Genomic DNA, 56,320 nt, shown 5'->3' on the forward strand with positions numbered 1-56,320 from the left:
GTCACCGTATCGGTGCCGGCACTGCCGACCACGCTGTCGACCAGGCTCACCCGCAGGCTGCCGGCGGTCAGCAAGGTCACCGTATCGACGCCGGCCGTACCGACCAGGCTGTCGATGTTCGATACCGCCACCGCGCCCGCGGTCAGCAGCGTCACCGTGTCGACGCCAGTGGTGCCGACCACGCTGTCGACCAGGCTGATGCGCAGACTGCCCGCCGTCAGCAGGGTGATGGTGTCCACACCCGCGGTGCCGACCACGCTGTCGACGTTGGACATGGCGACGGCACCCGCCGTCAGCAGGGTCACCGTATCGACACCCGAGGTGCCGACCACCGACTCGACCAGCGTCACCCGAACGCTGCCCGCGGTCAGCAGCGTGATGGTGTCGGTACCGGCGGTACCGACCACGCTATCCACATTCGAAATCGCCACGCTGGCGGCCGTGAGCAGCGTCACCGTATCGGTACCCGAGGTACCGACCACCGATTCGACCAGGGTCACCGTCACCGCGCCGGCGGTCAGCAGCGTCACCGTATCGGTGCCGGCGCTGCCGACCACGCTGTCGACCAGGCTGACGCGCAGGCTACCCGCGGTCAGCAAGGTCACCGTATCCACACCGGCCGTACCGACCACGCTGTCGACATTCGACAGCGCCACCGCGCCCGCCGTCAGCAGCGTCACCGTATCGACGCCCGTCGTGCCGACCACCGACTCGACCAGGCTGGTCGCGATGCTGCCCGCGGTCAGCAGGGTCACCGTGTCGGCGCCGGCCGTACCGATCACGCGGTCGACGGCCGAGACCGCCACGCTGGCCGCGGTCAGCAAGGTCACCGTATCGGTACCCGAGGTACCGACCACCGACTCGACCAGCGTCACCGTCACGCTGCCAGCCGTCAGTAGCGTCACCGTATCGGTACCGGCACTGCCGACCACGCTGTCGATCAGGCTCACCCGCAGGCTGCCCGCCGTCAGCAGCGTCACCGTATCGACGCCGGCCGTACCAACCACGCTGTCGACGTTCGACAGCGTCACCGCGCCCGCCGTCAGCAGCGTCACCGTGTCCGTACCCGCCGTACCGACCACGCTGTCGACCAGGCTGATGCGCAGGCTGCCCGCAGTCAGCAAGGTCACCGTATCGACGCCGGCCGTACCGACCACGCTGTCGACGTTCGAAACCGTCACCGCGGCCGCCGTCAGCAGCGTCACCGTATCGACGCCGCTGGTACCGACCACCGACTCGACCAGCGTCACGCGCACGCTGCCTGCAGTCAGCAGCGTCACCGTATCGGTGCCCGCCGTGCCGACCACGCTATCCACATTCGAAATCGCCACGCTGGTGGCCGTGAGCAGCGTCACCGTATCGGTACCCGAGGTACCGACCACCGATTCGACCAGGGTCACCGTCACGCTGCCGGCGGTCAGCAGCGTCACCGTATCGGTGCCGGCGCTGCCGACCACGCTGTCGACCAAGCTGACGCGCAGGCTACCCGCCGTCAGCAGGGTCACCGTATCCACACCGGCCGTACCGACCACGCTGTCGACGTTCGACAGTGCCACCGCACCGGCGGTCAGCAGCGTCACCGTGTCGACGCCGGTGGTACCGACCACCGACTCGACCAGGCTGGTCGCGATGCTGCCGGCCGTCAGCAGCGTCACCGTGTCGGTACCTGCCGTGCCGACCACGCGGTCGACGGCCGAGACCGCCACGCTGGCCGCGGTCAGCAGCGTCACCGTGTCGGTACCCGAGGTACCGACCACCGACTCGACCAAGGTCACCGTCACGCTACCTGCAGTCAGCAGCGTCACCGTATCGGTACCTGCCGTGCCGACCACGCTGTCGACCAGGCTGACGCGCAGGCTGCCCGCCGTCAGCAGCGTCACCGTATCCACGCCGGCCGTACCAACCACGCTGTCGACGTTCGACAGCGTCACCGCGCCCGCCGTCAGCAGCGTCACCGTGTCCGTACCCGCCGTACCGACCACGCTGTCGACCAAGCTCACCCGCAGACTGCCCGCCGTCAGCAAGGTCACCGTATCCACACCGGCCGTACCGACCACGCTGTCGACATTCGACAGCGCCACCGCGCCCGCCGTCAGCAGCGTCACCGTATCGACGCCCGTCGTGCCGACCACCGACTCGACCAGGCTGGTCGCGATGCTGCCGGCCGTCAGCAGCGTCACCGTGTCGGCGCCGGCCGTACCGATCACGCGGTCGACGTTCGAGACCACCACGCTGGCCGCGGTCAGCAAGGTCACCGTATCGATGCCGCTGGTACCGACCACCGATTCGACCAAGGTCACCGTCACGCTGCCAGCCGTCAGCAGCGTCACCGTATCGGTGCCGGCACTGCCGACCACGCTGTCGACCAGGCTGACGCGCAGGCTACCCGCGGTCAGCAGCGTCACCGTATCCACGCCGGCCGTACCGACCAGACTGTCGATGTTCGACAGCGCCACCGCGCCCGCGGTCAGCAGCGTCACCGTGTCGACGCCGGTGGTGCCGACCACGCTGTCGACCAGGCTGATGCGCAGACTGCCCGCCGTCAGCAGGGTGATGGTGTCCACACCCGCGGTGCCGACCACGCTGTCGACGTTGGACATGGCGACGGCACCCGCCGTCAGCAGGGTCACCGTATCGACACCCGAGGTGCCGACCACCGACTCGACCAGCGTCACCCGAACGCTGCCCGCGGTCAGCAGCGTGATGGTGTCGGTACCGGCGGTACCGACCACGCTATCCACATTCGAAATCGCCACGCTGGCGGCCGTGAGCAGCGTCACCGTATCGACACCCGAGGTGCCGACCACCGATTCGGCCAGGCTCACCGTGATCGCGCCCGCCGTCAGCAGCGTCACCGTATCCACGCCGGCGCTGCCGACCACGCTGTCGACCAGGCTGACGCGCAGGCTGCCCGCCGTCAGCAGGGTCACCGTATCCACACCGGCCGTACCGACCACGCTGTCGACGTTCGACAGCGCCACCGCGCCGGCCGTCAGCAGCGTCACCGTATCAACGCCGGCGGTACCGACCACCGACTCGACCAGCGTCGTGCGCAGGCTGCCCGCGGTCAGCAGCGTCACCGTGTCGGTGCCGGCCGTACCCACCACGCTATCGACATTCGAAACCGTCACTGCGGCCGCCGTCAGCAGCGTCACCGTATCGACGCCGCTGGTACCGACCACCGATTCGACCAAGGTCACCGTCACGCTGCCTGCAGTCAGCAGCGTCACCGTATCGGTACCTGCCGTGCCGACCACGCTGTCGACCAGGCTGACGCGCAAGCCACCCGCCGTCAGCAGCGTCACCGTATCCACGCCGGCCGTACCGACCACGCTGTCGACGTTCGACACCGTCACCGCGCCCGCCGTCAGCAGCGTCACCGTGTCGGTGCCCGTGCTGCCGACCACGCTGTTGACCAGGCTCACCCGCAGGCTGCCTGCGGTCAGCATGGTCACCGTGTCGACGCCGGCCGTGCCGACCAGGCTGTCGACCAACGAAACCGCCACCGCGCCCGCGGTCAGCAGGGTCACCGTGTCGACGCCGGCGGTACCGACCACCGACTCGACCAGGCTCAAGGCCACGCTGCCGGCCGTCAGCAGGGTCACCGTATCGGTGCCTGCCGTGCCGACCACGCTGTCAACGGCCGAGGCGGCCAGACTGCCGGCGGTCAGCAGGGTCACCGTGTCGACGCCGGTGGTGCCGGCCACCGATTCGACCAGGGTCACCGCCACCGCGCCGGCGGTCAGCAGGGTCACCGTGTCGGTGCCCGCGCTGCCGACCACGCTGTCGACCAGGCTCGCGCGCAGGCTGCCCGCCGTCAGCAGCGTCACCGTGTCGACGCCGGCGGTGCCGACCACGCTGTCGATATTGGAAAGGACGACCGAACCGGCCGTCAGCAGGGTTACCGTATCGGTGCCGGTGGTGCCGACCACCGAGTCGACCAGGCTGACGCGCAGGCTGCCCGCGGTCAGCAGAGTGATGGTGTCCACGCCCGCGGTGCCGACCACGCTGTCGACGTTGGACATGGCGACAGCACCTGCCGTCAGCAGGGTCACCGTATCGACGCCCGAGGTGCCGACCACCGATTCGACCAGGGTCACCGCCACGCTGCCGGCCGACAGGATGGTCACCGTGTCGGTGCCGGCGCTGCCGACCACGCTGTCGACGTTGGACACCGCGACGCCGGCGGCGGTCAGCAGGGTCACCGTGTCGACGCCGCTGCTGCCGACCACCGATTCGACCAGGCTGGTGGCGATGGCGCCGGCCGTCAGCAAGGTCACCGTGTCGGTGCCCGCGCTGCCGACCACGCTGTCGACCAGGCTCACCCGCAGACTGCCCGCCGTCAGCAAGGTCACCGTATCCACGCCGGCCGTACCGACCAGACTGTCGACCAGCGAGACCGCCACCGCGCCCGCCGTCAGCAGCGTCACCGTATCGATGCCGGCCGTACCGACCACCGACTCGACCAAGGTCACGCGCACGCTGCCCGCCGTCAGCAAGGTCACCGTATCGGTGCCGGCCGTGCCGACCACGCTGTCGACGTTCGAGATCGCCACGCTGGCGGCGGTGAGCAGGGTCACCGTATCGACGCCGGTACTGCCGACCACCGATTCGACCAGGCTGACCGTGACGGCGCCGGCCGTCAGCAAGGTCACTGTGTCGGTGCCGGCGCTGCCGACCACGCTCTCGACCAGGCTGATGCGCAGGCTGCCGGCGGTGAGCAAGGTCACCGTATCGGTGCCGGCGCTGCCGACCAGGCTTTCGATATTGGAAACGACGACCGCGGACGCGGTCATCAAGGTCACCGTATCGATGCCGGTGGACCCCACCACCGACTCGATCTGGGAGATGCCGATGCTGCCTGCTGCCAGGAAGGTCAGCGTGTCGGTACCTGCGGTACCGATGGCGGTTTCGGAGGTGACGATCACTCCGTTGACGTTGACGTTTGCAGCCATGGCAAAGCTCCCTGCTTCTTATCCGTGTATCCCTGTCATACCGAAGCAGCAGACGTCGCCGCAGACCGACGGACCACCCCGCGCTTCGAGGTGCGCGATCAGTGGGTCGGAGTACGACGGACGATGTCTTTTAACTAATTGAAACCAGATCTTATTAGTGTTCTGCAACTTCAGCGAATTAGCGTCTTCTTGTGCATCTGACTCTAGCACATGGTCTTGTTTTCGGCCCCCGGCCGCCGATCTGAAGCACCGTCCGTCGGCCCGGACCGGACGGCAAAACCAAGCCGCAGACGACCCCGCCCGGCGCAGGCGGCAATAGTAACGGGCAGTTCTTGCCGCCTCGTGACGCCGCGCCGATCGGCGAAGCCTCCCAAGCAAGACTGATGCCTAAAAACAGGGAGTTAGAAAGCGTCGTAGCGCCGCTCGATGGCGGCGTAGCCGCCGTCGCGGCGCAGGGCCGCCAGGCCGGCGTCGAAGCGGTCGCGCGGCTCGACCTCGCGAAAGCCGACCCGATAAGGCGTGGGCGGGAACAGGGGATACCAGCGCAGTGCCTGGCCGACGTCGACCTGTTCGGCCACCTGGCGGTTGAAGTACTCGATGATGCGGCGGTCGCCGACCACCACGTCGATGCGGCCGGCGAACAGCAGCCGGTTGCGCACGATCTGCTGCGCTTCCTCGCGGTAGCCCGGATTGGCGGCGGCCATCGCGCCGAACTCGGGGCCGAGCAATTGGCGCGCGCGCTGGAAGGCGCTGACGCTGTAGCGGCCGAGGTCGGCGATGGTGCGGATGTCGAGCTGGCGCGCCGCCAGCGCGACGGCGACGTTGTGGTACTCGATGTAGGGTTCGGAGTAATGCGCCTTGATGCCGCTATTGGCATTGGTGGTCGCGATGGCGTCGAGCGAGCCCGACTCGAGCATGCGGTGCAGCCGTTCCATCGGCGCGAAGAACGGTTCGACCTCGTAGCCGGCGCGGCGCAGCGCCTCGGTCACCAGCTCGACCTCGAGGCCGGAACGGGTTTGCTCGAACACATAGGGCGGCTTGTCGGTGCCGAAGCCGACCCGCAGCGGCGCCCCTGCGGCGCTGCAAGCCCAGGCCAGGCAGACCAGCAGCCAGCGTGCCCATCGCGCCATCCGTCGCCCCCCGCTCGTCCTCATCCACCGCCGGGCGTCTCCGCGCCCGGCGCACTGCCCTCGTTATAGAGGACGGCAGGATCGAACGGGCAACCGCCGAAGCAGACTTCGATCAGCTTGCGGCTCTTGACCTGGCGCCCCTGGCGCAGCGCCGGCTGCCAGCGCGCCTCGGCGAAGGCGCGCTGGGCGGCCTGGTCGAACCAGCCGGGCGGGTCGGCCGCCAGCACGCGGGTATCGGCCACCGCGCCGAATTCGTCGATCAGCACTTCGAGCGTGACGCGGCCCTGGCGGATGTCGGCCGGCAGGTCGGCCGGCATTTCGGGCTCGATCAGCGAGAGCGGCTCGGCCCGCACGTCGAGCTCGGAGGCCTTGTAGTAGGCCAGGTCGCTGGCCGGGCCGAAGCTGGCGACCCAGCTGGGCAGCGACGAGGGCAGTTCGACTTCGGCCGCCTCGGCCGTGGCCGGCTCGGGCTTTTGCGGCGCGGGCGCCGCCGGCAGCGGGGCCGGCGGGCTCGGCAAGGCGGCGGCGTCGTGGCCCGGCAGAGCCAGCAGCGGCCGCGCGGCCGGCGCAGGCCGGCTGGACGGCAAGGTGACGGTCAGCTCAGCCGGCAATGTCTGCCGCCGCGTCGCCGCACCGGCGCCGAACAGCACCAGCACGGCCAAATGCAGCAGCAGCGAGGCAAGCACTGCCGACGCAAGGCGAGCCTCGATCCGCATGCCTGCCGTCCGGATTTACTTCTTGGCGACCAGCCTGGCTTCGAAATCGGCGGCCTCGATGGCGCCCGACAGCACTTCGCCGTTCTCGAACACCATGGTCGGCGTGCCGGTCACGCCCAGTTTCTCGCCCAGCACCAGCAGGTCGGCCACCGGGGTGGCGCAGCTGCCGTCGTTGGCCGGCAGCTTGCCCTCGAACATCCACTCCTGCCAGGCCTTCTGGCGCTCGTCGGCGCACCAGATCAGCGCCGACTTGCGGGCGGCGTCGGGATGCAGCTCCTTCAGCGGATAGAGGAAGGTGTAGACGGTGACGTTGTCGAGCTTGGCGATGGTGTCGCGCTCGAGCTTGCGGCAGAACGGGCAGTCGGGATCGGAGAACACCGCCACCTTGCGCGCGCCGTTGCCGCGCACCAGCTTGAGCGCCTTGTCCAGCGGCAGCTTGGCGAAGTCGGTGCGCGACAGTTCGCGGATGCGCTGTTCGGTCAGGCTGATGCGCTGCTTGATGTCGACCAGGTCGCCGACCAGCATGTAGTCGCCGCGGGCGTCGGTGTAGACCACCTGCTTGGGCCCGAACACCACTTCGTAGATGCCCTTGATCGGCGTGGCGCGCACGCTGGTCACCGGCCGGCCGGGAATCTTCTTTTCCACCGCGGCCTTGACGGATTCGGGGCTGTCGCCGGCCGCGTTGGCGCCGCAGGCGACGAGGGCCAGGCCGAACATTGCGGCGGCGAGGCGTTGGCTGAGGGTACGCATGTGGTGTCCTTGCATCGGGAGCGGTTTCTGAGACTTATCGAAATGCCTGCCGCATCAGCATGCGCTTGAGCGGGCCGGCACGGTGGGTGAGCCGGAGGCCGAAATTGCGTAGCCGTCCGAGCAGCGGGTCCTGCGTGGAAAACAGTTTCTGCAGGCCGTCGCAGACGGACTGCATCAGGATCACGTCCTCGGCGCGCGCCCGCGCATAGCGCGCCAGCAGCATGGCGTCGCCGGGGTCGCGCCCCGGCAGCAGCGTGGCGGCCAGCGCGGCGGCGTCGCCGAAGCCGAGGTTGACGCCCTGGCCGGCCAGCGGGTGGATGGTGTGGGCGGCGTCGCCGACCAGCGCCAGCCGCGGGCCGATGCAGCGTTCGGCCCGGCCCAGCACCAGCGGGAAGGCCGCGGCCGGCGTGAGGGTCGTCAGCTCGCCGAGCGGGCGGCCGACCGCGCCGGCCACCCGCTCGGCCAGCTCGGCCGGCGCCAGCGCGCACAGCTCGGCCGCGCGGGCGTCGTCGGTGGACCAGACGATCGAGATCCGGTTCCCCGGCAGCGGCAGCCAGGCCAGCACGCCGTCGGCGCGGAACCATTGCCGCGCGATGTCGCCGTGCGGCCGCGCGCAGCGGAAGTTGGCCACCACGCCCTTCTGCTGGTAGGGCCAGCGCCGCACCGCGATGCCGGCCGCCTCGCGCAGCCACGACTGGGCGCCTTCGGCCGCCACCGCCAGCCTGGCGCGCAGCACGCGGCCGTCGTCGAGCGTGAGCGAAACCGCCTCGGCGCCGAACTCGGCCGCGACCAGGGTGGCCGGCGCGATCAGCTCGACGCGGCCGGCCAGCGCCTGCCACAGCGCCGCCTGCAGCGCGCGGTTCTCCACCGTGGCGGCCAGCCGGTCGGCGGCCAGCTCGAGCGCGTCGAAGCGCAGCGCGCCGCCGGTGTCGCCGCGCACGTCCATCTCGCGGATGCGGCCGACCCGGCCGGCCGGCACCTGCCAGCCGCCGATCGATTCGAGGAAGCGCTGGCTGCCCGGGCTGATCGCGTAGACGCGGTTGTCCCAGTCGTCGTCCGGCAGGCCGGCCGGCACGGCGGGCGCGCGGCGCTCGACCAGCGCGACGCGCCAGTGCGGCGCCAGGGCGAGCGCCAGGCTGGCGCCGACCAGGCCGCCGCCGACGATGGCGATGTCGAAATCGAGTGTGCTCATGCGGTACCGAACACCATGCGGCGGGCGAAGCCGGCGCGCAGCGGCTTGAAGTTGTCGAGCGCCAGGAAGCCGGCCGCGCGCGCATGGCGCAGCGGCGCCGAGGGCAGGCCGAACAGGCGGATCAGCCCGTCGGTGAAGCCGACGGTGGCGAGGCTGTCGGCGCGCCGCAGCTCGGCGTAGCGCGCCAGCATGGCTGCCTCGCCGAGCCGGCCGGCCGGCGTGGCCTCGACCACCCGCGCCAGCGCCAATGCATCGCGCAGGCCGAGATTGAAGCCCTGGCCGGCGACCGGATGCAGCGTCTGCGCCGCGTTGCCGACCACCGCGACGCGACGCGCCTGGTGGCTGCCGGCCCATTTGAGCCGCAGCGGGAAGGCGGCGCGCGGGCCAACCGCGCGGAACAGGCCGGCGCGATCGCCGATGCGCGCCTGCAGCTCGGCCAGGAAGCGCGCGTCGGACAGGCCGGCGGCGTCGAGCGGATCGTCGATCGGCCGGGTCCACACCACCGCCAGCCGCTCGCCGCGCGGCAGCAGCGCGATCGGGCCGTCGTCGGCGAAGCGCTCCCAGGCCATGCCGCCGTGCGGCCGGTCGGTCTCGATCTCGGCCACCACGGCGAGCTGGCGGTAGTCGCGGCTGTTCTGGGCGATGCCGGCGCCGGCCAGCAACTGGCCGCCCTCGGCCAGCACCGCCAGCGCGGCGGTATGCAGCAGGTCGCGGCCGTCCTGCCGCACGGTGATCGCGGCATAGCCGTCGAGCGCATCGAGCGCGGTCACGGCGGCGCCGGCCAGGTAGTGCACCGGCACCGCCGCGTCGCTCAGCCGCGCATGCACCGCCTGCGCCAGCGCGGCATAGGGCAGTACGTAGCCGAGCGCCGGCAGGCCGAGGTCGGCGCAATCGAGCCGGACCCGGCCGAAGGCATGCTGCTGCGAGACGTGGACGGTGCGGATCGGCGTGGCGGCCGCCGCCGGCCAGATCGCCAGCGGTTCGAGCGCGGCGCGGCTGGCGTGGGCCACCGCCAGCGCGCGGGCGTCGGCGCCGGGGGCGCGGCGCGCCTCGACCACGCCGACGGCGAGGCCGGTGCCGGCCAGCCGCAGCGCCAGGGCGCCGCCGACCGGGCCGCCGCCGACGATCAGCAGGTCGAGATGGGACGGGAGGGTCTGTACGAGCATCGGTGCGGCGGTCAGCGGGCCATCGCGGCCTCGATGTCGGCCACGGTCTTGGGTGCCAGCGTGGTCAGGTTGTCGTGGCCGTCGGCGGTCACCACCAGGTCGTCCTCGATGCGTACGCCGAGATGGAGGAAGTGCTCGGGGATGTTGCGCACGTAGTGGGCCGGCGAATCGGCCAGCGGCGGACGGAAGTAGAGGCCCGGCTCGACGGTGAGCACCATGCCCGGCTCGAAGCGGCGCGATTCGCCGTCGATCTTGTATTCGCCGACGTCATGCACGTCGAGGCCGAGCCAGTGGCCGGTGCCGTGCATGTAGAACTGCTTGTAGGCCTCGCTCTCGATCAGGCCGTCGACACTGCCGTGCAGCACGCCGAGGTCGATCAGGCCCTGGGTCAGCGTGCGCACCGCGGCATCGTGGTAGGCGATGCGCGGCACGCCGGGGCGGACCTGGTCGAAGCTGGCCTGCATGGCGGCGAGCACCAGCTGGTAGACGTCCTTCTGCGGCCCGCTGAAGCGGCCCGAGACCGGGAAGGTGCGGGTGATGTCGGCGGCGTAGCCGTGCAGCTCGCAGCCGGCGTCGATCAGCAGCAGGTCGCCGTCGCGCAGGCGGCAGTTGTTCTCGTGGTAGTGAAGGCAGGTGGCGTTGGCGCCGGCCGCCACGATCGAGCCGTAGGCCGGATAGCGCGAGCCGTTCTTGTAGAAGTGGTAGAGCAGCTCGGCCTCGACCTCGTACTCGAACTGGCCGGGCCGGGCCGCCTGCATCGCGCGCAGGTGCGCCTCGGCCGAGATACGGCCGGCCTCGCGCATGATGGCGAGCTCGTGCGGGTCCTTGAACAGCCGCATCTCGTTGATCGCGGCGCGCACGTCGACGAACTCGGTCGGCGCCGACAGCCCGAGCCGCGCGCGCGACTTGACCACGTTGACCAGGTCGAGGATGCGCTGGTCCCATTTCTCGTCGGCGCCGATCGGGAAGTAGAGCCGCGGCTGGCCGGCCATCAGCTCGGCCAGGCGGGCGTCGAGCTGGTCGATCGGGTAGGCCTCGTCGAAGCCGAACTGCGCCTGCGCCGCGGCCGGGCCGAACAGGAAGCCGTCCCAGATCTCGCGCAATTCGTTCTTGGGCAGGCAGAACAGGATCGAACGCGGCTGGTCGCCGAGCACCTGCACCAGCACCGCCTCGGGTTCGCCGAAGCCGGTCAGGTAGTGGAAGCTGCTGTCGAAGCGATAGCTGTAGTCGCTGTCGTTGCTGCGGTTCTTGACCCGGGCGGTGGGCAGGATGAGCAGGCCGGCGGGCAAGCGCGCGTTCAGCGCGGCGCGGCGGGCCTGGTGGCGTTCGACGTTGATCTGCATGGTAGGCCTATCTCTGTGCGGAGCCGCGGCGGATAGCACGTCGGCATGAAGGCGGCAATTATAGCGTCAACGCCCGCCGCGGCAGCGCGGCGCGACGGGACCGGCACGACGGCAGATCAGCGGCGATCGCGGGCGACATGCTGCGCACGCTCGCAACACATCTCAGCGCGGAGGACGCGGAGGGCCGATCGCCGCGGCACCGCTCACCTCCGCGTCCTCGGCGTCCTCCGCGGCGAAATGCCTTTCATGGACGTTCGAACCGGAAGCACTGATGAATCTTGCGGTTGCGAAAATCCTCGGGCACCGATTGCGCCGACACGTCGCGGCACAGCGGCGCCAGCCGCGCGTCGAGTTCGAAGCCGCGCAGGTTGTTGGAGAAATAGAGCACCCCGCCGGGCATCAGCAGCTTGAGGCAGGCGTCGACCAGGCGACCGTGGTCGCGCTGCACGTCGAGGATGTCCTGCATCTTGGCCGAGTTGGAGAAGCTCGGCGGGTCCATCACGATCAGGTCGAACAGCTGGCCCTGGTCGACCGCCTCTTCCAGATAGCGGAACACGTCGGCGCGCACCAGCTGGTGGCGGCCCAGGTCGAGGCCGTTGAGCTCGAAGTTGCGGCGGGCCCAGTCGAGATAGGTGTTGGACAGGTCGACCGTGACCGATTCGGGCGCGCCGCCGGTGGCGGCATAGACGGTGAAGCTGCCGGTATAGGCGAACAGGTTGAGGAAGCGCTTGCCCGCGGCCTCCTCGCCGACGCGCTTGCGGGTCGGCCGGTGGTCGAGGAACAGCCCGGTGTCGAGGTATTCGTCGAGATTCACCCAGAAGCGGCGGCCCTGCTCCTCGACCGTGAAGTCGGCGCTGTGGTGGCCGGTGCGGTGGTACTGGAAGTCGCCGCGCTGGCGACGGCGGATCTTGAACGCCACCGTCCTGGGTGCCATGCCGAGCACTTCGGCCACCGTGGCCTTCACTTCGGCGACCCAGGCGGCGTGCTCCTCGTCGCTCTGCTGCCAGCCGGTGTCGTACTCGGCGACGTGGGCGCGCCCGCCATAGATGTCGACCGCCACCGGGTATTGCGGGATATCGCGGTCGTAGATGCGATAAGCCTCGGTCCCCTGGCGCCGCGCCCATTTGGCGAAGTGCTTGTGGTTCTTGGCGAGGCGGTTTTGAAAATCTTGCAATGACATCGGCGGACTCGGTGGAAAACAGCGGGACGGCGGCAAGCCGCGCCAGCCGCGGAATCGCACCGCAGGGCCGGCTGCGCCGGGGTGCCGGCGCGGCTGCGCAGGCTACACGGATTTTGCAAAAAACGGGGCCGGACGTAGCGCCGGGCAGCCAGCCCGAGCGGCCGCACGAACGGCGATTTCTCATTTTAATTCAAATACTTGAAAACTTAAGTTGAAGTGCAGCGCGATATCGCGACGGCGCGCAGGCCGTGACGAAGATTCGACAAAAAAATACAAGTCATTGATTTTAAAATGAAATATAGAGATTGGCACAGCGCTTGCGGCGAGAGCCGGGCAATCATCACCCTGAACCTGCAAAGGAGTGCCCATCATGCTGATTCGACACCTGACCCCGATCGCCCTCGCCGCGCTGACGCTGGTCGCGCCCAGCCAGGCCGCCAACGAATCGTCCGCGGGCGCGACCGGCGCGGCCTATTCGATCGTGATCTCCGAGACGCAGACGCTCGAACCCGCCGGCTACACCTACGACCCCGAAGGCGCCCGCGCGGCCGGCTACCAGACGGTGAGGATCAACGAGGACGGCACCATGGTGCCCGACGACACCATCACCAACGGCAACGTCGGCAGCGACGGCGACCTCACGCTGGAACAGCCCGATGCCATCCCGCCGGCCGACCCGATGCCCGGCGGCGCCGTGACGATGGACGAGAGTTCGCCCGACCAGGTGATCGAAGTGGTCGCCAGCCCGCCGGTCGACAACGTGACGCTAGCCTTCAATGTCCGCGCCGCGCTGTGGGCCGAACAGGACCCGACCGCGCCGCAGGTGCGCGTCGGCGCCCGCGACGGCGTGGTGCAGCTGTCCGGCCGCAGCAGCGAAACCGTGAAGGCCCGCGCCGAAGGCATCGCTCGCGACGTTCCGGGCGTGGTCGACGTGCGCGACTTCATCCAGGTTTCGCGCTAGGCGCCTGTGCCGCCATGAACGACGCCCGCCGGATTTCGGCGGGCGTTGTCGCGTTCAACGTTCAAGGAAAGCTCATCGGCCTCAGCCGTGAATGGCCATTGCGCCATCCCGACCATTCGCGGCTGCAGCCGCGCCTACGCCATCACGAACGCCACTACCCATTAGTCACGGCAACAAACTGACCTTACAGCGGCAACTGTCCTGCGTACGAAGGTGGGATTAGTCCTTGCCGTGCCGACGGAGAACAAACGAGCGCAGCGAGGCTCCCTCTGGTCCACCCCACAAAGTCTTCGACTTTGCGGGGGCCCCGGGGCGGCGAGGGCGGGGAGTCGGATTGAATCAGGGATGAACCGCGCCGCGTCAGCCTGCGCTGAAGGTTAGCGCCCGGCTCCGCCGGGCGCCCGCACAGCCGCGCGAATCTCAGCGAACCTAAGAGCCATACAGGTTCATGAACCGGCGATAGACCGGCCCGGGCACGTACTGCTTGAGGATGCCCTCCCAGCCCTCCGGCCCGACCAGGCCCTTGATCATGGTCGAGCTGACCTCGGCGATCTCGCGCGGCGGCATCAGGAAGATGGTGTCGATGGACGGCACCAGGTCGGCGTTGACGTAGCGCATGGTGCGCTCGAACTCGTAGTCGCTGGCGGTGCGGATGCCGCGCAGGATGTAGTTGGCCCCCATGGTGCGCGCGTAGTTGACCAGGAACTGGTTCTCGAAGCTTTCCACCTTGAGCTTGGGCAGGTGGCTGGTGCATTCGCGCAGCATCGCCTCGCGATCCGCCACGCTGAAGGTACTGCGCTTCTCCGGATTGACGCCGATCGCGACGATCATCTCGTCGAACAGCTCATAGCCCTGCTCGATCATCCACAGGTGGCCATTGGTCACCGGGTCGAAACTGCCGGCATACACCGCGCGTTTCATAGGCTCGCGTCCTTGGGGTCGGGCCGCCCATTCTAGGCGAATCCGCCACAGCCGCCGATAAGACCACTTCATTTTTGCGTAACGGCCACACGCCCTTTCCAGGCTGCCGTTATGACAAATAAAAATACCACACGATCATATTATGTAACCACATTGAAACCACTTGAACGCTGTTGCACACTGCAAGCGTCCAGCCGGGCCGCCGTGCAGTGGGGCCGCGCGGCGCGGCGGGCGATCACCGGGAGAACGACATGCAGGGCTGGCGCAAGGGATGGGCACTGGGGTTGTGGGTTTTGCTGGGCTGGGCGCAGGCCGCCATCGTGATCGGCCAGAGCGCGCCCTTGTCGGGCGTGGCCGGCGAATACGGCCGCCAGGTGGCGCAGGGCGCGCGCGCCTATTTCCTGTGGCTGAACGAGACCGAGGGCGGCATCGACGGCGAAGAGATCAAGCACGTGCTGTACGACGACGGCTTCGATCGCCAGCGCACGCTGGCCAATACCCGCGCGCTGATCGAAACCGACCGCGCGGTCGCGCTGATGGGCTATTTCGACGCCGACGCGGTGGCCGAGATCCTGAAGAAAGGCCTGCTCGAAGCCAACAATATCGCCCTGGTCGGCGTCGCCAGCGGCAACCGTTCGCTGCGCGAGCCCGGCTCGCCCAACCTGTTCCACACCCGCGCCGGCCTGCGCGAGGAGATCCAGAAGCTGGTGACCCAGATGAAGGGGCTCGGCGTCGACCGCTTCGCGGTGTTCTACCAGGACGACGCCTACGGCCGCGACGGCCTGGCCGCGGCCCAGGACGCCGCCCGCGCCGCCGGCCTCGCGCTGGCCGACAGCGTCACCTTCCCGCGCAACGGCGAGCAGGTCGGCGCCGCCGCGAGCCAGCTGGCCAAGCTCAATCCGCCGGCGGTGCTGATGGTCTCGACCACCCGGCCCTCGGGCGCCTTCATCAAGCAGTTCCGCGAGCAGGGCGGCGGCGCGATGCTGTACCACACATCGACGGTCGACTTCGAGCAGCTGGTGAAGGAGATCGGCGGCGAGCGCGCCCACGGCCTGGCCATCGCCCAGGTCTACCCCTACCCCTGGGACGGCCAGAGCAAGCTGATCCGCGAATTCCGACAGGCGATCCAGGAATACGCCTCGACCTCGACACCGATGAGCTACGCGGCTCTCGAGGGCTACCTGACCGCCCGCCTGCTGGCCGAGGCGATCCGCCGCGCCGGCCCGCAACCGAGCCGCGACAAGGTGCTGAAGTCGCTGGCCGGCATCGGCGAGGTGAATTTCGGCGGCTACCGGCTCGAATACAACGGCCGCCGCCGCGACGGATCGCGTTTCGTCGAGCTGACCATCGTCAACCAGAAGGGCGAACTGTCGCGCTGACACCCGGGTCGGACGATCGTGGCGGCCCAGGCCGGCCGCGTTGCAGGCTCCAGAAGATCGAGCACGGGCGTACGCAGAGACGTCCTGACGAATTCGAAACCAATCCCAGGGGGAATCGGCATGAAAGTCCCTTCCCGCCTCTCGCCAGCCTGCTGGCGCTGGCCGCCGGTGCGCACGCCGGCAAGCCCGACGACGTGGTGCCCGACATCACGAGCATCGCGGCCAGCCCGGCGGTCCTCAAGGCCGTCAAGGCGCAGAACGACCGCCGCCAGACGCTCGACCAGATCGAGGCGATCGACAAGCAGTGGATGGGCGGCGGCGCCGCCGACAAGGTCAAGGAAACCATGGAGAACGCGGCCGCGCGCCAGCTGGCCAAGATCCAGCAGAGCAAGCCTACCTGATCGAATTCATCCTGACCGACGACCAGGGCGCCAACGTCGCCATCACCGACCGCACCTCGGACTACTGGCAGGGCGACGAGCCGAAGTTCGCCAACGCCCATGCCGGCGGCGCCGGCGCGGCCTACATCTCGCGGCCCAAGAAGGACGACAGCATCGGCGAGGTCGTCTCGCAGATCTCGGTGCCGGTGCTCGACGGCGGCAAGGCGATCGGCTCGACCGCGACGCAGCCGAACGTGTTTCGCGGCTGCGGATCTGGCAACTGCTGGCCATCGTCGCCGCGATCGCCTTCGCGGTCGGCACGGGCGTCCAGCTGTCGCGCGGCATCGTCGCGCTGATCGGCGGCGAACCGGAGCAGGTCAAGCGCATCGTGCCGCGCATCGGCAGCGGCAACCTGAGCCAGCAGATCGCCTGCGCGCGCGGCGACCAGGACTCGGTGCTGGCCTCGATGGTGCGCAAGCTGGCCGAGCGCACCCGCAGCGCGACCGACCAGATCAACGCGCTCGGCATCACCATGATCGAGGCGACCAGCCGCAGCGTGGAGCGCATCGGCGAGGTGAGCAGCCAGGTGCATCAGCGGAAACCGTCGCTGCCGCTGTCCGCGCCGAGGCGCGTCATGCGAGCGGCGGGCCGGGCTTCAGTCCGGCTGCGATCCCGGTTCGCGGCCCTGTCGGACTGAAATCGGACCTGCGGTGACCAAGCACGCAGGCGCAGCTTCAGCCGCGAATGACCCTCGTTGCACCAGCGCCATTCGCGGTTGAAGCCGCTCCTACATCACATCGAACGGAAATCGCGGAGCGGCGGATCAGCCCGCGGCGAACGCCGAGGCGGTGAAGAAGCGCGGCCGCACCGTGACGATGCGGGTGGCCCAGACCAGGTTGGGATGCGGCAGGAGACGCGCCGCCGGCAACTGGTAGCGACGGTCGATCAGCGGCGGGCGCTGGTCCAGGATGCGGCGCGCGCCCAGCGTGGCGGCGTGCGCCAGCAGCATGGCCCAGTCGCCCGGCCCCAGCGCCGGCAGCCGCAGTTCGAGTTCGCTGACCCATTCGCCGCGCCCGGCGCACAGCGCTTCGAGCTGCGCCACCGGCAGCAGCAGCGGCGGCTGGTTGAGCCGGTCGGCGCTGGCCAGCACCACGTAGTCGAGGTCGACCGGCAGCACGCACTCCCGGCCCTCGCGGTATTCGGTCACCGTCCAGTCGCGCCCTTCGAGCTTCAGTTCGGCGCGCGGCGCGCGCAGCGCCTCGATCTCGGCGGCCTGGGCGTTGCAGCGGCGCAGCAGCTCGAAGAAACGGCGGGTGAAGGTCTTGCCGTCGGCCAGCATCGGCCCGAGCAGGCGCGGCCCGAGCGGCACCGTCGCGCAGGCGGCCTCGAAGCGCAGCAGGCCGCGCTCGCGCGACCATTCGCGCACCCAGCCGCGCAGGCTCTCCAGCGCATGGTCGCGGATCCAGGCTTCGTCGTGGCCGGCCGCCAGCGCGACACGCCCGACCGTCTCGCCCGAGGGCAGCAGCACGTCGCGGCCGCTGGCGTCGGCCAGCGCATCGACCAGCGCCAGCGCCAGCCGGTAGTCGGGCGGTGCCGAAGCCTCGGCGATGGTGACGGTGAAGCCGGTGTGATCGCGCAGCACATGCACCGCGCGCACGCCGCTGGCCTGGTACCAGCGGCTTTCGCCTTCGGGCCAGCGGCCCTGGGTCGGGAAAGCGGAATCGAGACAGCGCGCGTCGCTCAGCCCGGGTGGCCGAGGATCAGGTCGAGCAGCGGCGCGGCGACGATGGGCAGGTGCAGCCGGTAGCTCATGCCGCGCTCCGGATGGCGGACTGGGCCGGCCGATGCGGGCCGGCGCCCGGGGCGGCGGAAAAACGGTACGACATGGGACGGCGGCTCCGGACGGCAGACAATCGCGGGAGCTTGCCGTGCACCTCGCCGCGGGTCAACGCGCGCGCGGCCGGCGGGGACGGTTTGTGGCGCCGGCCCGACGACCGGCACGCCGGGCCGCGCCGGCGGCCGGGATGGGATCGATCATGCCGCGCCACCCCGGCACCGCAGCAACGGCAGGGATTGCCCAGGCCGCCTCAGCGGCTGAGATTGCCGGTGCCGCTGATCATGGTCAGCTCGACGAAACGCGAGCCGACGCGGCGGCCGCCGCCGAAATCGAGCACGAAGCCGCCGAGGTCGAAGGCCGTCAGTCCGTCCAGCGCCTGCGCCACCGCCTCGCGGCTGGGGGCGCGGCCGGCGCGGCGGATCGCCTCCAGCACGGTGCGGCCGGCGATGTAGCCCTCCATCGAGGCGTAGGACAGCTTGGCGTTGCGCGGCGCGAAGCGCTGCATGGCGGCCTGGTAGTCGCGCACCAGCCGGATGCGGGTATCGGCCGGATAGGGATAGACCTGGACGATGCCGACGCCGCGCGCCGCCTCGGCGCCGATCAACTGGACGACCTCCTCGTAGTTGGCGCTCGACAGGCTGTAGAGCTGGCCGGCGCCGCCGAGCTCGCGGAAACGCCGCACGAACAGCCCGGCCGGCTTGCTGATGGCGATCACCAGCACCGCGTCGGGACTGGCCTGGACCATCTGCTCGGCGGCGGCGGCCAGTCCTTCGCCGCCCGGCTCGATCTGGGCGACGGCGGTCGGCTTCAGCTGGCGCCGCGCCAGCTCGGCCAGAGCGACCTCGCCGCCGCCGCGGCCGAAGGCGTCGTTCTGGATCAAGAGGCCGATGCGCTGCACGCCGAGCTTGTCGGCCAGCAGGCCGATCAGCTTCTCGACCTCGGCCTGGTAGCCCGGCCGCAGGTGATAGGCGTAGCGGCTATCGCCGTCGACCACCTGGGCCGCGCCCGAGCCGGTGCCGACCAGCGCGATGCGGCGGCCGTCGGCCAGCCGGGCCGCCTCGACCGCGTTTTGCGCACCGTAGTAGCCGGCCAGCGCCAGCGCGCCCTCCTTGTCGATCAGCGCCGCGGTATTGGCGCGCGTCAGCTCGGGCCGGCCCTGGTCGTCGAGCAGGGCGAGGCGCAGCTTTTCGCCGCCGATGCCGCCGCCGGCATTGGCCTCGGCGATCGCGACCGCGACGCCGAGCGAGAGGCCGCGCCCGCTGTCGCCGGCGGCGGCGGACAAGGGGGCGGACTGGCCGATGACGATCTCGGCATGGGCAGGGCCGCACACGGCGGCCAGGACGGACAGGCAGGACAACAGGCGGGCGAGGCGGGACGGCTGCCGCATGGCGATGCTCCTTCGCTGGGGTGGGAATCGCCGACAGTCTTTTCGCCGCTGCGCGGTCTCGCCGTCGGTCGTCGCACGGGCGTGGCGCGGCTGTCTCAGGGCCGCCGCCCGGCCCGCGGATACTATGCGGCCCCGCAAATTCTTACAATATACTTACAAATATCTGGCCTCAATTGCTCCATTGTTCGGCCGGTCCTGATCCAGTCGAGAGCGAACCGGCCCGTCTCCGCTTGTTCAGTCTGTTGCGCCGGATGACCGGTGCGACCCTTCTCCCGCGCGCGGGTGGTCCGGATGAGGGCTGATTCATCAAACCACAGCCCTCACCCTACGCCGGGCGCCCCCCCCGTTTCCGCCATGCAGAAACGGGTGCCTCTCCCGTGCACGGGAGAGGGGCTTTTATCGCCGCGGGCGCAATCGGAAGAGATTCAATTCCCAGCCCTCGCTCCATCAGCCACCGAAACGCTGCGCCGGATCGAACGCCAGTTCGTCGTCGCCCCAGCGCCGCAGGCCGAGGATGCGTTCGCCCAGCGGCGTCAGCGCGGCGCGCGGGTAGCGGCACTGTTCCCAGCCGCGCGGATCGCCGGGAAACGCATAGCCGCGCGCCGGCTCGCGCTTCCACCAGCTGCCGACGCGCCAGTCGACCAGCTCGGCGTTGTCCTCGTCGGCCGGCGTGAAGGCGATGTACTGCGCCAGCCGCACCTGGTCGGCCGAGGTGTTGGGACGGATGCCGTGGGCCAGCAGGCTGTTGAAGATCAGCAGGTCGCCGGCCCGCATCGGCACGAAGCGCACCGGCCACTCCACCTCGGCCAGCTCGGGCCGCCACGGATTGCGGTCGGGCCGCGCGGCGGCGCGCCAGGCGGCGAAGTGCTCGAACAGCTCGGGGATGCACTGGAAACCGCCGCCGGCTTCGCTGGTGTCGGACAGCGCCAGCACGCCCTGCACGTTGACCGGCAAGGGGTCGAGCGTGGTGTCGGCGTCCCAGTGGATGAAGCCACCGAAGCTGCGGCCGCCGCGGTTGGGCGGATTGAGGTTGGCGCGGTCGATGGTGACCCACAGATCCTCGCGGTCCCAGATGTCGACGAAGGCGTCGTAGATGCGCGGCGACTGGCGGTTGTCCCACAGCGCCTGGTTCTGGTAGGCCTCGACCATGCCGGAGCCGTTGAGCTCGGCCATCTCGTGGTCGCGCAGTTGCGGCCGCTGCCAGCTCGCCGGATCGGCCGGGTCGAGCTGCTGGAATTCCCACAGGAAATCGGCGGTGCGGCGTACCTGCCCGGCCGGGATCGCCTCGCGCACGATCACGTAGCCGTAGCGCTGCCAGTGGGCGAAATCGGCCTCGCTCAGCACGCGCAGCGGCCGGGTCTTCACCAGCTCGCGCAACTGGGCCTGCTCGGTATAGGCGACGCTGGGATTGCCGGGGCGCTGGTCGCCGTAGCGGTAGCGGTCTTGCGGGACGTTCATGGTCAGTCTCCTGTGAGAAAGCTCGGGCGGCACTCTTTCAGCGCGGAGGACGCCGAGGACGCGGAGGGATGGGATCGGCCTATCGAACGAGGCATCGATCGATTGCACCGTTCCCCCGCCGTGTCCTCGGCGTCCTCCGCGGTAAAGCCTCGCATCGCCCGGATGAACAGATTGTCCGCAGGCATGCCCCACCCCAGTCCTCCGCCAATGCCGCGGACTGATACGATCCTGACCAATTCGACTCAACGAAACGTCGCCATGCGCCCACAATTCGAGCAGGTCACCGTGCCGGCCGGCCAGAGCTGGGCGCTGCTGTGGCGCGAGCTGCCCGATCTGCCGTTCTGCTGGCACTACCACCCCGAGTTCGAGCTGACCTTCACGGTGAACGCACGCGGCCAGCGCTACGTCGGTGACGACCTGGCCGATTTCGGCGACGGCGACCTGGTGCTGCTCGGTCCCAACCTGCCGCACACCTGGTCGGCGCAGGACCGGCTCGATACGGCGCGGCCGATGCTGGCGGTGGTGGCCTGGTTCGGCCGCGACTGGCTGGAGACGCTGCAGCGCGGTTTCGCCGAACTCGGCGGGCTGGCCCGGCTGGCGCAGGGCGCGGCGCGCGGACTGGCCTTCTCGCCGGCCACCGCGGCGCGGGTGCGGCCGCTACTGCTGGGCCTGCAGGACTTGCCGCCGCCGCGCCGGCTGGCGCTGCTGATCGAGGTGTTGGCCTTGCTATGCGAGGACGGGGAGGCACGACCGCTGGCCTCGGCGGCGCTGGCGCCGGCGAGCGACGGCCAGCGCGAGCGGATGGTGCGGGTGCTCGACCATCTGCACCGGCATTTCGAACAGCCGCTGAGCGTGGCCGAACTGGCCGGCCGCGCCGCCTTGTCCGAAGGCGCCTTCCAGCGCTTCTTCAAGCGCCACACCGGCCACACGCCGCTGGGCTACCTGGCCCAACTGCGCATCGGCCGCGCCTGCCAGTTGCTGATCCAGACCGAAACGGCGATCGCGCTGATCGCCGAGCAGGCGGGCTATCGCAATCTGGCGCATTTCAATCGGCAGTTCCGGGCGACGAAGGGGTGTACGCCGCGGGAGTTCCGGGCGAGGTATCGGTGAGCGAGGTGTGAGGTGTGAGGTGTGAGGTGTGAGGTGTGAGGTGTGAGGTGTGAGGCGTGAGGCGTGAGGCGTGAGGCGTGAGGCGTGAGACGTGAGGCGTGAGGCGTGAGGCGTGAGGCGTGTTCAGTATGGAAGTTGGCTGCTCGCAGAACGCATGCACTTGCCCGTGGCATGAAGCCACAGGCGCGTCAGCCCGCGCTGTCGTCCCCTCTCCCTCCGGGAGAGGGCTAGGGTGAGGGAGCGGCCGTGGAGCTTCCACCGACCTGCAGCACTACCTGAACCGTCGCTCCCTCACCCTGCCCTCTCCCGGAGGGAGAGGGTGGCGCAGCGATCGCCGAAGACTGCGGCGCAGCGATCGAAGAAATGCTGCGGTCGAAAATATACGGCGGTCATCCATGCCGTGCGCTACGGCTTGTCCGCTGCGCTGCACGGCCCCCTCCCCTTCAAGGGGAGGGCTGGGGAGGGGATGGGGTTACACCTCACCCTCACGCCTCACCCCTCACACATTGATTTCCTCAGCCCGGTGGCAAGCCACTTGCCGGTCCCCGACCTGCCGCAGCACCGGCACCTCGGCCTTGCAGCGTTCGATCATATAAGGGCAGCGCTTGTGGAAAGCGCAGCCGCTCGGCGGATTGAGCGGGCTCGGCAATTCGCCGGTGATCTTGATCTTGATGCGGCGGTCTTCCTCGCGGATCGCCGGCGTCGCGCTCATCAGCGCCTGGGTGTACGGGTGCATCGGCCGGGCGAAGATCTTCGACTTCTCGCCGTACTCGACCGCCGAACCCAGATACATCACCAGGAGATCGTCGGCGACGTGCTCGACCACGCTCAGGTTGTGCGAGATGAACACGTAGCCGGTCTTGAACTCGTCCTGCAGGTCCATGAACAGGTTGAGGATCTGCGCCTGGATCGACACGTCGAGCGCCGAGACCGGCTCGTCGGCCACCACGATCTTCGGGTTCAGGATCATCGCCCGCGCGATGGCGATGCGCTGGCGCTGGCCGCCGGAGAACATGTGCGGATAGCGCCGCACGTGCTCGGGCCGCAGGCCCACCTTGGCCACGATGGCCTCGATCTTGTCGCGCCGCTCGCCGGCCGACAGGCCGGTATTGATCAGCAGCGGCTCGTCGAGCGTGGCGGTGATGGTCTTGCGCGGATTGAGCGAGGCGTAGGGGTTCTGGAACACCATCTGCACCTTGGTCCGCATCTTCTTGACCGTGGCGGCGTCGGCCTGCGCTACGTCGACGCCCTCGATGCTCAGGTGGCCCGAGGTGGCCGGCTCGATCATGGTCAGCTGGCGCGCCAGCGTCGACTTGCCGCAGCCCGATTCGCCGACCACCGCCAGCGTCTGGCCCGGCCGCAGCGAGAACGACACGCCGTTGAGCGCCTTGACCGTGGCATGGCCTTTCATGAAGCCGCGGCTGACCTGGTAGTGGCGGGTCAGGTCGCGGGCGAGCAGCAGTTCATCAGCCATGGGTCGGGACTCCGGCGGCGTTCAGGGGGAAGAAGCAGCGCACGCCGGCTTCGAGCGCGGGGCGCTCGGCGCGGCAGCGGTCCTGCACGTAGCGGCAGCGCGGCGACAAGAGGCAGCCCTTGGGGCGGTCGTAGTGGCCGGGCACGATGCCGGGCAGCGCCGACAGGCGCTCGGCGCCCTTCGAATGCTCGGGGATCGCGGCCAGCAGCGCCTCGGTGTACGGATGACGCGGCGCCCGGAACAGGTCGGCCACCGTCGAGGCCTCGACCACCTGGCCGGCATACATCACGCAGATGCGCTTGGCCATCTCGGCGATCACCGCCAGGTCGTGGGTGATCATGATCAGGCCCATGTTGTGCTCCTTCTGGAGCCGCTCCAGCAGGTCCATGATCTGGGCCTGGATGGTCACGTCGAGCGCGGTGGTCGGCTCGTCGGCGATCAGGAGCTTGGGATTGCAGGCGATCGCCATGGCGATCATCACCCGCTGGTTCATACCGCCCGACAGCTGGTGCGGATAGGCGTTGAGCCGGCTCTTGGCGTCGGGGATCTCGACCAGCTCCAACAGCTCGAGCGCGCGCTTCTGCAGCGCATCGCCGCGCAGGCCGAGGTGGACCTTGAGCGATTCCTTGATCTGGTAGCCGACGGTGTAGGACGGGTTGAGGCTGGTCAGCGCGTCCTGGAAGATCATCGAAATATCCTTGCCGACGATCTTGCGGCGCTGGCGGGCCGACATCTTGAGCAGGTCGTGGCCGTCGAACTTGAGCTCGTCGGCGGTGACGCGGCCGGGCGCGTCGATCAGGCCCATCAGCGCCATCATGGTCACCGACTTGCCCGAGCCCGATTCGCCGACGATGCCGACCAGCTCGCCGCGGTCGATGTCGAAGTCGAGGCCGTCGACGGCCGGGAAGGCATGGCCCTTGGCGCCGAACTCGACGCGCAGATTGCGGATTTTCAGAAGACTCATGGCTGCCGTTCCTTACGCTGCACGCTTCAGTTTGGGATCAAGCGCGTCGCGCAGGCCGTCGCCCATCAGGTTGATCGCCAGCACGCTGAGCAGGATGGTCAGGCCGGGCATGGTCACCACCCAGGGCGCGCGCTCGATGTAGTCGCGCGCGCTGGCCAGCATGGTGCCCCACTCGGGCGTCGGCGGCTGCACGCCGAGGCCGAGGAAGCCCAGCGCGGCGGCTTCGAGGATGGCCGAGGAGAAGCTCAGCGTGGCGTTCACGATCAAGGGCGCCATGCAGTTGGGCAGCACGGTGACGAACATCAGCCGCAGCGCGCCGGCGCCGGCCACCCGGCTGGCGGTCACGTATTCCTTGTTGATCTCGGCCATGGCGGCGGCGCGGGTCAGGCGGGTGTAGCTCGGCAGCGCGCCGATCGCGATCGCGATCATGGTGTTGATCAGGCCCGGGCCGAGGATGGTGATGATGCAGATCGCCAGCAGCAGCGAGGGCAGCGCCAGCATCACGTCCATCACGCGCATGATCACCGGCGACAGGGTCTTGGGATAGAAGGCGGCCAGCAGGCCCAGTATCACGCCGGGGATCATCGACATCAGCACCGACATCAGGCCGATCCACAGCGAGACGCGGGCGCCGTGCACCAGGCGCGAGAAGATGTCGCGGCCCAGCTCGTCGGTGCCGAGCAGGTAGGTCGACATGCCGCCGTCGGCCCACGACGGCGGGGTCAGCATATGGTCGCGGTACTGCTCGATCGGGCTGTGCGGCGCGATCCAGCCGGCGAACACCGCGCAGAACACGATGGCCGTGAATACCGCCAGCGCCAGCACCGAGCCCTTGTTGACCGAGAAGCCCTGCCAGAACTCCTTCAGCGGCGAGGGGTAGCTCGGCATCTTTTCCAGGGTTTGCGTCGTCATGTGCGCTCCTTATTTGGCCGAGCGGATGCGCGGGTTGACCACGCCGTAGAGAATGTCCACCACCAGGTTCACCACGATGAAGGTGGTGGCCGAGATCAGGATGCCGGCCTGCACCACCGGGTAGTCGCGGCGCGAAATCGAATCGACCAGCCACTTGCCGATGCCGGGCCAGGAGAAGATGGTCTCGGTCAGCACCGCGCCGGCCAGGAGCGTGCCGGTCTGCAGCCCGATCACGGTGATGACCGGGATCAGCGCGTTGCGCAGCGCGTGCACCACCACCACCCGGGTCGGAGCCAGGCCCTTGGCGCGCGCGGTGCGGATGTAGTCCTCGCGCAGCACTTCGAGCATCGACGAACGCGTCATCCGCGCCACCACCGCCATCGGGATGGTGCCGAGCACGATCGAGGGCAGGATCAGGTGCATCAGCGCCGACTTGAAGGCGCCCTCGTCGGGCGACAGCCAGCTGTCGATCAGCAGGAAGCCGGTACGCTGCGCGATGTCGTATTCGATGTCGATGCGGCCCGACACCGGCGTCCAGCCGAGCTGGACCGAGAAGAACATGATCAGGATCAGGCCCCACCAGAAGATCGGCATCGAGTAGCCGAAGGTGGCGACCCCCATCACCGACTGGTCGAAGATCGAGCCTCGCTTGAGGCCGGCGGTCATGCCCAGGGCGAGGCCGACCACCACTGCGAGGATCAGCGCGCAGAAGGCGAGCTCGACGGTGGCGGGGAACAGCGTGAGGAATTCCTTGGTCACCGGCTCGCGCGTGACCAGCGAGATGCCGAGGTCGCCATGGACCAGGTCGGAAACGTAGCGGAAGTATTGCTCGTGAAGGGGCTTGTCGAGACCGAGCCGGATCATCGCGGCCTTGTGCATCTCGGGATCGAGCCGGCGCTCGCCGACCATCACTTCGATCGGGTCGCCGGGGATGAGGCGGATCAGGGCGAAAGCGACCAGCGTGATGCCGATGAAGGTCGGAACGACCGTCGCCAGTTTCCTGAGGACGAAGGAAAACATGGACTTACCTCCAGACGGCCACCGAATACCCATGGCCGGAGGGTGGAAAAGCGCGCGATGTTACGCGGGACTTACGCCAGCGGCAATCGCCCGACCGCAACCGTACCAAGCGCGCCACGCTTGGGCCCGAGGCCGGGCCGGCGGCGATCCTACGCCATCTTCGGGCTGCCGGCGTAGTCGAATCGTGCCGACTACGGGCGAAGCGCCGGACGGATGCTTGAAGTGCGTACTCGTCTATACGAGTTAAGCCGAAAAATTGGCGGTATCCGACGATTCGCGGCTGAAGCCGCTCCTGCAGAAACCCGGCCTGCGTTGATAGTGAACCAGCCGCACATTGAATTAGCGGCGCTCCCTCACCCCCACCCCTCTCCCGGTGGGAGAGGGGCTTAAAAGCACCCGCACCAACATTGGCGCGGCCACCGGCATGAGCGCAGCGACATGCCTAGCCGCAGGTGCAACGGAGAGCGAACGAGCGCCAGCGAGGCTCCCTCGCGGCGGCGAGGGCGGGGGAGTCGGGGTGAAACAGGGAGGTAAGCCGCGCCCGTCCAGCCGACACTGCGCGCAAGCGCCCGGCTCCGCCGGGCGCCCGCACTGCACGGCCAGCCAGAGCCCACGCATCCACCTCATGGCTTACCTCAACCAGCCTTTGCGCTGGAAATACCAGAACGGCGCAGCCACCGACAGCGCCATCAGGCCCAGCGCGAACGGATAGCCCCAGCGCCATTCCAGCTCGGGCATATGGCCGAAGTTCATGCCGTAGACGCTGGCGATCAGCGTCGGCGGCAGCAGCGCCACCGAGGCCACCGAGAAGATCTTGATGATCTTGTTCTGGTTGATGTTGATGAAGCCGACCGTGGCGTCCATCAGGAAGTTGATCTTGTCGAACAGGAAGGCGGTGTGGCCGTCGAGCGAATCGATGTCGCGCATGATCTGGCGCGCGTCGTTGAACTGCTCCTTGTCGAGCAGCCGGCCGCGCATCAGCGAGGACACCGCGCGCCGCGTCTCCATCAGGTTCTGGCGGATGCGGCCGTTCATGTCCTCCTCGCGCGCGATGCGCTGCAGCACCTCGCCGGCCTGGGTATCGCTGAGCTTCTCGCCGAGCACCATCTTGGAGATGCCCTCGAGCTCGCGGTAGCCGTCCTCGAGCGCATCGGCCGAATGCTCGACGTCGACCGCGAACAGCTCGAGCAGCACGTCGAGCGCGTTCTCGACGTAGCCCGGCCGGCTGCGCGCGCGCAGGCGCAAGAGGCGGAACACCGGCGACTCCTCGCCGCGCACGCTGTAGAGCCGGCCGTCGCGCAGCACGAAGGCGGCCGCCACGTTGGCATAACCGCCGTCGCGCTCGATCAGGAAGTTGGCGCGCAGGTGCAGGCCGCCGCTGTCGTCCTCGAAGAAGCGCGCGCTCTCCTCGATGTCGCCGAGCGCGCGCCAGTCCGGCACGGCCAGGTCGAAATGGTTGCGGACCCAGTCGAGGTCGGCCTCGTCCGGGTCGACCAGGTCGATCCAGACCGGCGGCGCGGCGTCGAGCGCGGCGAACGCGGCCTCGTCGAGCTGGGCCAGGCGGCCGTTGACGAGCGTGAACAGATTGATCATGGCGATACCCCGCAGCGGTTCGGTCGCCCGCAACGATCGGGCGGCGCATGCAGCAGCCGCGGCCGGCGCAGGGCGCGGGCAGCGGAAGTCGGAGGGGATTGGGGTGCGGGCGGAAAACTGCCCGGAAGGAGCCGCGCGACCAGGGGCGCGCGCGGCGAGCGCAGGCGTGGTCTCAGTGCTGGATCGGCGGCGTACTTCGACTACCCGATTCACTACCCACGACGGGCTCCTGCTCAAAAAGAAGGCGCGAGTTTAGGCGTTCGGCCCGGCCGCTGTCCACCGGTGGGCGCGCGGCTGAAAACCATTCACCGCGGAGGACGCCGAGGACGCGGAGGAGAACCGGCATCGCCCGCAAATGCGCTGGCGGTGACGCCACCGATCCTCTGCATCCTCGGCGTCCTCTGCGGTCGAGTCTATTTTTGCGTCCAGAGGATGCACTGGCTCACCACCACACCGGCTCGGGCTGCAGCATCACGCCGAAACGCTCCAGCACGTCGGCCCGCACCGCCTGCATCAAGGCCGCGACGTCGGCCGCGCCGGCGCCGCCGTGGTTGACCAGCACCAGCGCCTGCTGCGCATACATGCCGACCGGGCCGAGCCGGCGGCCCTTCCAGCCGGCCTGCTCGATCAGCCAGCCGGCCGCCAGCTTGGCGCTGCCGTCGGCCTGCGGATACAGCGGCAGCGCCGGGTGGCGCGCCTTCAGCGCGGCGGCCTGCTCGGCCGGCACGACCGGGTTGTGGAAGAAGCTGCCGGCGTTCGGCGTCACCGCCGGGTCGGGCAGCTTGCTGCGGCGGATGGCGATCACCGCGTCGGCCACCGCCTGCGGCGTGATCTCGGCGCCGTCGAGCCGCGCGCGCAGGTCGCCGTAGTCGAGCTTGGGCCGCCAGGCCTTGGGCAGGCGGAACAGCACGTCGGTGATCAGCCAGCGGCCGGCCTCGACGCGCTTGAACACGCTGTCGCGATAGCCGAAGGCGCACTGCTCGGCGGTGAACACGCAGACCGAGCCGTCGTCGAGCCGGCGCGCGGTCAGCGCATGGAAGCAGTCCTTCAGCTCGACGCCGTAGGCGCCGATGTTCTGGATCGGCGCGGCGCCGACGGTGCCGGGGATCAGCGACAGGTTCTCCAGCCCCGGCCAGCCCTGCGCCAGCGTCCATTGCACGAAGTCGTGCCAGTTCTCGCCGGCCGCGGCGGCGACGTACCAGGCGCCCTCGTCCTCGCCGAGCAGCTGGCGGCCCTTGAGCTCGACCTTGAGCACCGTGCCGGCCACCCGCTCGGCCGGCACCAGGTTGCTGCCGCCACCGAGCACGCGCAGCTGCGGTCCGGCCTGCGCCAGCAGATCGGGCAGCTCGGCCAGGTCGGCCAGCACGGCCAGCCGTTCGGCGCGCGCGCGCAGGGCCAGCGTATGGAGGGGGCGAGATCGGCGTCGAGCGTCGCTGACATGGCGCAAATTCCGGACGAAACGGCCGATTATACTGGCGCCCGCTCGACCGCCCGCGCCGGCGCGCCTGCGGCCACCGCGGCGGCATCGGCAATAATGCCGGGGCTGCGCGGCCGGCGGCATTCAGCAAAGGTTCACCCCGCCCTGCCAAACTGGCGCTCACCAAGGCCCAGGTGGCATGTAAGAAAAGCTGCGCTATCCTCGACCAAGGCAGGCGAACGATCGCCAACCATCTTCCTTCAAGGAGTTTCAGACATGGACAAGAAGCAAGCACTGATTTCCGGCGCCCTGGCCAGCCTGGTGGCGCTGGGCCTGTCGGCCGGTGCCCAGGCCGACGACAAGGCGGCCAAGGAAAAATGCTACGGCGTGGCCAAGGCCGGCAAGAACGACTGCGCTTCGCCCTCCGGCAGCCACAGCTGCGCCGGCCAGGCCAAGACCGACAACGACCCGAACGAGTGGAAGTACGTCGCCAAGGGCACCTGCGAAAAGATGGGCGGCAACACCCAACCCGGCAAGAAGTAAGCGCCGCGCCGGATGCAGCGAGAACGGGCGGCCATGGCCGCCCGTTTTTTCTTGCCGCCCTCCGTGCCGGTGCCCCTCTCGCCTGGTCCCCCCTATTGCAGGATAGCCGCATGCCCCACACCGCCCTCCCCGCGCCGCCGGCCTCGGACTGCGCCTGCCGCACATCCGCCAGGTGCTGGCCGAGCGGCCGGCCGTGGCCTGGTTCGAGGTCCATCCCGAGAACTACTTCGGCGGCGGCGCCAACCTGGCCGCGCTCGAGGCGGTCCGCGCCGATTACCCGCTGAGCCTGCACGGCGTCGGCCTGGGCCTCGGTTCGGCGGCGCCGCTCGACGCCGGCCACCTGGCCCGCTTCCGCGCGCTGATCGACCGGCTGGCGCCGGCCGCGGTATCCGAGCATCTGGCCTGGAACCGCAGCGACGACGAATGCCTCAACGACCTGCTGCCGCTGCCCTACAGCCAGGCCGCGCTCGACTTCATGGTCGAGCGGGTGGGCCGGGCGCAGGACGCGCTCGGCCGCCGCCTGCTGATCGAGAACCTGTCGAGCTACGTCGGCTTCCGCGACGACCGCATCCCCGAAGGCGAATTCATCGCCGAGCTGGCGCGGCGCAGCGGCTGCGCCGTGCTGCTCGACCTCAACAACCTGTACGTGAACCAGCACAACCTCGGCCGCGACGCGCGGGCCGCGATCGCCGCCCTGCCGCGCGAGGCGGTCGGCGAGATCCACCTGGCCGGCTTCGAGGAACGCGAAGACGGGCTGTGGCTCGACACCCACGGCAGCCCGGTGCGCGAGGCGGTGTGGGATCTGCTCGACGCCGCGCTGGCGCGCTTCGGCCCGCTGCCGGTGCTGCTCGAGCGCGACAGCAACCTGCCGCCGCTGGCGGAACTGATGAGCGAGGCCGCGCGCGCGCAGGCCGCGCTCGACCGACTGGAGCCCGCCGCATGACGACCGATCCGACCCCGCTCGACGAACTGCAGCGCCGCTTCGTCGCCGCGCTGGCCGACCCGGCGCTGGCCGCCGAGCTGTTCGGCGACCATGCCGGCGGCGCCGACGCCTATGCCAACAACCGGCTGTTCAACCGCGCCGACGCGCTGGCCGAGGCCTACCCGGTGGTGCGCCAACTGGTCGGCGAGGCCTTCTTCGGCGGCCTGGCGCGCGCCTATGCGCGCATCACGCCGTCGCGCTCGGGCGACCTGAACCGCTACGGCGAGGGCCTGGCCGGGTTCATCGCCGGCTTCCCGCCCGCGCGCGAACTGCCCTACCTGGCCGACGCGGCCCGGCTCGACTGGCTGTGCCACATGGCCTATTACGCCGACGACGCCGCGCCGTTCGACCTGGCCGCGCTGGCCGCCGTGCCGGCCGAACGCCAGGGCGGCCTCGCGCTGCGGCTGGCGCCGGCCGCCGGCCTGCTGCGCTCGGCCTGGCCGATCGCCAGCCTGTGGCAGGCCCACCAGCCCGAAGGCGGCGATTTCCCCTCGCCCGACCAGGGCGGCGAAGCCGCGCTGGCCTGGCGCGACGGCCGCAACCGGGTGCGGGTGCGGCGGCTGCCGGCGGCCGAATCCGCCTTCCTGGCCGCCGCGGCCGAAGGCCTGCCGCTGGCCGAGGCGCTGGAGCGCGCGCTCGACGAAGACATGGAATTCGACTTCGGGCGTCATTGCAGCGCTGGATCGCCGACCAAGTGATCGTCGATTTCACGGAACCCTGACCATGACCCTCATCGCCCCCGCCGTCGTCCGCGCCGGCCGTACCCTCTCCCGCCTGTTCGACGCCTGGTTCCAGCCCTTGGCCGACCTCGCCGCCCGGCTCTACCTGGCGAAGGTGTTCTTCGCCTCGGGCCTGACCAAGGTGCAGGACTGGGACACCACGCTGCTGCTGTTCACCGAGGAATACCACGTGCCGCTGCTGCCGCCGCCGCTGGCCGCGGCGGGCGGCGCATTCGGCGAGCTGTTCTTCCCGCTGCTGCTGGCGCTCGGCCTGGCCGGCCGTCTCGGCGCGCTCGGGCTCAGCGTCGTCAACCTGATGGCGGTGGTGTCGTACTGGCACGTGCTCGGCACGCCCGAGCAGGCGGCCGGGCTGACCCAGCACCTGCTGTGGGGCCTGCTGCTGGCCATGCTGGTCGGCCACGGGCCGGGCAAGCTGTCGCTCGATGCGCTGATCGGGCGGCGCTGGCCCTGGCTCGAACGCGACTGAAGCGCCGCCCTCAGCGCCCCGTTCCGCCGAGCCGCAAGGCGCGCAGGATCAGGCGGATCAGGTCGCTCTGCCGGTGCGTGTCGGTCTTGGCGAACAGCTCGCGCAGGTGGGCCTTCACCGTCGCCTGGCTCACCCCGAGCGTCTCGGCGCATTCGGCCGCGGTATGGCCGCTGGCCAGGTGCCAGGCCAGCCGCGACTGGGCCGGCGTGAGGTCGTACAGGTCTTCCAGCAGATGCAGCTCGGTCGACGGATCGCTGCCGAGGTCGTCGACCAGCGCCATCGCCACCCGGCCGATCGCCGGGGCGTCGTCGCAGCGCAGCCAAGCCAGCGTGACCAGGTAGTCGGGCCGGCCGCCGCGCCGCGCCGCCCGCAGCGCCCGGGTGCCCTCGCCCTTGCGCAGGAAGCACTGCAACCGCGCGTTGTCGCCCTGCGGCAGCAGCAGCCTGCCGTCGGCCAGCATCAGGCCGTCGGCCTCGGCCAGCATCCGCTCGGCCGTGCCGTTGGCCTGCAGCACGCGGCCCTCCGGATCGAGCAGCACCACCCGAGGCCCAGGCAGTCGAGCACCACCTGCGACAGCGCGACCTTGGAGGCCAGCGCGCCCATCATCGCCGTCACCTGCTGCTCGATGTCGCCCACCGACAGCCGCAAGGCCCGCTCGACGTCCTCGGGCGCCCTTTGCGGCAGGCGCAATACCGTTTCTTCTTCCCTCTTCACTGCTTCTCCCTCCAGGACCGGGCCGAGTCGGCCTAGTCCATTCGGACGACGTATCGCTCGTCATCCCGGTCAGCATCCGGTGCGCTCGTGGCGCACCGCCCGGCGATGTAGCGCGGATCGTGGCCCCGCTCATCGCTCTGCATCTATCCCGAAACGCTTTTTATTCACATTGCGGGCGGACCGCGCGCGCCCGTCCGTGTGATGCGGCGCAGCGGAAAACTTCGCTGCCCCTACCCGTTCGGACGATGTACGCGCGGCTAGAACAACCTAGCATAACGTCATAGATAGAGTTTTCCCTAACGGGCGAACGGCATAACAACGAAGACACACGAGTGAGAGGAGGAAACGGCCGCCCCTGGCGGTGCGTTTCTGCACCATGATCCAGCACCATCGCACCACTTCTTCCGCCCCTTCCTACCTGCTCCCTTTCATCGCGGCAGCCGCGCTGCTGCTGGTCTCGCCGGCGGCGGCCGAGGCCGATCTCGGGCCCGGCGAAAGCTGGGAACGCGCGGCGCCCGCGCAGGCTTCGGCCGAACGGCGCGGCCAGGCCGAACTGTTGCAACTGGGCGACTTCAACCGCGCCACGCTCGACCAGTCGGGCCGGCAGAACCAGTTCAACGCCAGCCAGCGCGGCGAGGCCAACCTGCTGCAGGCGGTCCAGGCCGGCCAGGCGCTCGTCATCGAGACGCGGCAAAACGGCAGCGACAACCGCATCTCGATCACCCAGCAAGGCCAGGCGCTGACCGCCAGCGTGCGCCAGGACGGCCACGACAACCAGGCGCGGGTGAGCCAGTCCGGCAGCCAGCAGCGCGTGGTCATCACCCAGTCGGGCAGCGGGGGCCGCGCCGTGGCCACCCAGCACTGACCGCCGTCCAGCCAGGCCTGCGGCACGCGGCCCGACCGACCGTCTCCCCAGTGGTACCCCAACGCGATCGGCGCGTCCGATCGTTTCGTCCCGTGAAAGTTGAAAGGAGCATCATGAATCTCAGCCGTACCCCTTGGCCGTCGCCGCCGCCCTCCTGTTCGCCCTGCCCGCGCTGGCCGACAACAGCAGCACGGTCAACCAGACCGGCACCGCCAACAGCGCCGCGACCGAACAGGCGATCAGCGACAACGCCAAGATTTCGGTGACCCAGATCGGCAACGGCAACCAGGTCGGCACCGCCGACGAAGCCGGTGCCGTCCAGCAGCTGGCCTTCGACTCGTCGATCGCGGTATCGCAGAACGGCGACAAGAACCAGGCCTGGGCCACCCAGGGCCTGGTGTTCGACACCGTTTCCAAGCTGCAGCAGACCGGTAGCGACAACGCCGCCGAAACGGTGCAGGGCTACTCGATCAATGCGCTCGGCGAAGTGAGCCAGAACGGCTTCCGCAACATCGGCTACACCGTGCAGGACCTCGCCTTCGACACCCAGGCCCGCGTGCTGCAGACCGGCAGCGACAACCGCGGCGCCGTCGAGCAGTCGTCGGTCGAGACCACCGGCGCCGCCCAGGCCTACCGCGCGATCGGCGAGTACAACACCGTCAAGCAGGTCGGCGAGGACAACCTCGGCACCATCGAGCAGATCAACCTGGTCGACTCGGGCGCCGCCGTCAGCCAGACCGGCTCGCTCAACATCGCCAAGGTGAGCCAGTCCGACCAGAACCTCGAAGCCGGCAACGGCAGCTGGGGCGAAGTGCTGCAGACCGGCAACGAGAACAGCGGCACCGTGACCCAGAGCGGCAACAGCACGGTCGGCGCCTACGTCGAGCAGGTCGGCGACGCCAACACCGGCGAAGTGACCCAGCAGGGCAACAGCAACTTCACCATCGGCTACGTCTACCAGGAGGGCGGCAACCACGGCGCCATCGTGGCCCAGAACGACAACGTGCGCGCCACCGGCTACATCGAGCAGGTCGGCGACGGCTTCGCCGCCGTGGTCAACCAGACCGGCAGCGTGCTGGTGACCGGCCAGATCCTGCAGTCGGGCGCCGACAGCGCCGGCTACGTCGAGCAGACCAACAGCTTCGACGCCAATGCGCAGATCCTGCAGGTCGGCAGTGCCAACGCCGCCACGCTGGTGCAGACCGACAACCTGCACGCCGCCGCCTACGGCGAGCAGCGCGGTACGGGCAACCGCGGCGACATCAAGCAGATCGGCACCGAGTCGGTCAACGCCACCACGCTGCAGAACGGCAACGGCAACACGCTCGAAGCCAACCAGACCGGCGTGGTCCACGCCTCGATCAGCATCGCCCAGGGCAGCGCCTGGGCGAGACCGCCGACCTGAGCAGCGCCATCGTCAACCAGACGGCCGGCGACGACCTGCTGGCCGAAGTGCGCCAGACCGGCCTGAGCCAGACCTCGGTGATCGAGCAGGACGGCGACATCACGGTGGCCAGCATCGCCCAGAGCGGCACGCTGAACGTCGCGCTGGTGACCCAGACCGGCGGCAACAACCGCGCCAGCGTGAGCCAGATCGGCACCGGCGGCACCGCCAACCAGGCCACGGTGAGCCAGTCGATCGGCTTCTACACCGCCAGCGTCACGCAGAACGGCGCCGGCAACGTGGCCACGGTCACCCAGCACTAAGCCATGGTGCGCACGGTCGCCACGACCTTCGTCCTCCTCGCCGCGCTGGCCGCGGCGCGGGGGATGAACTGCCCGAAACCGAGATCGACGGCATCCTGATCGACCGCACCTTCAGCGCCGCCGGCGCGGCCTTCTTCCGCGAATTCGCGGTGCGATGGCACGAGACCGGCCGGGTGCAGGCGCGCGAGAGCGTGGTGATCGTCGAGCGGCCCGAGCCGCGCGGCGGTACGCGCGCCTGGGTCGAGTTCGGCGGGCAGCCGGTGGTGATCGTGCCGCTGTCGCCGGGCCGTGCGGCCCCGGCGCGCGAGGCGGTCGAGGCGGCCATCCCGCGCATCCTGGAAAAACTCGAACACGCCGACGACGAATTGGACGAAGGCCCTCTCGAATGACCCACCGTATTCCGGCCCCACCGTCGCATCCGCCACAGGAGCACACGATGCCACGCCCATTTTTCCGCCCCGCCCTCGGTCGCGCAGCATGCTGCGCGATATTGCTTTTCGGGCCCGCCCGCGCCGGCGAGCTGGTCTACACGCCGAAGAACCCGACCTTCGGCGGCAGCCCGCTGAACGGCTCGGTGCTGCTGGGCAAGGCGCAGGCGCAGAACCGCTTCAAGGAGACCGCGCCGACCAAGAGCCAGCTCGAGCAGTTCTCCGAGACGCTGCAGCGCTCGATCCTCAACCGCATCGCCTCGACGCTGTCGTCCTCGGTGATCGACAGCCAGGGCAACCTGATTCCCGGCCGCCTGGAGACCGACGACTTCTCGATCACCATCGAGGACATCGGCGACGGCCAGCTGCGCGTGACCACGGTCGACAAGAACAGCGGCCAGACCACCACCTTCGAGGTCGGCGGCTTCGGTGACTAGTGCGCCCGAATGCTCCCGTGGCGATCGGCGTGCGGCGCAGGCGTCCGGCAAAGCCGGACGCTCGAGGTCCGGAGTCGCCCAAGCAACGCCACCCCGCCCCCGGCCCCCACGCAAAGGCGCGGCCGCTCGCACGGTAGAGAGAAGCCGGCCCCAAGCCACCCCGATCATCGAACGCATTCACCCCGCAAGAGCAACGCAATGAACCGAAACGGCATCAAGCAGCTCGTCCTGGCCGGCCTCTGCCTGGCCCTGGGCGGCTGCGGCATCACCCGCCTGGCCGCCAGCGACGGCCCGGCCGAGCGCGTCCCGGCCACCCATCAGCGCGACCTGCTGCAACTGCCCGCCCCCAAGGGCCGGGTGGTGGTCTCGGTGTACTCCTTCCGCGACCAGACCGGCCAGTTCAAGCCGCAGCCCGACAGCTCCTACTCGACCGCCGTCACCCAGGGCGCCACCGCCTGGCTGATCAAGGCGCTGGTCGATTCGAGCTGGTTCGCCCCGGTCGAGCGCGAGAACCTGCAGAACCTGCTGACCGAACGCAAGATCTGGCGCGCGCTGGAGACCGACAAGGACAAGGCCGCCGCAGCCGCGGCGGGCAGCCTGCCGGCGCTGACGCCGGCGCCGATCGTGATCGAGGGCGCGGTCACCAGCTACGAGAGCAATGTGCGCACCGGCGGCGCCGGCGCGGCCTTCATGGGCTACGGCATCTCGGGCCAGTACCGGGTCGACCAGGTCACCGTCTCGCTGCGCGCGGTCAACGTGCGCACCGGCCAGATCCTGGCCAACGTGATCGCCGGCAAGACCATCTGGTCGCGCGAGCTGTCGTCCGGCGTGTACCGCTACGTCTCGCTCAAGCGCATCCTCGAGCTCGAGGCCGGCTACACCCGCAACGAGCCGGTGCAGCTGTGCGTGAAGGAAGCGATCGAGACCGCGGTGGCGATGCTGGTCGCCAAGGGCGTGCGCGAGGGCCTGTGGCTGCCGGCCAATCCGAACGATCCGGCGATGGCCATCCTCAAGCAGTTCGACAGCGACGAATTCGACCTCAGCCCGGCCCAGCTCGAAAAGCTGGTCGAGAAGCGCAGCGGCGAAGGCTGACCGGGCCGGCCGCGGCGCAAGGAGTCGCCGGCGACGGGCACCCGGCGACGGGCATCCGGCGACGGGCACCCGGCGACCGCGGGTTCCAGAAGTGCGAAAGGAGCGTCCCATGCTGCATGCGCATTCCCCCTGGCCGCCTCCGCGGCGCTGCTGGTCACCGGCGCGCTGCACGGCAACGTCATCGAGATCGACCAGTCGGGCAGCGGCAACAACGCCGTCGCCAGCCAGGTCGACTCGCAGCGGGTCGGCATCCGCATCGAGCAGGCCAATCCTTACGGCATCGCGATCGAGGCCGAGGCCGAGCAGCTGCGCAGCGCCGACGCCACCATCCGCATCGAGCAGCGCAGCGAGTACGCGCAGGAGAACGTCGCGGTGGCGCGCCAGATCGACAGCGCCGACGCGCGCATCGCCATCGTCCAGACCGGCGATTTCAACCACGTCGGCGGCTTCAACCAGGGCGCGGTGCAGATGCAGGCGCACCGCGCCGCGATCGAGATCGCGCAGCACGGCGGCGCCTTCACCACCGAGGCGGTGCAGGAGAACGTCGCCGACGCCGCGGTCCGCCTGCGCCAGCACGACGGCCTCGGCGGCAGCACGGTCTGGCAGCGCAACGGCACGGCGGTGCGGGCCGAAGTCGAGCAGTGGAACTACCGCAGCAGCAACGCCATCGTGCAGGACGGCGCCAGCCATACCGCCGCCGTGCTGATCCAGGGCGGCGACTACGGCCAGGCGCGCATCGAGCAGTACGACGTGGCGAACACCGGCCTCGCGCCGATCATGGCGCCGCGCGGCGGCTACAACCGGCTCGAGCAGGGCGGCGCCGTCAACCAGGCCGAGATCGTCCAGCGCGCGACCGTCGACTCCGGCGCCGCCATCGGCCAGGCCGGCGTCTCGAGCGTCGCCCGCATCGAGCAGCAGGACCAGGTGGCCAGCAGCCGCGGCAACTGGGGCGAGATCGTCCAGCACGGCCTGTTCGGCCAGGCCGCGCTGAGCCAGGCGCGCAACGACGGCGCCGGCGGCCGCATCGAGCAGGACGGCGTCGATGCGCGCGCCACGCTCGGGCAGAGCGACAACGCGCGCACGCTGGCCGAGCTGGTCCAGCGCGGCGAGGCCAACGAGGCGGCGCTGGTCCAGACCGGCAATCGCGACGCCGCCATCCGCGCCGAGCAGGACGGCAGCCACTACGCGCTGCTGCGGCAGGACGGCAACCGCCAGGCCGGCATCGCGCTGCTGCAGCGCAGCGCGATCGCCGCGGCCGAGATCGTCCAGACGCGCAGCGGCGCCGTCACGGCGACGGTCGAGCAGTACGCCGACCACGGCTCGCTGGTGCTGAGCCAGTCCGACAGCGCCGACGCCGCCGCGCAGACCCGCCAGGCCGGCGCCTACGACCGCATCGAGCTGCAGCAGGCCGACAGCGGCCAGGTCCGCGCCGAGCTGCACCAGGTCGGCGCGCAGAACCTGGCCGTCGCAGTCCAGGCACGCAGCCGCGAGGCGCTGCTGCGGATCAGCCAGGGCACGCCGGCCGAGCGCGCCGAACGCGGCGAAGCGCGCATCGCCCAGCACGACGGCGAGCGGCAGCTGGCCGAGATCGGCCAGCGCGGCGCCGACCACCTGGCCGAGATCGACCAGCAGGGTCTCGACCAGGTCGCACGGATCAACCAGAGCGGCGAACTCGGCCTGGCCCGCATCGGCCAGGACGGCGAGCGGCTGGGGCGGCCGTGGTGCAGATCGGGCTCGGCGGCGGCAACCGGGTGGAGATCGAGCAGGCGGGGGTTGGACAGGCTGCGGCGGCAGCGCAATTGGGAGCGGGGAATACGGCGGTCATCAGGCAGCGCTGAGGGCTTGATGGACCAGGGAGCGGGATAGCGCTGCCTGGCGCTCGCCGACCGGGAGCCGGTGCGGGGGAAATCAGGACGGTTCAGGTCGCAACCGTCGGCGACAACTCGACCGGCGCTCCCTCACCCCGGTCCTCTCCCGGAGGAAGAGGTGAGACAGCGTCAGTCCCATGGGCAGGTGGAGCGGATCGACGGTTCAAGAGGCCGCACAATCCGAGCGCTTCGCTGCACGATCACCCCTCTCCAACGGGAGAGGTGAAGGGGGTGAGGGAGCGACGCTCGATGAGCGCCTGGCTGGCAACCCTCCTCGGACCTTAGGAGGTCATGCCGAGGTCGCGTTCATGCCGGCTCAAACTCAACCCATGCGCGACATCCCGAAGCGAGCCCGCGATACGAGGCGGCTCAGCGCGGCGCCAGCGGCACGGTCCGCTCACGGTTGCCCATGTTCCAGCGCGCGCAGTACCACTTGGTCTGCTGATCGCGGGTACCGACCAGCACCGACAGGTTGTCGCTGACGTAGCGCACGCCGTCGCTGGCCTGGACCGGCTGGAACTGCATGCGGTAGTGCTCCTCCAGCGTCTGCTTGACCGACTCGACCGGCTGCTGGATCAGCGCGCCGATCATCAGCACGCGGCTGTCGTCGAGATTGGCGAACAGCTCGACCACCCCGACCCCGCCCAGCTGCGCCCCCTGCGCTTCCCACCAGCGCGCCTCGCCCCAATCGCGGATCGAGGCCTGCAGGTGGGTGTTGAAATAGTCGTGCCAGAACGCGGTGCTCCACTCGGAGCGGCACAGCAGCGCGGATTCGACCTTGTCGTTGAAATCGGTGGGGAGGGCTTGGGCGGGGAGAAGAACGAGGCAGGCGAGCAGGCTTAGACCAAGCGTGCTCAAGGACTTCACGCGCATTCTTGTGGCAGCAGGCTCAACCATTCGAGCCCTTTCCACGCCCCTCACCCTACGCCGGGCGCCCCCAACCCCTCTCCCGCGCGCGGGAGAGGGGCTGTTGGCGCTCACCGGGTTGATGAGGGAACGACCATTCGCGGCTGAAGCCGCTCCTACAACACCGTTGGGACGGCAACGCGAGTACGAAGGTCGAAGTTTGTTACATCCAATCTGGCGCTCCGCCCAAAGAAACAAGCGGACCGCGCACGCCCAATGTACGGCGCGATGTTCATGCTGGCGGCCGACTACATCCTCATATCCATTCATTGCCCGACGCCCGCCCCGGCATAAGCGCAGCGCTATGCCTAGCAGCAGGTTCAAGGATTCACTGACGAGCGCCAGCGAGGCTCCCTCGCGGCGGCGAGGGCGGGGGAGTAGGAATGAATCAGGGACGGGCCCGATCCATCACTGCCGGCCAATCCTGCCGGGCTTTGCCCGGCACGACGATCACGCAACCCAGCAAAGACGCCAGGCCCGTCACCCGCTGTTGCGCAAGCCGGCCGCGATGCCGTTGATGGTGAGATGAATCGCATACAGCACGTCCTCGCTCTCGTCCCCTCGCGGAACCGCTGGATCAGGTCGACCTGCATGTGGTTGAGGGGATCGAGGTAGGGTAGCCGGTTCTTCAGGCTGCGCGCCAGCAAGGGGTTGTCGCCGAGCAGTTCCTTGTGGCCGGTGATCGCCAGCACCGCGTCGACCGCGCGCCGCCACTCGGCCTTGATGCGGCCGAAGATGCGCGCCGCCACCTCGGCGTCCTTCACCAGCGTGGTGTAGCGGCTGGCCAGGTGGATGTCGCTCTTGGCCAGCACCATTTCCATATTGCTGATGGTGACGCGGAAGAATGGCCAGTCGCGGTAGAGCGCGGCCAGCTCCTCGATCGCCGCCTCGCCCTTTTCCTGGCGGTAGGTCTCGATCGCGGTGCCGAAGCCGTACCAGCCCGGCAGCATCAGCCGGCTCTGCGCCCAGGAGAACACCCAGGGGATCGCGCGCAGGTCGGCGATGCTGTTGCTCGGCTTGCGCGCGGCCGGCCGGCTGCCGATGTTGAGCTTGGCGATCTCGGAGATCGGCGTCGCCTCGCGGAAATAGGTGATGAAGTCCGGCGTGGCATAGACCAGGTCGCGGTATTCGCGGTAGGCGAAGCCCGACAGCTTCTCCATCAGCGCCAGCTGCTCGGGCGAATCGGCCTCGGCCGCGGTGGCTGCCGGGAAGCTCGCGGTCAGCGTGGCGGCCAGCAGCGTCTCCAGGTTGCGGCGGCCGATCTCGGCGTCGGAATACTTGGCGGCGATGATCTCGCCCTGCTCGGTGATGCGGATCTGGCCGGCGACCGAGCCGGCCGGCTGGGCCAGCACCGCGTCGAAGCTCGGCCCGCCGCCGCGGCCGACCGAGCCGCCGCGGCCGTGGAACAGCCGCATCTGCACGCCGGCCGCCTTGAACACCTCGACCAGCTTGACCTCGGCCTTGTACAGCTCCCAGTTCGAGGTCAGGTAGCCGCCGTCCTTGTTGCTGTCGGAATAGCCCAGCATGATCTCCTGCACGCCGCCGCGCGCGGCGACCAGCTGCTGCCACTGCGGCAGCGCGAACAGCTCGCGCACGATGGCGTCGCAGCCGCGCAGGTCGGGGATGGTCTCGAACAGCGGGATGATGTTCAGGTCGGCGTGGGTATCGGGCGCCAGCGCGACCAGGCCGACCTCGCTCAGCAGCACCGCCACCTCGAGCAGGTCGGACACGCTCTGGGCATTCGAGATGATGTAGTTGGGCAGCGCGGCGGCGCCGTACTTGCGGTGCACCTCGGCCGCGGTGCGCAGGATCGCCAGTTCCTTGGCGGTCTCCTCGCTGTAGTCGACGTAGGGCGTGACCAGCAGGCGCGGGCTGGCCAGCTCGCGCAGCAGCACCTTGCGGCGGCCGGCTTCGTCGAGCGCCAGGTAGTTCTCCAGGCCGGCCCGTTCGAACAGCTCGGCCACCACCTTCTCGTGCACGCCGCTGTGCTGGCGCATGTCGAGCGGCGCCAGGTGGAAGCCGAACACGTCGACCGCGCGGATCAGCCGGCGCAGGCGGCCGCTGGCCAGCAGCGCCGAGCCGTGCCGTTCGAGCGATTCGGCCACCGCCAGCAGGTCGGCCTTGAGCTCGGTCGAGGCGCCATAGGGCTCGGCGCCCTCGAACGGCAGGATCTCGCCGCGGAACTTGCCGAGCAGGTGGGCGGTGGCCAGGATGCGCTGGCGGATGGCGGCCATGGCGCGGCGGTAGGGTTCCTCGGCGCGGCTGACCGGCTGGTTGGGCGAGCGCTCGGCGATCTGCCGCACCGCGTCGGCCACCTCGATCATGCGCGAGGAAAGGCTCAGCTCGCCTTCGAGCTTGGTCGCCTCCTCGAAGTAGAAATCGAAGGCCACCGCGGCCTGGCGCGCGGCGGCATGCAGGGTGACGTCGGGCGTGACGTTGGGATTGCCGTCGCGGTCGCCGCCGATCCAGCAGCCGACGTGCATGAAGGTCGGCAGCTCGACCGGCGCGCCGGTCAGCGCGGCCAGCCGGTCTTCCAGATCGATGTAGATGCGCGGCAGCTGCTTGAGGAAGGTCGAGCGGAAATAGCTGAGGCCGTTCTCGATCTCGTCCTTCACGGTGAGCTTGAAGGCGCGGATCTCGCGCGTCTGCCACAGCGTCAGCACCACCCGCTTGAGCGCGAGGTCGTTCTCCTCCAGCTCCTCCGGCGTCAGCGCCTGGCGGTCGCGCATGGTCAGCGCGCGGGCGATGGTGCGCTCGCAGTCGAGCAGGGTCTTGCGCTGCACCTCGGTCGGGTGGGCGGTCAGCACCGGCGCGATCAGGGCCGAGGCCACCAGGTTCTTGATCGCCTCGGCCGGCACGCCGCGCGCGGTCAGGTCTTCCAGCGAGTGCACGAGGCTGCCGCGCTGCGGCTTGGAGCCCTGGATGCGGTGATAGCGGCGGCGGCGGTTGTGGTGCAGGTCTTCGGCGATGTTGGACAGGTGCGAGAAGTAACCGAAGGCGCGCGCCAGCGCCACGGTGTCGTCGTCGGACAGGTCGCCCAGCGTCCGGGCCAGCTCGTCGGCCGCGCCGCTGTCGCCTTCCCACACGAAGCGCGCCGCCAGCTCGCGCACCGCCTCGATACGCTTGAGCGTGTCTTCGCCGGCCTCGGCGCGGATGGTGTCGGCGAGCAGCCGGGCGAGCAGGTCGAGATCCTGCTCGAGCGGCAGGTCCTTGGCGGCGGCGTTGTCGTAGAGGGCCATGGCTTGGGTTTTCCGGGGATGCCTGAACGTGTCGGGAAATTTGCTGCAATGCGACACGCAGATTAATGGATGCGTCACGCGTAGGGAATTGTAGTCAGACTACACGGGCCTTGTCGCAGCTTGCCATCGGTAGAGCCGTCGCGCCCGGCGAAGCCGGGCGGGATCTACCAGAAGTGACAATCCAGGCCCTCGCTTGGTTTCCCCCTACTCCCCCGCCCTCGCCTCCGCGAGGGAGCTACGGCCCAGCGGCAGCACGCTGCCTACGGATCATCGCACCCGGCAAAGCCGGGTGGGTTTCACCTTCAGTGAAAACTCCGGGCCGTCCCTGATTTCTCCCTACTCCCCCGCCCTCGCCTCCGCGAGGGAGCCTCGCTATCGCTCGTCAGTGGGGCGTTGGACGCTCAGTGATACACGCTGGCCGCGTTCCGATCAGCGTCGCCAGGAACACCGATACCGCCAACTACGCAGAGCCCCCTACCCGTCGAAGCCGCCGAGCACCGCAGGGCTCCGCGGGGGCAGTCGGCGAGCACTGTCCGAGGCCCGCAGGGCCGAGTTGCGCAGCCGCCCGCGGAGACCGAGGAGCGCAGGGAACCCCGCGCAGCGGGGCGGCTTTGTCGGGTCGCCTTTCTTTGCTTACTTTCTTTGGCGAAGCAAAGAAAGTAAGGCGGCTGCGGGACGCATCCCCGCCCTAATCCGCACGCAGTGCGGGATCCGCGGCGAAGCCGCTAAAACCAAAGCGATAGTCGATTAGCGAACCGCCAGTCGAATCAGCGCAGCACCAGCGCCAGCACCACCAGCAAGGCCGTCAGCAACCCGGCGATCACCGCCAACCACTCGTTGCGCTGCCGCTGCGCCTGCAACATGGCTTCCGCCAGTTCGCGCGCCCGGTCGCGCCGCGCGGGATCGGCCAGTTCCACCAGCGCGCGCGGCAGCTTCGGCAGCGTCTCGGCCCAGTACGGCGCCTCGTGCTTCAGTTGGCGCACCAGCGCGCGCCAGCCGATCTGCTCGTCCATCCAGCGCTGCAGGAAAGGCCGCGCCGTGGCCCACAGGTCGAGCTGCGGATCGAGCTGGCGGCCCAGCCCCTCGATATTGAGCAGCGTCTTCTGCAGCAGCACCAGCTGCGGCTGGATCTCGACGTCGAAGCGGCGCGAGGTCTCGAACAGCCGCATCAGGATCTGCGCCAGCGAGATATCGGCCAGCGGCTTGTCGAATACCGGCTCGCACACCGTGCGGATGGCGGCCTCGAGCTCCTCGACGCGCGTCTCCTTCGGCACCCAGCCCGATTCGATGTGGGCGGTCGCCACCCGCTTGTAGTCGCGGTTGAAGAAGGCCAGGAAATTGATCGCCAGATAGCGCCGGTCGTTGTCCGACAGGCTGCCGACGATGCCGAAATCGAGCGCGATATAGCGGTTGTCGGCCGCCACGAAAATGTTGCCCGGGTGCATGTCGGCATGGAAGAAGCCGTCGCGGAACACCTGGGTGAAGAAGATCTCGACGCCGAAGCGCGACAGCTTCTTCAGGTCGATGCCGGCCGCGAGCATTTCCTCGATGCGTCCGATCGGGATGCCGTCCATCCACTCGAGCACCAGCACCTCGCGCCGGGTGTAGTCCCAGAACACCTCGGGCACGATCAGCTGCGCCGAGCCGAGGAAGTTGCGCCGCAGCTGGCTGGCGTTGGCCGCCTCGCGCTGCAGGTCCAGTTCGTCGTGCAGATGGCGGTCGAACTCGGCCACCACCTCGCGCGGCTTGAGCCGGCGGCCGTCGGCGAACAGCTTCTCGACCAGCCAGGCCATCACCCGCAGCAGCGCCAGGTCCGACTCGATCACCGGCAGGATGCCGGGCCGCAGCACCTTGACCGCCACCTTGCGGCCGTTGTGCAGCTCGGCCACGTGCACCTGGGCGACCGAGGCCGAGGCGACCGGCTGCGGGTCGAAGCGCTTGAACAGCGCCTGCGGCGGCTTGCCCAGCGCCTGCTCGATCACCTGCGCCGCCAGTTGCGGATCGAACGGCCTGACGCGGTCCTGCAGCCGCGCGAGCTCGTCGGCCAGGTCGAGCGGCAACAGGTCGCGCCGGGTCGACAGCACCTGGCCGAACTTGACGAAGATCGGCCCGAGCCGCTCGAGCGCCAGCCGCAGCCGCACCGCGCGCGGCGTGTCGAAGCGGCGCCAGAACAGCACCCGCCGCACCAGCGTCTCGAGCCCGCGCACGCGCTCGTGGCCGAGGATGAACTCGTCGAGGCCGTAGACGAAGACGACGCGGAGGATCTTGAACAGGCGGAGCAGGAACATGGATGGAAGCGGGAGATAGCCGCCCGGGCGGAGGCGAGGCGGCAATGGTATGCGAGCGGTGGTGCTTACGTCATCGATTTGCCGTATGGAATAACGCGCAAACGGCCCATCGGACCGGCCTCAGTGCACGCTAAACCCGATCACTTCCCGCTTATGGCGAAAAGAGGTGGTTCGGCATAGGTAGTGGTTTGAAATGCAACCCTCACCCTACGCCGGGCGCCCCCAACCCCTCTCCTGCACGCGGGAGAGGGGCTAAAAACGCATCGAGGCCCAAGTGGCGCTGGCCTCGGTTGCGGCATGAGCGCAGCGATATGCCTAACAACCAGGTCTACGGAGAAAGAACGAGCGCCAGCGAGGCTCCCTCGCGGCGGCGAGGGCGGGGGAGCAGGGATGAACCAGGGGAGCCGGTGGTTCAGCCTGCACCAAACGCAAACGCCCGGCTTTGCCGGGCGCTGCACCACTGCCTCAGTCCTCACCGCCAGCTATGCATCCGCAAAGGCGACGATCACCCGCTTGTTCTGCTTGCCCTCGGAGCGGATCTTCTGCACCACCAGCGGCCCGATCTCGGCCGTATTGCGCACATGGGTGCCGCCGCAGGGCTGCAGGTCGGCGCCGGCCACCTCGATCAGCCGGACCCGGCCATGGCCGCGCGGCGGCGCGACCGACATGGTCTTGACCAGGCCCGGGTTGGCATCGAGCTCGGCATCGGCGATCCAGCGCGCGTCGACCGCGTGGCCGGCTCGCACCAGCGCGTTGAGACCGGCCTCGATGGCGTCCTTGTCGAGCGCGTCCATCTCGACCGCGAAGTCGAGCCGCGCCTTGTCCGCCGCCACCTGACCGCCGGTGACCGGCGCCGCGACCACCGCGCACAGCAGGTGCAGCGCGGTGTGGTAGCGCATGTGGGCATAGCGGCGATCCCAGTCGAGCACCAGCCGCACCGGCTCGCCCGGCGCCGGCAGCGCCTCGCCCTCGGCCGGCACGTGGATCACTTCGTCGAGACCGTCGCCCTTGACGGTATTGGCGATGCGCAGCGCCGAACCGTCCTGGCGCAGCAAGCGGCCGCTGTCGCCGGGCTGGCCGCCGCCGTTCGGATAGAACACGGTGCGGTCGAGCCGCACGCCGCGCTCGTCGACGGCGGTGACCACCGCCTCGCATTCGCGCAGATAGGCATCGTCGCGGAACAGCAGTTCGGTCATCGGGGGTTCCTCGCAGGGGAATTCGGATCAGGCCGCGGCAGCCGCCGCTCAGGCCTGGGCGCGGCCGGCCTGTTCGAGCCTTTGCAGCCGCTTTTCCAGCCGGGCCGCATCGTCGCGCAGGCGGTCGACCTCGCCGAGGAAATGCCGCACGCCGGGGCCGGTGGCCAGGAGCCGCGCTTCTTCCTGCAGGTACTCGACCGCGGACTCGGCCAGGTTGCGCGCCACGACGCGCGGGCTGCCGAGCGTCTGGCGCGCGGTCTGGGCCAGCCGGTGGGCGGCGATGTCGCCGATCAGCCGGGCCAGGTCGGCCTCGGCATCCCAGTCGAGCGCCTGCAAGACGCGGCCGACCGTGGCGGCCAGCGCGCCGTCGCCCTCGACCACGATCTCGCGCTCGGCGGCCGGGTCGCGCAGCGCCAGCCGCGGCAACAGCGAGGGGTAGACCAGCAGCGTGGTGGCCGGCGCCTCGCTCGGCTCGCACAGGAGGCCGTCGGTCGTCACCGCGAAAGCCAGCCGGAACGGCGGCACCGCGAGGCAGGCGGCCTGGCCGGCATGGCGGGCCAGCTCGGCGCGCAGGTCGGCCCGCTGGGCCAGCAGGTGGTTCAGGACCGCGAGCCGCAGCATCGGGGGCGTCCCGCTCAGACCGGCTGTTCGTCGTTGTAGCGCTCGGCCGTCTCGCGCCAGCGGTCGACGAAGCGCAGGCGGCTCTTCACCGGCTCGGCGTCGACTTCGATGATGCGGCGCGCGTAGGGGCGCAGCACGTCGGCGATGCTGCTGAGCGAGCCGATCAGGTAAAGGTCGACGTTCTCGTACTCGACCAGGTTCTGCACCGGCTCGTGGAAATCGCCGTCGCCGGCGAACAGCGCGAGCTTGCTCCACTTGCGCTTATGGAAGGAGCGCGTCATGTGGTAGACCAGGCCCACGTCGACCGCCTTCTGGGTGGTGATCTCGTAGATGATGTTCGGCTGGTCCGGATGGGTCACCGGGCCGCCGCCGAGGTGGTTCGGCCAGTAGAGCTGCTTCTTCTGCAGCCAGTAGTTCTTGACGCGCAGGCCCGGTCCCTTGGGATAGGGGAAGGACAGCGCGTTGTGCAGCTTGGAGGACATGGCCTGGTTGTCGTCGGCATTGAAGAAATAGCCTTCGTCCACCGTATCGCCCAGCTCTTCCTCGACCAGCTTGCGCAATTCGAGGTAATTGATCTTTTCCCGGCCGAAGGCCTTGTAGGCGTATGCGCCGTCAATGAACAAGCCAATTGACATGATCGATCCAATCCAAAGTAATTTATTTTCCGGCCTGGTTTCCTCCTGGCCGTGTCCGTCTATATGGCACCCGCCCGAAACGACGCGTGTCCGCCTGTATACAGCCATCCTTCGCGCTTGCCGCATGCGCAGGACCACCTGCGTGCGACCTCCGGAATCGCGAAAGATTTCCGATGCCGTCCCGCGCTACAGCTTGAAGCCCTTGTGCAGGGCCACCACGCCGGCGCTGAGGTTGAAGTAGTCGACCTTCTCGAAACCGACGCCGCGCATCATGCCGGCCAGTTCCTCCTGGCCCGGGTGCATGCGGATCGATTCGGCCAGGTACTGGTAGCTCGAGGCGTCGCCGGCGACCAGTTCGCCCATCTTGGGCAGCAGCTTGAACGAATAGAGATCGTAGGCCGGCGCCAGCGGCTTCCACACCTTGGAGAATTCGAGCACCAGCAGCCGGCCGCCGGGCTTGAGCACGCGGTGCATCTCGGCCAGCGCGGCGTCCTTGTGCGTCATGTTGCGCAGGCCGAAGGCGACCGTGACGCAGTCGAAATAGTCGTTCGGGAAAGGCAGCTTCTCGGCGTCGCACTGCGCCACCGGATTGAGGAAGCCCTTGTCGATCATGCGGTCGCGGCCGACCGTGAGCATCGAGCTGTTGATGTCGGTGAGCCAGACCTGGCCGCTCTTGCCGACGCGCTTGAGGAAGGCCAGCGACAGGTCGCCGGTGCCGCCGGCGATGTCGAGCACCTTGTGGCCGGCGCGCACGCCGCTCTGCTCGATGGCGAAGATCTTCCACAGGCGGTGCAGGCCGGCCGACATCAGGTCGTTCATCACGTCGTATTTCTGCGCGACGGAATGGAATACCTCGGCGACCTTCTGCGCCTTCTGCGACTCGGCCACGGTCTCGTAGCCGAAATGCGTTGTGTTCTCGCTCATTTACTGTGTGTCTCTCGACAGGCCGGCCGCGGCCAGCCTGCTCAGGTAATCGTTCCAGTTGGCGGCTTGGTCGCGGCCGAGTTCGTACAGGGTGTCCCAGCCGTACAGCCCGCTGGCGTGACCGTCGTCGAACACCAGCTTGACCGCGTAGTGGCCGACCGGCTCGACCGCCACGATGGCGACTTCGCGCTTGCCCGGAACGGTCTGCATCGGTCCGCCGCCGTGGCCGCGCACTTCGGCCGAGGGGCTGAAGACGCGGAGATATTCACAGGGCAGCGAAAACCGCGCGCCATCGTCGAATTCCACGTCCAGCCTGCGACTGGCGGCATGCAGCGTGATTTCCCGCGGCACCGGCGCAGTGGGGTTCAAACCGGCCATCAATTCACCTGGCATAGAGCATAAGCTATCAATCATAACCCGAGCGAACGAAACTTGGGATTTCGGCGTGTTTCGGACTTGTAATATTTCGGTCATGCGGGTTACTTAAGCTCGCAACAAATTTTTATCGCCCCATGCGATCGAGACCTCCGCCATGCCAGCCAATATCCTGCTCGTCGAAGACGAGCCCGCGATCCAGGAACTGATTGCCTTCAACCTGCAGCAGGCCGGCCATCACGTGCTGCGGGCCGATTCGGCCGAAGTCGGCATGAGCCTGGTGAAGAACGCCCTGCCCGATCTGATCCTGCTCGACTGGATGCTGCCCGGCATGAGCGGCATCGAGTTCGCCAAGAAGATCCGAGGCGACGAACGGACCAAGCAGGTGCCGGTCATCATGCTGACGGCGCGCTCGGAAGAGACCGACAAGATCACCGGACTCGAGACCGGTGCCGACGACTACATTACCAAGCCGTTCAGCCCACGCGAACTGCAGGCACGTATCAAGGCGGTGCTGCGCCGCCGCGCGCCGCAGATGACCGACGACGTGGTGCAGGTACGCGGCCTGACGCTGGACCCGGCCACCCACCGTGTGTCGGGCAACGGCACGCCGATCGACCTCGGCCCGACCGAGTTCCGCCTGCTGCATTTCTTCATGACCCATCCCGAGCGCGTACACTCGCGCGCCCAGTTGCTCGATCACGTCTGGGGCGACCACGTGTTCGTCGAGGAGCGCACCGTCGACGTCCATATCCGCCGGCTGCGCTCGGCGCTCGAGGGCACCCGCCACGACGGCCTGATCCAGACCGTGCGCGGCACCGGCTACCGCCTGTCGGCGCTGTAACGACGTCGCAATCCGCGCGGGCCAATCTTGTCGTTGCCCCGCGCGGGCCTTTCCATCCCTGACGGATCCCCCCACATGTTCTGGTGGCGTACCGCCGCGCTCCTGGCCGGCCTTGCCCTGCTTTCGCTGCTGCTGCAGCCCTTCTTCGGCTGGGTGGCGACGCTGGCCGCGCTGGTGGCGGGCCTGCTCGCGATCCTCGGCTATCACCTGCGCAATCTCGAACGGCTCGGCCGCTGGCTGGCCGACCCGACGCCCGAGGGCGTGCCCGAGAGTTGGGGTGCCTGGGAGATCGCCTACGGCCGGCTCTACCGGCTGGTGCGCAGCCAGCACAAGAGCCAGCGCATGCTGTCGGCCGCGCTCGACCGCTTCGTCGCCGCCGGCGAGGCGATGCCCGAGGGCGTGGTGGTGCTCGATGCCAACGACCGCATCGAATGGTGCAATCCGCGCTCGATGCAGCACCTGGGGCTCGACCGCAAGAAGGACCTGGGCCAGCACATCGCCTACCTGGTGCGGCTGCCGGCCTTCCAGCAATACCTGACCGCGCAGGACTACGGCCAGCCGGTGATCCTGCGCAACCTCACCGGCAGCGAGACCACGCTGTCGGTGCAGCTGGTGCCGTTCGATTCGACCCGCAAGCTGCTGCTGAGCCGCGACATCACCCAGCTCGAACGCGTACAGACGGTGCACCGCGATTTCGTCGCCAACGTCTCGCACGAGCTGCGCACGCCGCTGACGGTGGTCGGCGGCTTCATCGAGACGCTGATCGACATCCCCGAGATGGACCCGGCCACCCGCGCGTCCCAGCTCAACCTGATGCACGAGCAGACCCGCCGCATGCAGCGGCTAGTCGACGACCTCCTGACGCTGTCGCGGCTGGAGAACGGGGTCGAGCTGCGCGAGGACAAGATCGACCCCGAACAGATGGTGAAGCTCCTGGCCAGCGAGGCGCAGGGCCTGTCGCAGGGCCGGCACACGGTGTGCGTGGAGGTGGCCGGGGAAGGCGGCCTGCGCGGCAACTACGACGAGCTGCACAGCGCCTTCGGCAACCTGGTCAGCAATGCCGTGCGCTACACGCCCGAGGGCGGCGAGATCCGCATCCTCTGGCGGGTCGAGGACGGCCAGGGCGTGTTCGCGGTGCGCGACACCGGCATCGGCGTCGACGCCCAGCACATCCCGCGGCTGACCGAGCGCTTCTACCGCGTCGATCGCGGCCGCTCGCGTTCGACCGGCGGCACCGGCCTGGGCCTGGCCATCGTCAAGCACATCGTCCAGCGCCACCAGGCGCGGCTCGAAGTGAAGAGCGAGCCCGGCAGCGGCAGCTGCTTCTGCATCCGCTTCCCGGCCAACCGCATGCTCGACGCACGCGAGATGTCGGCGGCGAAATAGCGTCCCGCGGCGGCCCCGCCGCCCGCCGGCCTGCCGCAGTGCAACATCGGCGTTGCCTCGACGGGCCGGCCTCCCCTACCATGGCCTTCCCCTCCGACTACCGCCCGTCCCCGCCATGAATCCCCTGTTGCAAGCCAAACGACTGGGCCAGCGCCTCTGGCTCGACAATCTCTCGCGCGAGCTCCTGGCCGGCCCGCTGCAGACGCTGATCGCCGAGGACGGCCTGGCCGGCGTGACCTCGAACCCGGCCATCTTCCAGAAATCGATCTCGGCCGGCGCCGGCTACGCCGACGACCTGGCCGCGCTCAAGGCGCAGCCCTTGAGCACCGAGCAGCGCTTCGAGGCGCTGGCGGTGCCCGACGTGCAGGCCGCCTGCGATCTGTTCGCCGCCAGCTACCAGGCGTCCGAAGGGCTCGACGGCTACGTCAGCCTCGAGGTGTCGCCCTTCCTGGCCCGCGACGGCGCCGGCACGCTGGCCGCCGCGCAGCGGCTGTGGGCCGCCATCGACCGGCCCAACGCGATGATCAAGATCCCGGCCACGCCGGAGAGCCTGCCGGCCTTCAGCGCGGCGATCGCCGCCGGCATCAACGTCAACGTCACGCTGATGTTCGGCCAGCGCGATTGCGACGCGGTGTTCGACGCCTACCTGGCCGGCCTGCGCCAGCGCCTGGCGGCCGGTGGCGACCTGCGCCACGTGCGTTCGGTCGCCAGCCTGTTCCTGTCGCGCGTCGACACCCTGGTCGACGCCAGGCTCGAGGCGATCGGCGCCGACGCCGTGCTGCTCAAGGGCAGCGCCGCGCTGGCCATGGCCAAGCTGGCCTATGCGCGCTGGACCGCGCGCTGGAACGGCGACGAGTGCGCCGACCTGCGCGCCGCCGGCGCCAACGTGCAGCGCCTCTTGTGGGCCAGCACCGGCACCAAGAACCCGGCCTATCCCGACACGCTCTACGTCGACAACCTGATCGGCCCCGATACCGTCAACACCCTGCCCGACGCGACGCTGGCCGCCTTCCGCGACCACGGCACGGCCAGCCTGGCGCTGCTCGAGGGCGTCGACGCCGCCGAGACCACGCTCAAGCGGCTGGCCGAGATCGGCATCGACCTCGATGCCGCGGCCGTGCAGCTGCAGGTCGACGGACTCAAGCTGTTCGACGAGGCGTTCGAAAAACTGCTCGCGAGCCTGGCTTGATGATTTCGCGACGGCGAGAGATTCACCCTTAGCGCAGCGCCCGGCAATGCCGGGCGTTTACGCCCGGTGAATCGGAGCCTGCGGCTCGTTCTGTTCGCTCCCCGCCCTCGCCCTCGCCGCCGCGAGGGAGCCTCGCTACGCTCGGGGCGCCTTCCCCACCGCAAAGCGAAAGGCCGGATCGTCGATCCGGCCTTTTTCGTTGCCCCGCCTGTCCGCGGCTACATTTCCACCTGCGTCCCCATCTCCACCACCCGGTTCGGCGGGATCTTGAAGAAGTCGGTCGGCCGCTGCGCATTGCGCTGCATCCAGGCGAACACCTTGAGCTGCAGCCAGGGCATGTCGGCGGTGCGGTGGCAGATGATGGTCTCGCGCGACAGGAAGAACGAGGTGTTCATCTCCTCGCACACCAGGCCGTGGTCGCGCTCGGCCAGGTTCAGGATCTCGGGCACCGACGGGTCTTCCATGAAGCCGTAGGTGGCCGATACCTGCCAGAACGAATCGGACAGCCGGGTGACCTTGAGCCGCTGCTTGTCGGCCACCGTCGGCACGTCGGTGGACTGGATGGTGAGGAACACCACCTGCTCGTGCAGCACCTTGTTGTGCTTGAGGTTGTGCAAGAGCGCGTGCGGCGTGGTGTCGACGCTGCCGGTCATGAAAATCGCCGTGCCCTCGGCGCGGTAGGGCGGATTGGCCTCGATGCTCTGCACGAACAATTCGAGCGGCAGCTCGCCATCGTGGATGCGGTGGAACAGCAGCCGGCGGCCGCGCTTCCAGGTAAACATCATGAACAGCATGAACAGACCGACCATCAGCGGGAACCAGCCGCCCTCGGGGATCTTGGGGATGTTGGCGGCCAAGAGCGCCAAGTCGATGAACAGGAAGAAAGCCAGCAGCGCACGGATCGCCCGCGTGCGGCCCGGCCGCTTGCTCTGCTTGAGCGCGACGAAGGCCGTAGTGGTGGTCATGATCATGATGCCGCAGATGGCGAAGCCATAGGCCGCGGCCAGGTTGCCCGAGCTCTTGAAGGTGAGCACCAGCAGCAGCACCGCCACGCACATGCCCCAGTTCACGCCGGGGATGTAGATCTGGCCGATCTCGCGCTCGGACGTATGGTGGATGTCCATGCGCGGCATGTAGCCGAGCTGGATGGCCTGGCGGGTGATGGAGAACACGCCGGAGATCAGCGCCTGCGAGGCGATCACGGTGGCGGCGGTGGCCAGGATCACCAGCGGCAGCACCAGCGGCTCGGGCGCCAGCATGAAGAACGGATGGTCGGCCGCCGACGGATCGTGCAGCACCAGCGCACCCTGACCGTAGTAGTTGAGCAGCAGACCCGGCAGCGCCAGCGAGAACCAGCCGATCTGGATCGGCTTGCGGCCGAAGTGGCCCATGTCGGCGTAGATCGCCTCGGCGCCGGTCACCGCCAGCACCACCGCGCCGAGCGCGAGGAAGGCCAGCATCGGCTGGGCGGCGAAGAAGGCCACCGCGTAGCCGGGCCAGAAGGCACGCAACACGGCCGGATCGTGCAGGATGCCGCCGATGCCCAGCACGCCGAGCGTGGTGAACCACAGCGCCATGATCGGCCCGAAGAACTTGCCGACGCCGCCGGTGCCGTGCCTCTGCACGGCGAACAGCGCGACGATGATGACCAGTGTGAGCGGGATCACCCAGCGCTCGAACGCCGGATCGATGATCTTGAGGCCCTCGACCGCCGACAGCACCGACACCGCCGGCGTGATCACGCCGTCGCCATAGAACAGCGCCGCGCCAGAGATGCCGAGCAGGATGAAGACAGAGAACTGGCCACGCTTGCGGTGGGTGTTGCGCAGCGCCAGCGCCATCAACGCCAGGATGCCGCCCTCGCCATTGTTGTCGGCGCGCAGCATGAAAAACACGTACTTGAACGAGACGACGATCAGCAGCGCCCAGGTGATCAGCGACAGGATGCCGAGCACGTTCTCGGGCGTCGCGGTCAGGCCGTGCTTGGAATGGAAGCATTCGGCGATGGTATAGAGCGGGCTGGTGCCGATGTCGCCATACACGACGCCGAGCGCTGCGAGAGTCAGGCCGGCGAGTTTCTTCGGGTCTTGCGGGTCTTGCTGCGCACTCATGGGACGCTTTCCTGGAACCAGAACGGGGCGTGGCGGCGGATTATAGTCCGGCTGACGCGTTGTGATGGTGCGGCGCACTAACGGCGGTGAAAGGTGAAAAGTGAAACGTGGCACCCCATCCCCTCCCGGCCTCCCCCTTGAAGGGGGAGGAGCAGTGCAGCGATAGCGGTTAACAGCACTGATCGTTATTCGCGTCGCCGCATGGCTCCCTCCCTTCAAGGGGAGGGCTGGGGTGGGGATGGGGTGCCACGTTTCACTTTTCACCTTTCACATGTCACAGCCGTCAACAAGGCGCCCCGGATAGCGCGCCCAGTCGAAATACGGCCCCGGATCGGTCTTGCGCTCGGGCGCGACATGGCAGTGGCCGACCAGGTGGCGGATCGGGAAGCGCGCCCGCAGCGCCGCCAGCAGCGCGTCGAGCGTGGCGTACTGGGCCGGCTCGTAGGGCCAGTGGTCGCCGCCCTCCATCTCTATCCCGACGGAAAAATCGTTGCAGCGTTCCCGGCCCTGCCAGGACGACGCGCCGGCATGCCAGGCGCGGTCGAGGCAGGAGACGAACTGCAGCAGCGCGCCGTCGCGCCTGACGAAGAAATGCGCCGACACCCGGAAATGCTGCAGCTCCTCGAAGCACTCGTGCTCCGCCGGGTCGCAGCGATTGGTGAACAGCCGCTCGACGCCGTCGCCGCCGAAGCGGCCCGGCGGCAGCGAGATCGAGTGCAGCACCACCATGTCGATCGCCGTGCCGTCCGGCCGCGCGTCGGCATTGGGCGAGACGATGCGCGCAGCGCCCTCGACCCAGCCGTCGGCGCCGATCGCCAGCTTCATGTCGTCTTGGCCTTGTATTCGCACAGCTCGCGCACCACGCAGACCGGACAGTCGGGCTTGCGCGCCTTGCACACGTAGCGGCCGTGCAGGATCAGCCAGTGGTGCGCATCGAGCATGAATTCCTTCGGGATCACCTTGACCAGCTTATCCTCGACCGCGCGCACGTCCTTGCCGGGCGCGAGGCCGGTGCGGTTGGAGACGCGGAAGATATGGGTGTCGACCGCCATGGTCGGCTGGCCGAAGGCGGTGTTGAGCACCACGTTGGCGGTCTTGCGGCCGACGCCGGGCAACGCCTCCAGCGCCTCGCGCGTCTCGGGCACCCGGCCGTCGTGGCGCTCCATCAGGAGGCGGCACATCTCGATCACGTGGCGCGCCTTGCTGCGGTAGAGGCCGATGGTGCGGATGTAGTCCTCCAGGCCCTCGACGCCGAGCGCATGGATCGCGGCCGGCGTATTGGCCACCGGGTAGAGCTTGCGCGTCGCCTTGTTCACCCCGACGTCGGTCGCCTGCGCCGACAGCACCACCGAGACCAGCAGCTCGAACGGCGTGCTGTACTCGAGCTCGGTCCGCGGCTCGGGATTGTGGGCGCGCAGGCGCTCGAAGAATTCGCGGCGGCTGTCCTTGTTCACGATCTGGACTCGACCTGGCGGACGAAGGCCTCGATCAGCGCCGGCGTGCCGACCGGGTCGGAGAC

General features: G+C 69.1%; 53 protein-coding genes (2 of these 53 cut by a window edge). 19 read left to right on the forward strand and 34 right to left on the reverse strand.

What is annotated here, in order from left to right; genetic code table 11:
• The 9 genes from H9L41_RS20705 to H9L41_RS20745 all read right to left on the reverse strand — a co-directional run.
• Nucleotides 1–4,955, reverse strand: partial view of a hypothetical protein gene (locus H9L41_RS20705; protein WP_187523560.1) — the 5' portion only. The gene continues 7,144 nt to the left of window position 1, outside the view; only the first 4,955 of its 12,099 coding nucleotides appear in the window; it begins with the start codon at nt 4,953–4,955; its stop codon lies beyond the left edge, outside the window.
• A gap of 401 nt (nt 4,956–5,356) precedes the next feature.
• Nucleotides 5,357–6,085 (reverse strand): substrate-binding periplasmic protein, encoded by a 729-nt coding sequence (locus tag H9L41_RS20710; protein WP_034607903.1) that lies wholly within the window; start codon nt 6,083–6,085, stop codon nt 5,357–5,359.
• Nucleotides 6,086–6,105: 20 nt separating this feature from the next.
• Entirely contained in the window at nt 6,106–6,801 is a 696-nt protein-coding gene (locus H9L41_RS20715; RefSeq protein WP_051319324.1) for an energy transducer TonB, read from the reverse strand.
• 15 nt (nt 6,802–6,816) lie between these two features.
• Nucleotides 6,817–7,551 (reverse strand): DsbC family protein, encoded by a 735-nt coding sequence (locus H9L41_RS20720; protein WP_034607904.1) that lies wholly within the window; start codon nt 7,549–7,551, stop codon nt 6,817–6,819.
• A 34-nt stretch (nt 7,552–7,585) separates the two neighbouring features.
• Nucleotides 7,586–8,743: a UbiH/UbiF family hydroxylase gene (locus H9L41_RS20725; RefSeq protein ID WP_028447590.1), complete on the reverse strand. Its 1,158-nt coding sequence runs from the start codon at nt 8,741–8,743 to the stop codon at nt 7,586–7,588.
• On the reverse strand, nt 8,740–9,909 hold the full coding sequence (locus H9L41_RS20730; RefSeq protein ID WP_028447591.1) for an FAD-dependent monooxygenase: 1,170 nt from the start codon (nt 9,907–9,909) through the stop codon (nt 8,740–8,742). The genes H9L41_RS20725 and H9L41_RS20730 overlap by 4 nt, the downstream gene beginning before the upstream one ends.
• An 11-nt stretch (nt 9,910–9,920) precedes the next feature.
• The gene (locus H9L41_RS20735) at nt 9,921–11,252 is read right to left on the reverse strand and encodes an aminopeptidase P N-terminal domain-containing protein (protein WP_034607905.1); all 1,332 of its coding nucleotides are present in this window, start codon (nt 11,250–11,252) and stop codon (nt 9,921–9,923) included.
• Between the two features lie 244 nt (nt 11,253–11,496).
• Nucleotides 11,497–12,432 carry a class I SAM-dependent methyltransferase gene (locus H9L41_RS20740; RefSeq protein WP_028447593.1) on the reverse strand — a complete coding sequence of 312 codons (936 nt, stop codon included), beginning with the start codon at nt 12,430–12,432 and terminating at the stop codon, nt 11,497–11,499.
• A gap of 180 nt (nt 12,433–12,612) precedes the next feature.
• On the reverse strand, nt 12,613–12,804 hold the full coding sequence (locus H9L41_RS20745) for a hypothetical protein (protein ID WP_157462105.1): 192 nt from the start codon (nt 12,802–12,804) through the stop codon (nt 12,613–12,615).
• Between H9L41_RS20745 and H9L41_RS20750 the strand changes: the two genes are divergently transcribed.
• Nucleotides 12,803–13,393 carry a BON domain-containing protein gene (locus H9L41_RS20750; RefSeq protein ID WP_028447594.1) on the forward strand — a complete coding sequence of 197 codons (591 nt, stop codon included), beginning with the start codon at nt 12,803–12,805 and terminating at the stop codon, nt 13,391–13,393. The genes H9L41_RS20745 and H9L41_RS20750 overlap by 2 nt on opposite strands.
• A gap of 14 nt (nt 13,394–13,407) precedes the next feature.
• Entirely contained in the window at nt 13,408–13,575 is a 168-nt protein-coding gene (locus H9L41_RS20755) for a hypothetical protein (protein ID WP_157462106.1), read from the forward strand.
• 247 nt (nt 13,576–13,822) lie between these two features.
• On the opposite strand, the gene coaD is transcribed toward H9L41_RS20755, so the two are convergent.
• Nucleotides 13,823–14,314, reverse strand: coding sequence for a pantetheine-phosphate adenylyltransferase (gene coaD / locus H9L41_RS20760; protein ID WP_028447595.1), 492 nt, complete (start codon nt 14,312–14,314; stop codon nt 13,823–13,825).
• 251 nt (nt 14,315–14,565) lie between these two features.
• Here coaD and H9L41_RS20765 point away from each other — a divergent pair, with 251 nt between their 5' ends.
• Entirely contained in the window at nt 14,566–15,693 is a 1,128-nt protein-coding gene (locus H9L41_RS20765; protein WP_028447596.1) for an ABC transporter substrate-binding protein, read from the forward strand.
• A gap of 197 nt (nt 15,694–15,890) precedes the next feature.
• A complete protein-coding gene (locus H9L41_RS20770; RefSeq protein ID WP_187523561.1) occupies nt 15,891–16,094 on the forward strand; it encodes a hypothetical protein in 204 nt (67 codons plus the stop codon).
• 121 nt (nt 16,095–16,215) lie between these two features.
• Here the strand turns inward: H9L41_RS20770 and H9L41_RS20775 are convergent, their stop codons facing one another.
• From H9L41_RS20775 to H9L41_RS20790, 4 genes are all read right to left on the reverse strand, one after another.
• On the reverse strand, nt 16,216–16,665 hold the full coding sequence (locus H9L41_RS20775) for a hypothetical protein (RefSeq protein ID WP_187523562.1): 450 nt from the start codon (nt 16,663–16,665) through the stop codon (nt 16,216–16,218).
• Between the two features lie 231 nt (nt 16,666–16,896).
• Complete coding sequence (locus tag H9L41_RS20780) at nt 16,897–17,730, reverse strand: hypothetical protein (protein WP_187523563.1); 834 nt, start codon at nt 17,728–17,730, stop codon at nt 16,897–16,899.
• A 430-nt stretch (nt 17,731–18,160) separates the two neighbouring features.
• Nucleotides 18,161–19,297, reverse strand: a complete 1,137-nt coding sequence (locus H9L41_RS20785) for an ABC transporter substrate-binding protein (protein ID WP_028447600.1) — start codon at nt 19,295–19,297, stop codon at nt 18,161–18,163.
• 447 nt (nt 19,298–19,744) lie between these two features.
• Nucleotides 19,745–20,755 (reverse strand): phytanoyl-CoA dioxygenase family protein, encoded by a 1,011-nt coding sequence (locus H9L41_RS20790; RefSeq protein WP_034607907.1) that lies wholly within the window; start codon nt 20,753–20,755, stop codon nt 19,745–19,747.
• 258 nt (nt 20,756–21,013) lie between these two features.
• Between H9L41_RS20790 and H9L41_RS20795 the strand changes: the two genes are divergently transcribed.
• Nucleotides 21,014–21,865 carry a helix-turn-helix domain-containing protein gene (locus tag H9L41_RS20795; RefSeq protein ID WP_028447602.1) on the forward strand — a complete coding sequence of 284 codons (852 nt, stop codon included), beginning with the start codon at nt 21,014–21,016 and terminating at the stop codon, nt 21,863–21,865.
• A 499-nt stretch (nt 21,866–22,364) separates the two neighbouring features.
• On the opposite strand, the gene H9L41_RS20800 is transcribed toward H9L41_RS20795, so the two are convergent.
• The 6 genes from H9L41_RS20800 to murB all read right to left on the reverse strand — a co-directional run bounded on the left by H9L41_RS20800 (nt 22,365) and on the right by murB (nt 29,194).
• Nucleotides 22,365–23,339: a peptide ABC transporter ATP-binding protein gene (locus tag H9L41_RS20800; RefSeq protein WP_028447603.1), complete on the reverse strand. Its 975-nt coding sequence runs from the start codon at nt 23,337–23,339 to the stop codon at nt 22,365–22,367.
• Nucleotides 23,332–24,303 (reverse strand): ABC transporter ATP-binding protein, encoded by a 972-nt coding sequence (locus tag H9L41_RS20805; protein WP_028447604.1) that lies wholly within the window; start codon nt 24,301–24,303, stop codon nt 23,332–23,334. Before H9L41_RS20805 ends, H9L41_RS20800 begins: the two co-directional genes overlap by 8 nt.
• 12 nt (nt 24,304–24,315) lie before the next feature.
• On the reverse strand, nt 24,316–25,215 hold the full coding sequence (locus H9L41_RS20810) for an ABC transporter permease subunit (protein WP_028447605.1): 900 nt from the start codon (nt 25,213–25,215) through the stop codon (nt 24,316–24,318).
• A gap of 9 nt (nt 25,216–25,224) precedes the next feature.
• A complete protein-coding gene (locus H9L41_RS20815; protein WP_028447606.1) occupies nt 25,225–26,235 on the reverse strand; it encodes an ABC transporter permease subunit in 1,011 nt (336 codons plus the stop codon).
• A gap of 630 nt (nt 26,236–26,865) precedes the next feature.
• On the reverse strand, nt 26,866–27,828 hold the full coding sequence (corA, locus tag H9L41_RS20820) for a magnesium/cobalt transporter CorA (RefSeq protein ID WP_028447607.1): 963 nt from the start codon (nt 27,826–27,828) through the stop codon (nt 26,866–26,868).
• Nucleotides 27,829–28,270: 442 nt separating this feature from the next.
• A complete protein-coding gene (murB, locus tag H9L41_RS20825) occupies nt 28,271–29,194 on the reverse strand; it encodes a UDP-N-acetylmuramate dehydrogenase (RefSeq protein ID WP_265583859.1) in 924 nt (307 codons plus the stop codon).
• A gap of 327 nt (nt 29,195–29,521) precedes the next feature.
• Between murB and H9L41_RS20830 the strand changes: the two genes are divergently transcribed.
• The 4 genes from H9L41_RS20830 (at nt 29,522) to H9L41_RS20845 (ending at nt 31,976) form a co-directional block, all read left to right on the forward strand.
• Entirely contained in the window at nt 29,522–29,788 is a 267-nt protein-coding gene (locus tag H9L41_RS20830) for a BufA1 family periplasmic bufferin-type metallophore (RefSeq protein WP_028447609.1), read from the forward strand.
• Between the two features lie 193 nt (nt 29,789–29,981).
• On the forward strand, nt 29,982–30,731 hold the full coding sequence (gene bufB / locus H9L41_RS20835) for an MNIO family bufferin maturase (protein WP_265583860.1): 750 nt from the start codon (nt 29,982–29,984) through the stop codon (nt 30,729–30,731).
• Nucleotides 30,728–31,468 carry an HvfC/BufC N-terminal domain-containing protein gene (locus H9L41_RS20840; protein ID WP_187523565.1) on the forward strand — a complete coding sequence of 247 codons (741 nt, stop codon included), beginning with the start codon at nt 30,728–30,730 and terminating at the stop codon, nt 31,466–31,468. Before bufB ends, H9L41_RS20840 begins: the two co-directional genes overlap by 4 nt.
• A 25-nt stretch (nt 31,469–31,493) precedes the next feature.
• On the forward strand, nt 31,494–31,976 hold the full coding sequence (locus H9L41_RS20845) for a DoxX family membrane protein (RefSeq protein WP_034607909.1): 483 nt from the start codon (nt 31,494–31,496) through the stop codon (nt 31,974–31,976).
• Nucleotides 31,977–31,986: 10 nt separating this feature from the next.
• On the opposite strand, the gene H9L41_RS20850 is transcribed toward H9L41_RS20845, so the two are convergent.
• Together H9L41_RS20850 and H9L41_RS20855 are read right to left on the reverse strand one after the other, a co-directional pair.
• Nucleotides 31,987–32,490, reverse strand: coding sequence for a helix-turn-helix transcriptional regulator (locus H9L41_RS20850; protein WP_187523566.1), 504 nt, complete (start codon nt 32,488–32,490; stop codon nt 31,987–31,989).
• Nucleotides 32,436–32,690 (reverse strand): hypothetical protein, encoded by a 255-nt coding sequence (locus tag H9L41_RS20855; protein ID WP_187523567.1) that lies wholly within the window; start codon nt 32,688–32,690, stop codon nt 32,436–32,438. Before H9L41_RS20855 ends, H9L41_RS20850 begins: the two co-directional genes overlap by 55 nt.
• Before the next feature lie 376 nt (nt 32,691–33,066).
• On the opposite strand from H9L41_RS20855, the gene H9L41_RS20860 reads away from it, so the two are divergent.
• The 7 genes from H9L41_RS20860 (at nt 33,067) to H9L41_RS20890 (ending at nt 39,085) form a co-directional block, all read left to right on the forward strand.
• Nucleotides 33,067–33,555 carry a hypothetical protein gene (locus H9L41_RS20860; RefSeq protein ID WP_051319327.1) on the forward strand — a complete coding sequence of 163 codons (489 nt, stop codon included), beginning with the start codon at nt 33,067–33,069 and terminating at the stop codon, nt 33,553–33,555.
• Between the two features lie 133 nt (nt 33,556–33,688).
• Nucleotides 33,689–34,960, forward strand: coding sequence for a hypothetical protein (locus H9L41_RS20865; RefSeq protein ID WP_187523568.1), 1,272 nt, complete (start codon nt 33,689–33,691; stop codon nt 34,958–34,960).
• Between the two features lie 47 nt (nt 34,961–35,007).
• The gene (locus H9L41_RS20870) at nt 35,008–35,262 is read left to right on the forward strand and encodes a hypothetical protein (protein ID WP_187523569.1); all 255 of its coding nucleotides are present in this window, start codon (nt 35,008–35,010) and stop codon (nt 35,260–35,262) included.
• A 98-nt stretch (nt 35,263–35,360) separates the two neighbouring features.
• Nucleotides 35,361–35,651: a CsgE family curli-type amyloid fiber assembly protein gene (locus tag H9L41_RS20875; RefSeq protein ID WP_265584071.1), complete on the forward strand. Its 291-nt coding sequence runs from the start codon at nt 35,361–35,363 to the stop codon at nt 35,649–35,651.
• A 101-nt stretch (nt 35,652–35,752) separates the two neighbouring features.
• Nucleotides 35,753–36,127 carry a curli assembly protein CsgF gene (locus tag H9L41_RS20880; RefSeq protein WP_245589249.1) on the forward strand — a complete coding sequence of 125 codons (375 nt, stop codon included), beginning with the start codon at nt 35,753–35,755 and terminating at the stop codon, nt 36,125–36,127.
• A 198-nt stretch (nt 36,128–36,325) separates the two neighbouring features.
• The gene (locus H9L41_RS20885; RefSeq protein ID WP_034607912.1) at nt 36,326–37,219 is read left to right on the forward strand and encodes a CsgG/HfaB family protein; all 894 of its coding nucleotides are present in this window, start codon (nt 36,326–36,328) and stop codon (nt 37,217–37,219) included.
• Nucleotides 37,220–37,591: 372 nt separating this feature from the next.
• Nucleotides 37,592–39,085 (forward strand): hypothetical protein, encoded by a 1,494-nt coding sequence (locus H9L41_RS20890; RefSeq protein WP_187523570.1) that lies wholly within the window; start codon nt 37,592–37,594, stop codon nt 39,083–39,085.
• 371 nt (nt 39,086–39,456) lie between these two features.
• Here the strand turns inward: H9L41_RS20890 and H9L41_RS20895 are convergent, their stop codons facing one another.
• The 8 genes from H9L41_RS20895 to H9L41_RS20930 form a co-directional block, all read right to left on the reverse strand.
• Nucleotides 39,457–39,954 carry a hypothetical protein gene (locus tag H9L41_RS20895; RefSeq protein WP_157462109.1) on the reverse strand — a complete coding sequence of 166 codons (498 nt, stop codon included), beginning with the start codon at nt 39,952–39,954 and terminating at the stop codon, nt 39,457–39,459.
• Nucleotides 39,955–40,313: 359 nt separating this feature from the next.
• On the reverse strand, nt 40,314–43,232 hold the full coding sequence (ppc, locus tag H9L41_RS20900; RefSeq protein ID WP_308419544.1) for a phosphoenolpyruvate carboxylase: 2,919 nt from the start codon (nt 43,230–43,232) through the stop codon (nt 40,314–40,316).
• Between the two features lie 767 nt (nt 43,233–43,999).
• Entirely contained in the window at nt 44,000–45,520 is a 1,521-nt protein-coding gene (gene ubiB, locus H9L41_RS20905) for a ubiquinone biosynthesis regulatory protein kinase UbiB (protein ID WP_028447617.1), read from the reverse strand.
• A 482-nt stretch (nt 45,521–46,002) separates the two neighbouring features.
• A complete protein-coding gene (locus H9L41_RS20910) occupies nt 46,003–46,716 on the reverse strand; it encodes an alanyl-tRNA editing protein (protein WP_028447618.1) in 714 nt (237 codons plus the stop codon).
• Nucleotides 46,717–46,764: 48 nt separating this feature from the next.
• Nucleotides 46,765–47,337 carry a ubiquinone biosynthesis accessory factor UbiJ gene (locus tag H9L41_RS20915; protein WP_028447619.1) on the reverse strand — a complete coding sequence of 191 codons (573 nt, stop codon included), beginning with the start codon at nt 47,335–47,337 and terminating at the stop codon, nt 46,765–46,767.
• Between the two features lie 14 nt (nt 47,338–47,351).
• Nucleotides 47,352–47,972, reverse strand: coding sequence for an NYN domain-containing protein (locus H9L41_RS20920; protein ID WP_169730230.1), 621 nt, complete (start codon nt 47,970–47,972; stop codon nt 47,352–47,354).
• 186 nt (nt 47,973–48,158) lie between these two features.
• On the reverse strand, nt 48,159–48,896 hold the full coding sequence (gene ubiE / locus H9L41_RS20925) for a bifunctional demethylmenaquinone methyltransferase/2-methoxy-6-polyprenyl-1,4-benzoquinol methylase UbiE (protein WP_028447620.1): 738 nt from the start codon (nt 48,894–48,896) through the stop codon (nt 48,159–48,161).
• Nucleotides 48,897–49,370 carry a gamma-butyrobetaine hydroxylase family protein gene (locus tag H9L41_RS20930; RefSeq protein ID WP_308419545.1) on the reverse strand — a complete coding sequence of 158 codons (474 nt, stop codon included), beginning with the start codon at nt 49,368–49,370 and terminating at the stop codon, nt 48,897–48,899.
• 58 nt (nt 49,371–49,428) lie between these two features.
• On the opposite strand from H9L41_RS20930, the gene phoB reads away from it, so the two are divergent.
• The 3 genes from phoB (at nt 49,429) to tal (ending at nt 52,690) form a co-directional block, all read left to right on the forward strand.
• Nucleotides 49,429–50,115: a phosphate regulon transcriptional regulator PhoB gene (gene phoB, locus H9L41_RS20935; protein WP_028447622.1), complete on the forward strand. Its 687-nt coding sequence runs from the start codon at nt 49,429–49,431 to the stop codon at nt 50,113–50,115.
• Between the two features lie 75 nt (nt 50,116–50,190).
• On the forward strand, nt 50,191–51,501 hold the full coding sequence (gene phoR / locus H9L41_RS20940) for a phosphate regulon sensor histidine kinase PhoR (protein WP_028447623.1): 1,311 nt from the start codon (nt 50,191–50,193) through the stop codon (nt 51,499–51,501).
• Nucleotides 51,502–51,616: 115 nt separating this feature from the next.
• Entirely contained in the window at nt 51,617–52,690 is a 1,074-nt protein-coding gene (tal, locus tag H9L41_RS20945; protein WP_028447624.1) for a transaldolase, read from the forward strand.
• A 218-nt stretch (nt 52,691–52,908) separates the two neighbouring features.
• Here tal and H9L41_RS20950 read toward each other — a convergent pair whose 3' ends face one another.
• The 4 genes from H9L41_RS20950 to H9L41_RS20965 form a co-directional block, all read right to left on the reverse strand.
• Nucleotides 52,909–54,801, reverse strand: a complete 1,893-nt coding sequence (locus H9L41_RS20950) for a potassium transporter Kup (protein ID WP_028447625.1) — start codon at nt 54,799–54,801, stop codon at nt 52,909–52,911.
• A 267-nt stretch (nt 54,802–55,068) separates the two neighbouring features.
• Entirely contained in the window at nt 55,069–55,626 is a 558-nt protein-coding gene (ampD, locus tag H9L41_RS20955) for a 1,6-anhydro-N-acetylmuramyl-L-alanine amidase AmpD (RefSeq protein WP_187523571.1), read from the reverse strand.
• Nucleotides 55,623–56,255: an endonuclease III gene (gene nth, locus H9L41_RS20960; protein ID WP_028447627.1), complete on the reverse strand. Its 633-nt coding sequence runs from the start codon at nt 56,253–56,255 to the stop codon at nt 55,623–55,625. Before nth ends, ampD begins: the two co-directional genes overlap by 4 nt.
• Nucleotides 56,252–56,320: the 3' portion of a PilZ domain-containing protein gene (locus H9L41_RS20965; protein ID WP_028447628.1), read on the reverse strand. 285 nt of this gene lie beyond the right edge of the window; 69 of the gene's 354 nt are visible here — the last part of the coding sequence; its start codon lies off the right edge, out of view; it ends in the stop codon at nt 56,252–56,254. Before H9L41_RS20965 ends, nth begins: the two co-directional genes overlap by 4 nt.

Origin of the sequence: Chitinimonas koreensis (assembly GCF_014353015.1) — a bacterium.
Lineage (GTDB): Bacteria > Pseudomonadota > Gammaproteobacteria > Burkholderiales > Chitinimonadaceae > Chitinimonas > Chitinimonas koreensis.

What these genes read in the sequence shown, in the direction of transcription:
- H9L41_RS20710 (WP_034607903.1), bottom strand. Translation starts at nt 6,085, where the DNA reads ATGGCGCGATGGGCACGCTGGCTGCTGGTCTGCCTGGCCTGGGCTTGC.
- H9L41_RS20715 (WP_051319324.1), bottom strand. Translation starts at nt 6,801, where the DNA reads ATGCGGATCGAGGCTCGCCTTGCGTCGGCAGTGCTTGCCTCGCTGCTG.
- H9L41_RS20720 (WP_034607904.1), bottom strand. Translation starts at nt 7,551, where the DNA reads ATGCGTACCCTCAGCCAACGCCTCGCCGCCGCAATGTTCGGCCTGGCC.
- H9L41_RS20725 (WP_028447590.1), bottom strand. Translation starts at nt 8,743, where the DNA reads ATGAGCACACTCGATTTCGACATCGCCATCGTCGGCGGCGGCCTGGTC.
- H9L41_RS20730 (WP_028447591.1), bottom strand. Translation starts at nt 9,909, where the DNA reads ATGCTCGTACAGACCCTCCCGTCCCATCTCGACCTGCTGATCGTCGGC.
- H9L41_RS20735 (WP_034607905.1), bottom strand. Translation starts at nt 11,252, where the DNA reads ATGCAGATCAACGTCGAACGCCACCAGGCCCGCCGCGCCGCGCTGAAC.
- H9L41_RS20740 (WP_028447593.1), bottom strand. Translation starts at nt 12,432, where the DNA reads ATGTCATTGCAAGATTTTCAAAACCGCCTCGCCAAGAACCACAAGCAC.
- H9L41_RS20750 (WP_028447594.1), top strand. Translation starts at nt 12,803, where the DNA reads ATGCTGATTCGACACCTGACCCCGATCGCCCTCGCCGCGCTGACGCTG.
- H9L41_RS20745 (WP_157462105.1), bottom strand. Translation starts at nt 12,804, where the DNA reads ATGATGGGCACTCCTTTGCAGGTTCAGGGTGATGATTGCCCGGCTCTC.
- H9L41_RS20755 (WP_157462106.1), top strand. Translation starts at nt 13,408, where the DNA reads ATGAACGACGCCCGCCGGATTTCGGCGGGCGTTGTCGCGTTCAACGTT.
- coaD (WP_028447595.1), bottom strand. Translation starts at nt 14,314, where the DNA reads ATGAAACGCGCGGTGTATGCCGGCAGTTTCGACCCGGTGACCAATGGC.
- H9L41_RS20765 (WP_028447596.1), top strand. Translation starts at nt 14,566, where the DNA reads ATGCAGGGCTGGCGCAAGGGATGGGCACTGGGGTTGTGGGTTTTGCTG.
- H9L41_RS20775 (WP_187523562.1), bottom strand. Translation starts at nt 16,665, where the DNA reads ATGCACCTGGCTGCTCACCTCGCCGATGCGCTCCACGCTGCGGCTGGT.
- H9L41_RS20785 (WP_028447600.1), bottom strand. Translation starts at nt 19,297, where the DNA reads ATGCGGCAGCCGTCCCGCCTCGCCCGCCTGTTGTCCTGCCTGTCCGTC.
- H9L41_RS20790 (WP_034607907.1), bottom strand. Translation starts at nt 20,755, where the DNA reads ATGAACGTCCCGCAAGACCGCTACCGCTACGGCGACCAGCGCCCCGGC.
- H9L41_RS20795 (WP_028447602.1), top strand. Translation starts at nt 21,014, where the DNA reads ATGCGCCCACAATTCGAGCAGGTCACCGTGCCGGCCGGCCAGAGCTGG.
- H9L41_RS20800 (WP_028447603.1), bottom strand. Translation starts at nt 23,339, where the DNA reads ATGGCTGATGAACTGCTGCTCGCCCGCGACCTGACCCGCCACTACCAG.
- H9L41_RS20805 (WP_028447604.1), bottom strand. Translation starts at nt 24,303, where the DNA reads ATGAGTCTTCTGAAAATCCGCAATCTGCGCGTCGAGTTCGGCGCCAAG.
- H9L41_RS20810 (WP_028447605.1), bottom strand. Translation starts at nt 25,215, where the DNA reads ATGACGACGCAAACCCTGGAAAAGATGCCGAGCTACCCCTCGCCGCTG.
- H9L41_RS20815 (WP_028447606.1), bottom strand. Translation starts at nt 26,235, where the DNA reads ATGTTTTCCTTCGTCCTCAGGAAACTGGCGACGGTCGTTCCGACCTTC.
- corA (WP_028447607.1), bottom strand. Translation starts at nt 27,828, where the DNA reads ATGATCAATCTGTTCACGCTCGTCAACGGCCGCCTGGCCCAGCTCGAC.
- H9L41_RS20830 (WP_028447609.1), top strand. Translation starts at nt 29,522, where the DNA reads ATGGACAAGAAGCAAGCACTGATTTCCGGCGCCCTGGCCAGCCTGGTG.
- H9L41_RS20840 (WP_187523565.1), top strand. Translation starts at nt 30,728, where the DNA reads ATGACGACCGATCCGACCCCGCTCGACGAACTGCAGCGCCGCTTCGTC.
- H9L41_RS20845 (WP_034607909.1), top strand. Translation starts at nt 31,494, where the DNA reads ATGACCCTCATCGCCCCCGCCGTCGTCCGCGCCGGCCGTACCCTCTCC.
- H9L41_RS20860 (WP_051319327.1), top strand. Translation starts at nt 33,067, where the DNA reads ATGATCCAGCACCATCGCACCACTTCTTCCGCCCCTTCCTACCTGCTC.
- H9L41_RS20885 (WP_034607912.1), top strand. Translation starts at nt 36,326, where the DNA reads ATGAACCGAAACGGCATCAAGCAGCTCGTCCTGGCCGGCCTCTGCCTG.
- ppc (WP_308419544.1), bottom strand. Translation starts at nt 43,232, where the DNA reads ATGGCCCTCTACGACAACGCCGCCGCCAAGGACCTGCCGCTCGAGCAG.
- ubiB (WP_028447617.1), bottom strand. Translation starts at nt 45,520, where the DNA reads ATGTTCCTGCTCCGCCTGTTCAAGATCCTCCGCGTCGTCTTCGTCTAC.
- H9L41_RS20910 (WP_028447618.1), bottom strand. Translation starts at nt 46,716, where the DNA reads ATGACCGAACTGCTGTTCCGCGACGATGCCTATCTGCGCGAATGCGAG.
- H9L41_RS20915 (WP_028447619.1), bottom strand. Translation starts at nt 47,337, where the DNA reads ATGCTGCGGCTCGCGGTCCTGAACCACCTGCTGGCCCAGCGGGCCGAC.
- H9L41_RS20920 (WP_169730230.1), bottom strand. Translation starts at nt 47,972, where the DNA reads ATGTCAATTGGCTTGTTCATTGACGGCGCATACGCCTACAAGGCCTTC.
- ubiE (WP_028447620.1), bottom strand. Translation starts at nt 48,896, where the DNA reads ATGAGCGAGAACACAACGCATTTCGGCTACGAGACCGTGGCCGAGTCG.
- H9L41_RS20930 (WP_308419545.1), bottom strand. Translation starts at nt 49,370, where the DNA reads ATGACCGAAATATTACAAGTCCGAAACACGCCGAAATCCCAAGTTTCG.
- phoB (WP_028447622.1), top strand. Translation starts at nt 49,429, where the DNA reads ATGCCAGCCAATATCCTGCTCGTCGAAGACGAGCCCGCGATCCAGGAA.
- phoR (WP_028447623.1), top strand. Translation starts at nt 50,191, where the DNA reads ATGTTCTGGTGGCGTACCGCCGCGCTCCTGGCCGGCCTTGCCCTGCTT.
- tal (WP_028447624.1), top strand. Translation starts at nt 51,617, where the DNA reads ATGAATCCCCTGTTGCAAGCCAAACGACTGGGCCAGCGCCTCTGGCTC.
- H9L41_RS20950 (WP_028447625.1), bottom strand. Translation starts at nt 54,801, where the DNA reads ATGAGTGCGCAGCAAGACCCGCAAGACCCGAAGAAACTCGCCGGCCTG.
- ampD (WP_187523571.1), bottom strand. Translation starts at nt 55,626, where the DNA reads ATGAAGCTGGCGATCGGCGCCGACGGCTGGGTCGAGGGCGCTGCGCGC.